Raw genomic sequence first — 57,671 nt, 5'->3', positions numbered from 1 at the left:
GGCTCCGGCGATGACCACGGTGGCGGTGCCGGGGGCCACCGGCCGCTTGCGCAGGGTGTGCAGGAGGCGGAAGAAGGCGAAGCGGTCGGTGAGGTCCTTGCGGCGGTGGACGAGGTCCTCGGTGGTGAGCAGGGTCAGCCGACCCGGCTGCCACCAGTCGGCGGCCGCCGCGGTGACGCCGGTGAGCTCGGCCTGCTCGGCGCGGGCGAGCAGATCGATCTGGGCGCGGACGTAGCGGAGTTCGTCCTGGGCACGCTCCCCGCGGGCGACGGAGCCGGCGGCGCGGGCCAGGGCCTCGGCCTCGGCCGGCGTCAGCGGTCCGGTCCCGTCCCCCGCGCCCGCCCCGGGCTCCTGGCGGCCGAGGAGGGCGCGCAGCCCCGCCGCGAGGCGGGCGAAGGTGAGCGGGCCCGGGAGCAGGGTGGCGACGGTCTGGACGAGGTCCACGTCCATGGTGTGCAGGTCGACGTCGGCGGTGGGCGGCCGCATGGTGGAGAAGGTCTCGGCGAGGGCCTCGGCCAGCTCCTCGGGGGTGAACTCCGCGCTCAGGTCGACGCCGAGCAGGCCGCCGGGCAGCGGCACGTGGCCGACCGGGATCCCGCGGCCGGAGGCGAGGAGGGCCAGTTCCAGGGCCACCGTCTGCTGGGTGAGGTCGAGCACGACGACGCACTGGCCGGCGCTCAGCAGCGGTCCGCCGACGCTGGTGAGCAGGCTGGCCCAGCCGTTGCCGGTACCGCCGAAGACGTCGACGCGGCTGGGGGTGGTCTCGAGGGCGAGCGGGAACCAGGTGTCCAGCCGCTCGCTCGCGCGCAGGTGGGCGGCGCGGTGCTCGTCGAGTTCCCGCTGCCAGGCCTGGACGCTGTCCCGGTGGCCCGCCTCGGCGCGGGTACGCCTGTTCCTGAGGCGGCGGCGGGCCATGAAGAGCCGGAAGCGGAGCGAGGCGACGACGACGAGGGCCAGGGCGAGGACGGTGACGGCCACGGTCGCCGCCACGTTCTGCCCGGTCGCCAGGAAGGCGACGACACCGACGATCACGACGATGAGGGCGGAGGCGGAGGCGGAGCGCCCGTCGTCGACCTTGTCCTCCAGCTTCTCCTTCAGCCGCTCCACCCCGGCGGTGGAGGGTTCGGCGTACACGGGCGGCGTCTGGGCGGCGGGGTGCGGTGGCGGCTCCGGCGGCGCCACGAACTCCCAGCCCCAGCGCTCCGGCCCGGTGAAGACGCGCTCCGCGAGGTCGGCCGGGCCCGGGTCGCCTTGCCCTGCGCCGGGCCCCGCATCGGTGCCGGGACCCGCTCCGGCCCCGGGACCCGCCCCAGACCCGGGACCCGCTCCTGCGCCGGCCGCGGCATCGCCGTCGGCGCCGTCGTCGTCCGCCCCGGTCGCGGCATGCGCCTCGGCAGCACTCATCAGACCCCCCGTTCGATGGTCGGAGCATGGTGCCCCGGACCGACCGGCCCTGTCAGCTCCCGTGGCGTCCGCCGCCCCGCTCTTTGGCGAGAACTGGCCCACGTTTGGCTCAAGTCGACGAACGGAGCCCCTCGATCCAGGCCGGGCCGATCCGGCAGCAGCCGCCGATGAGGCGGGCTCCGGCCCGCTGCCAAGCGGCGGTGGGCCAGGGTTCGGGGGTGTCGGGGGCCCGCCAGATCCGGTGCGCGGCGTCCCAGGTGGATCCGTCATTGGGGTAGGCCAGCAGCGGTTTGCCGGTGACCGAGGCGGCGGCCCGGAGCGCGGGTAGGACATCGGCGGGGGCGCAGCAGTTGACACCGACCGCGATGATCTCGGGCAGGGCCGCGGCGAGGGCGAAGGATTCGGCCAGGTCCTGCCCGGCCCGGGTACGTCCCTCCGCGACCGTGTACGAGAGCCAGGCCGGCACCCCGCTGCCGGCCAGGACGGCGAGCAGGGCCTCGGCCTCGTCGGCGTCGGGGATGGTCTCCAGAGCCAGTACGTCCGGCTCCGCGGCCAGCAGTGCCTCGATCCGCGGGCGGTGGAAGGCGGTCAGCTCCCGTACGCCGAGCCCGTAGCGGCCGCGGTACTCGGAGCCGTCGGCCAGCAGCGCCCCGTACGGGCCGACGGACGCGGCCACCCACACCTCGTGGTCCGCGGCCTCCGCGGCGCGGGCGGCCAGCGTGACGCTGCGCCGCAGCAGGGCGGTGGTCGCGGCCCGGTCGTAGCCCCGGCGGGCGAAGGCCTCGTAGCCGACCTGGTAGCCGGCGGTGATCAGGACCTCGGCACCGGCCCGCGCGTACGTGGTGTGGGCGGCCTCCACCTGGGCCGGGTGCTCGGCGAGCACCCGGCCCGTCCACAGGCCGCCGGACAGGTCGCAGCCCTGGTCGGCGAGCTGGTTGCTCAGGCCACCGTCCAGGAGGACCGTCCGGTGGGCGAGGGCGGCCGCGAGCGGACCGGACGCACGGGGCACGGCGGGCTCCTCCTCAGCCGAGCTGGGACATGACCTGCGAGGAGATCAACTCCAGGTGGTCGAGGTCGTCGAGGTCGAGCACCTGGAGGTAGAGGCGCGAGGCGCCGATGGCCGCATAGGTGCCGATCTTCTCGACGACCTCGGCCGGGGAGCCGGCCAGGCCGTTGGCCTTGAGCTCGTCCACCTCGCGGCCGATCGCGGCGGCACGGCGGGCGACCTCGGCGTCGTCCCTGCCGACGCAGACCACGAGCGCGTTGGAGTACACGAGGTCGTCGGCCTTGCGGCCGGCCTCCTCGGCGGCGGCCCGGACCCGGCCGAACTGCCGCTCGCTGTCGGCGACCGAGGCGAACGGCATGTTGAACTCGTCGGCGTAGCGGGCGGCCAGTTGCGGGGTCCGGCGGGCGCCGTGGCCGCCGATGAGGACAGGCACCTTGGCCTGGGCGGGCTTGGGGAGCGCGGGCGACTTCTCCAGCTGGTAGAAGCGCCCCTCGTAGTCGAAGGTGCGGCCGGGGGCGGTGGACCACAGGCCGGTGACGATCGCCAGCTGTTCCTCCAGACGGGCGATGCGCTCCGCCGGGAAGGGGATGCCGTACGCCTTGTGCTCCTCCTCGAACCAGCCCGCGCCCAGGCCCAGCTCGATACGGCCGCCGGACATCTGGTCGACCTGCGCCACCTGGATCGCGAGCACGCCGGGCAGCCGGAACGTGCCGGCGGTCATCAGGGTGCCGAGCCGGATGCGGCGGGTCTCGCGGGCCAGGCCCGCCAGGGTGATCCAGGCGTCGGTGGGGCCGGGCAGCCCGTCGGCCGAGCCCATCTTCACGTAGTGGTCGGAGCGGAAGAACGCGTCGAAGCCGAGGTCCTCGGTGGCCTGGGCGACCGTCAGCAGGGTGTCGTAGCTCGCGCCCTGCTGCGGTTCGGTGAAAATGCGAAGATCCATGCTCTTATCCTGCCCTCCCGACCACGGCAGGGTGAATCTGCGTCAACCGGGAGCGGCGCCCCCGGCCCGGCCAGTGACCAGCACGGATGGCACTCGTTGGCTCGATCGGAGCCGGACCGCCCGGCCCGCGCGCCGGCGGCTGACGACCGGTGCGTCCACCCACCCCCTTCCGCCACGCGGAAGGGCCCGGGCCGAGGAGGCCGCCATGTCCCAGGAGTCCGTGCCGGAGCACACCGGACCCGTGCCCGAGCACACCGGGCAGGACCCCGCGGCACCCGTGCGGAGCGGTGCGCCGAAGGGTCTCCTCCAGCAGATGGAAGAGCTGATGGCCGCACTCAACGCCGACCTCTCGCAGCTCGACGCCGACCTCCAGTCGTCCTCGCAGTCGTCCTCGCAGTCGTCGTCGCACGCGTCCCCGCAGCAGTCCCCGCGGCCGGCCGCGGAACGCGCCCCTGACAGCGGCTCCTGGTCCTCGTGACCCTCGCGGGTCCCGCCGCACGGACCCCTGGCCCGCGGCGGGACCCGAGCCGGCCCGGTCCGGCGCAGGCCTCGACTCCGGGCCACGGATCCCGGACCCCGGGTCCCGGACCGCGGATCCCCGGCCTCGGACCTCAGAGCCCTCAGAGCACTCCGGAGGCCGATCCCCGTTCGCGGACCGCGAGCCGGCGCAGGATCGCCCGGACCCGGTCGCCGGCCTCGTCCGCCGCGTCGATCGACTCTATGCACTGCCAGTACAGGCCCTCGTCGTCCGTGGCGCACGCCACCCCGACCAGCGCGATCCCCACTTCGCCCAGCAGCGCCTGGAGCCCCAGCAGGGCCTGACGGACATCGGACACCTCCGTCAGCTGCGCCGCGCGCGGCGGGTGGTCGGGTGCTCTGCTGTCGCTGCTGCCTATCGCCGCGCGGTCGAAGACCCCGCAGCCTCTGCCTCCCGCCTCGTCCAGCCCCCGTGCCTCCTGTCTCAGCTCCGGTGGTCCGCCCACCGAGAGCCAGTTCCCCAGTCCCTGGGCGAGCGCCTGGGCCTGCCAGGCCTCGCCCACGATGTCCATCGCCGCCCCGCTCTGCGCCAGCGCATGCCGACCGGCTGCGATGAGCCGCACCGCATCCATATGCCGTCCCCCGTCCGCACGACATCCCGACCTTCTCACCACTACCCAGAGTGAAGGCAACGGGCCAGTAAAGCCAGGGGTATTCGGAAATCTCTGGACACAAACATGGTTGTGGACGACGCCATCACTCCGAAGAGTGACGATTCGGTGTCGAAGTACCCGACACCGGGAAGCGGTGCTCGTTCCGGTCGATCTTCGCGGCGAGCGCATCCAGCACATCCACCCCGAGAACCTCACAGAATTGCAGCAGATACGCGAGCACGTCCGCGACCTCATCGGTCACGCGGTGCGCGGTTTCCGGCTTCTCCATGACCTTCGCCGACTGTTCCGGTGTCAGCCACTGGAAGATCTCGACCAGTTCGGACGCCTCCACGCTCAGCGCCACGGCCAGGTTCTTGGGCGTGTGGTACGGCTCCCAGCCGCGCGCGGCGGCGAAGTCGGCCAGCCGCCGCTGGAGCTGGGCGAGCCGCTCGTCGCCACCGTTCGAAGACTTCTCGTTCACGGGGTCAGGTCTACCACTGCCACGCCGGGCAGTTCACGGGCCAGGCGCGCGGTCGCCTCCCCGACCTCCGCGGCCAGCCGGACGTGGCCGCGCCCGCCGCACATCAGGGCCAGCCGCAGCAGTTCGGCGACCTGGCGCCGGTCCATGCGGTGGTCGAAGCCGTCGGCGAGGACCGTCAGCGCCTGCCGCGCGGCCGGCACTTCGGCGGCCGGGTCCACGGCCAGCACCCCGGGCCCCGTCAGCAGGACCAGCGCCAGGGCGAGGTAGCGCAGTTCGCCCGAGCCGAGCCGGGCCAGCGGGGTGGACGGCGGGCCGGCGCCGGGGCCGGCGGCGCGCACGAGTTCCGCCGTGAGCCGGCCGTCGGGCAGGGCCCGGGCGGCCAGGTCGCGGACCGGGCCCGCGCAGCCGGCGCGCGCGGCCCCGACGAGCAGCCCGTAGCGGGTGGCGCACTCGTGGCGGGTGCGGTGCAGTACGTCGGCCAGGTTCCCGCAGCCGCGCAGTAGCCGGCCGGCGCCGAGCTCGACGGGTTCGCGCATCAGGGCGGGGCTCGGGTCGCAGGGGAACACCGAGCGCAGGGCGACCACGACCTGCTCGGCGGCGGCCAGCACCTGGAGCTGCGCGGGGGTGCTGCCGGCGACCCGGAGCGGGAGCAGGGCCGTACCGAGCCGGTCGTCGGGCAGCGGGGCCCGGGTGACGCCGGTGGTGCCGCCCGTCAGCCAGGCGGCCTGGACGCAGCGGCGGCCGGGGTCGCGCAGGGCGGTGGTGAGCAGGATCTGGCCGTCGGCGGTGAGCCGTTCGCCGACGATGCGCAGGCCGGGTTCGGCCTGGACGGCGAGGTCCAGGCGGACCGGGCCGGCGGGGCCGTCGACCGTGCAGCCGATCCGGAACCCCCGCCGCCCCTGGGCGTCGGGCAGGGCCCGCTCCGGGACGCAGGCGCGCGGGTCGGGGAAGACCTCCCTCAGACCCGCCCCGGACCCCAGGCGCGCCAGGGCCTCGAACCCGGCGAGCGCCCGGGACTTGCCGCTGCCGCTCGGTCCGGCGAGCAGGGTGACCGCACCGAGCGGGAGCACGGCCCGCCGGTGCGGGCCGAAGGAGTCCAGCCTCAGCTCGGTGACTGCGGGACGTAAGAGGGGAACGGGCGGTGCCCCGGCGGGCGGGGCGGCGGGGCCGGCGGGACCGGGCCGGGCCCCGGCGGACCGGGCGGAGGGAACGAGGGGAGCGGTGGCGGCGGCCCCGGCGGGCGGCCCGGCGTCCGTGATGGCGTCCATGGGCGGACGCTACGGGGCGCCGGGCCGGGCACGGCGCCGGTGAACCGTTCCACCGACGCGACCTTCCTACGATCGGGGGACGGCCCCCGCCGCGATGCCCTCGACCTCGGTACCGACCGGGGCCAGCAGGAAGACGTTGCGGTCGACGCGGTGCATGCCGCTCCCGAGGCCGAAGACCACGCCGCTGCTGAAGTCGAGGATGCGCTTGGCGACCTCGGCGTCCGCGCTCGTAAGGTCGAGCAGCACGGGGATCTGCGCGATGAGGTATTCGGCGACCTCGCGCGCGTCCGCGAACACCTGGACGCGGATCACCACCATGCGCCGCTGTTCGGCCGCGGCATGCCCGTGGGGCGCGGGGACGGTGCGGTGGTCCACACGGGACGGCCACTCGTTGCGGCTGCGCAGCGGCACCACCTGCGCGAGCCCCTCCCACTGTTCGTCGGTGACGTCGTACCTGCTCACCGGGCCGCCTCGGCCAGACGCTTCTTGTGCATCCCCCCATCCTCCCTCGTTTCACCCGTTCAGCCCAACACCGACACGAACCACGTATCGTCACGCCATGAGACACGGCGACGAGCTCCGCGGCGTCCGCGACACGGGCCGCGGCACGGGCCCCGACCCGCGCGGTGGCGGGGCGGCCGGCTTCGGCCCCCGCCCGGCACGGCCGCGCCAGCGGGCCGACGCGGTGCGCAACCGGGCCCAGATCCTCGCCGCGGCCGAGCAGTTGTTCGCCGAGCGCGACCCGCGCACGGTCACGATGGACCAGATAGCCAAGGCGGCCGGGGTCGGCCGGGCCACCCTCTACCGCCGTTTCCCCGACCCGTCCTCGATCGCGGTCGCCCTCCTCGACGAGCACGAGCGCATGCTCCAGGGGCAGTTGGCGTACGGGCCGCCGCCGCTGGGTCCGGGCGCGCCGGCCCCCGAGCGGCTGGCGGCCTTCTACGCGGCCGCCGTCGACCTGCTGGAGCGCCATCTTCCGCTGGCCCTGGGCGCCGAGACGGGTCCGGCCCGGTTCCGCGGCGCGGCGTACGGCTACTGGCGCGCGCACGTGCGCGAGCTGCTCGCGGACGCGGGCGTCGAGGATCCGGAGGCCTGCGTCGACATCCTGCTGAGCCCGCTGTCGCCGGAGGTGTACCAGCACCAGCGGCACACGCTGGGGCTCGCGCCGGAGCGGATCAACCGGACCCTGGGCCGGCTGGCACGCCGGGTACTCCGCACGACCGAGATAGGTTAGGTTAGGCATACCTAACCCACTCGGGACCATGGAGAGATCCGCATGCGCATGTTCGGCGCCCACGCCCACCCGGCCGCTCCCGCCGCCCGGCCCACCGACGCCGAACGCGTCCGCTCGGTCCTGGCCGCCGCCCACTCGATGACCGTGGTCACCGACGGGCTGCGCGCCGAAGTGCGCCACCTGGACGGCAGCGATCCGCTGGGCCGGCTGCACCTGCACCCCGCCGATTCGGTCCCCGCCGCCGAGGACCGCCCGGCCGTCCGGCTGGAGTTCACCGACGTCGCGCCCACGCCCGTACGCGACCGGGTCCGCGCCCGCGTCACGATCCTGGGCCGGCTCCTCACCCCGTACACGCAGGAGGGCACCGAGAGCACCTGCCTGGAGTTCGGGCGGGCCGTCCTGGAGACCGCCGAGGGCACGGCGTACGTCGGCCTCGACGAGCTGGAGATCGCCGAGCCCGACCCGCTCGCCCCGTACGAGGCGGGCATGCTCACCCACCTCCTCGACGACCACGCCGAGCTGGTCACCCTGCTGCTGCGGCTGGTCCGCCCCCAGCCGGCCGGCGGTGTCCTGCGCGCCCTCCCGGTCGCCATGGACCGGTACGGCATCACGCTGCGCCTGGAGAGCCGGGACGGGCACCGCGACGCGCGCCTGCCCTTCCCCTCGCCGCTGGACGACGTCGAGCAGTCGGGCCCGCAGATCCAGGCCCTGCTGAGCAAGGCGCGGCGGCTCTCGCACCGCAACACGCTGCCCGCCTGAACCACCCGCGCGCCGCGGTCCACGCACCCCGGGGGAATGCGGGCGGCCCGCCCCGGGTTGAGCGTGATCATGAAGGCAATCACGTACAGCGCATACGGAACTCCCGCCACCCTCACGGCAGTCGACGCGCCCACGCCCAAGGTCGGCCCCGACGAGGTGCTCGTCCGCGTCAGGGCCGCGGGGGTCAATCCGGTGGACTGGAAGCTCGCCGCCGGCTACCTCGACCCCCTTCTCGAAGTGCGCTACCCGGTCATCCCCGGCTGGGACGTCGCCGGCGTCGTGGAGGCCGTCGGCGCGGACACCTTCGACTACGCCGTCGGCGACGAGGTGTACGGCTACGTCCGCAAGGAGTGGGTGGAGCTGGGCACCTACGCCGAACTGGTCGCCGCTCCGGTGCGCACCCTGGCCCGCAAGCCGCGGGCGCTGAGCTTCGAGGAGGCGGCGGGCATACCGCTGGCCGGCCTCACCGCGTACCAGTCGCTGCGGCGGGCCGGTGTGAGCTCCGGCGAGACCGTCGTCATCCACTCCGCGGCCGGCGGCACCGGCTCGCTCGGCGTGCAGATCGCGGTGGCCCTCGGCGCCCGTGTCATCGGTACGGCCGGGGCGCACAACCACGACTTCCTGCGCTCCCTGGGCGCGGAACCGGTGCTGTACGGGGACGGTATGGCCGACCGGATCCGCGCGCTGGCACCCGAGGGCGTGGCCGCCGGGCTCGACTTCTACGGCGACGGCGCCGTGGAGATCCTGCAGGCGCTGACCGGCCGGCCCGACCGGGTGGTCTCCATCGCCGACGTCGAGGCCGCGGCCAAGGGCTCCCACCAGCTGTGGGTCCGGCCCGACCCCGCCGACCTCACCTTCCTGGCCGGACTGGCCGACGCCGGCAAGCTCACGGTGAACGTCGCGCACGCGCTGCCGCTGGAGGAGGCGGCGAAGGCCTGGGAGCTGAGCGCCTCCGGACGCACCCGGGGCAAGATCGTCCTGACGGTCTGACGGCGGGGCCGCGGCGACCGTGGCTCCGAGCCGCTCTTTCGTGCCCCCTCCCGTCTCACATGAGAGGGGGAGATCACACGCAGTGGATATAGGCGTGCTTAAGGCGACCCCCCTAGCATTCGAGCCATGACGGTCCTGCCTGATGACGGGCTCTCTCTGGCCGCCGAATTCCCTGACGCGACACATGAGCAGTGGCAGCGCCTGGTCGAGGGCGTACTGCGAAAGTCGGGCAAGGAAGCTTCCGGCGAGGCAGCTGAAGAGGCGTTGTCCACCACGCTCGAGGACGGGCTCAGCACCCGCCCGCTGTACACCGCTGCCACCACCGGGGACGCCGGCACCGGATTGCCCGGATTCGCTCCCTTCGTGCGCGGCGGCACGGCCGTGGGCAACGCCGCCGGCGGCTGGGACGTACGGCAGCGGCTGGTCGCCGCCGACCCCGAGCGGCTGAACGAGGCGGTCCTCGGCGACCTCGAGAACGGCGTCACCTCGCTGTGGCTGCCCGTGGGCCGCGCCGGGATCCCCGTCGACGGCCTCGCCCGCGCCCTGGACGGCGTCTACCTGGACCTCGCGCCGGTCGTGCTGGACGCCGGTGCGGACTACGCCGGGGCCGCCCGCGCGCTGCTGGCGCTGTACGACGAGCGCGGGGTGGCCCCCGAGGCCGCGCGCGGCAACCTCGGCGCCGACCCGCTGGGCCACGAGGCCCGCACCGGCGAGGCCCTCGACCTCGCGCCCGCCGTCGCACTGGCCCGCGAGAGCGCGGCCGGCCGGCCCGGCCTGCGCGCGCTGACCGTCGACGCCCTGCCGTACCACGAGGCCGGCGGTTCGGCGGCCCAGGAGCTCGGCCTGTCGCTGGCGACGGGCGTGGCGTACCTGCGCGCCCTGACCGACGGCGGCCTGGGGACGGCCGCGGCGCTGCGGCAGCTGGAGTTCCGCTACGCCGCCACCGCCGACCAGTTCCTGACGATCGCCAAGCTGCGCGCCGCCCGCCGGCTGTGGGCCCGCGTCGCCGAGGCCTGCGGGGTCCCGGAGGCGGGCGCCCAGCGGCAGCACGCGGTGACCTCGCCGGTGATGATGACCCGGCGCGACCCGTGGGTGAACATGCTGCGCACCACCATCGCCTGCATGGCGGCGGGCGTCGGCGGCGCGGACTCGGTCACCGTGCTCCCCTTCGACCACGAGCTGGGCCTGCCCGACGCGTTCGCGCGCCGCATCGCCCGCAACACTTCCACGATCCTGCTGGAGGAGTCGCACCTGGCCCGGGTCATCGACCCGGCCGGCGGCTCGTACTACGTCGAACGCCTCACCGACGAACTCGCCCAGGCGGCCTGGGCGTTCTTCCAGTCCGTCGAGAAGGCCGGCGGCCAGGCGGCCTGCCTGCGCTCCGGCACGGTCGCGGACGCGCTCGCCGTCACCTGGGCGGAGCGCTCGAAGAAGCTGGCCAAGCGCCGCGAACCCGTCACGGGCGTCAGCGAGTTCCCGCTGCTGTCGGAGAAGCCGGTGGAGCGCGAGAGCGCGCCCGCCGCGCCGTCCGGCGGGCTGCCCCGGGTCCGTCGCGACGAGGCGTACGAGGCCCTGCGCGCCCGCTCGGACGCGCACCTCGCGGCGACCGGCGCCCGGCCCCGGATCTTCCTGGCCGCGCTGGGACCGGCGGCCGCGCACACCGCCCGCGCCACGTTCGCCTCGAACCTCTTCCAGGCGGGCGGCGTCGAGGCCGTGCACGACCCGGTGACGGTCACGGCGGCGTCGGCCGCGCAGGCGTACGCCGCGTCCGGCGCCGACGGCATGGCCGTGCTGTGCTCCAGCGACGCGCTCTACGAGGAGCAGGCCGGGGCGGTGGCGGCCGCGCTGCGCTCGGCCGGCGCGACCACGGTCTTCCTCGCCGGCCGGCCGGGCACGGCGGAGGCGGACGTGGACGCCTACGTCTTCGCCGGCTGTGACGCCGTCGCCGTGCTGACCTCCGTACTCGACCGGATGGGAGTGGCTCCTTGAGCATCCCCGACTTTTCCGAGCTGGGCCTGGGCTCAGGCGCCGCCGCCGGGGTCACCGAGGACCAGTGGCGGGCGGCGGTGAAGGAGTCCACCGGCTCCGCCACCGGTGACCTGCTGTGGGAGACCCCGGAGGGCATCGGCGTCAAGCCGCTGTACACCGGGCGCGACCTGGAGGGCCTGGACTTCCTCGCGACGTACCCGGGTGTGGCCCCGTACCTGCGCGGCCCGTACCCGACGATGTACGTCAACCAGCCGTGGACGATCCGGCAGTACGCCGGCTTCTCGACGGCCGAGGAGTCCAACGCCTTCTACCGGCGCAACCTCGCGGCCGGCCAGAAGGGCCTGTCGGTCGCCTTCGACCTGCCCACCCACCGCGGTTACGACAGCGACCACCCGCGGGTGACGGGCGACGTCGGCATGGCGGGCGTGGCGATCGACTCGATCTACGACATGCGGCAGCTGTTCGACGGGATCCCGCTGGACAAGATGTCGGTGTCGATGACGATGAACGGCGCGGTGCTGCCCGTGCTGGCGCTGTACATCGTGGCGGCGGAGGAGCAGGGCGTCTCCCCCGACAAGCTCGCCGGGACCATCCAGAACGACATCCTCAAGGAGTTCATGGTCCGCAACACCTACATCTATCCGCCGAAGCCCTCGATGCGGATCATCTCGGACATCTTCGCGTTCACCTCGCAGAAGATGCCCCGCTACAACTCGATCTCCATCTCCGGCTACCACATCCAGGAGGCCGGTGCCACGGCCGACCTGGAGCTCGCCTACACCCTCGCCGACGGCGTGGAGTACCTGCGCGCCGGGCAGGCCGTCGGGCTGGACGTGGACGCGTTCGCGCCGCGCCTGTCCTTCTTCTGGGCGATCGGCATGAACTTCTTCATGGAGGTCGCCAAGCTGCGTGCGGCCCGCCTGCTGTGGGCGCGGCTGGTCAAGCAGTTCGACCCGAAGAACGCCAAGTCGCTGTCGCTTCGCACGCACTCGCAGACCTCGGGCTGGTCGCTGACCGCGCAGGACGTCTTCAACAACGTGACGCGCACGTGCATCGAGGCGATGGCCGCGACCCAGGGCCACACGCAGTCGCTGCACACCAACGCCCTCGACGAGGCGCTGGCCCTGCCGACGGACTTCTCCGCGCGCATCGCCCGCAACACCCAGCTGCTGCTCCAGCAGGAGTCGGGCACCTGCCGGGTCATCGACCCGTGGGGCGGCAGCGCGTACGTCGAGAAGCTGACGTACGACCTGGCGCGGCGGGCGTGGCAGCACATCGAGGAGGTCGAGGCGGCCGGCGGCATGGCGCGGGCCATCGACGCGGGCATCCCGAAGCTGCGCGTGGAGGAGGCCGCGGCCCGTACGCAGGCCCGGATCGACTCCGGGCGGCAGCCGGTGATCGGCGTGAACAAGTACCGGGTGGAGAACGACGAGGCGATCGACGTCCTCAAGGTCGACAACTCCTCGGTGCGCAGCCAGCAGATCGCCAAGCTGCGGCGGCTGCGCGAGGAGCGCGACGAGGCGCTCACGCAGGACGCGCTGCGGGCGCTGACGAACGCGGCGGACCGCGGCGACGGCAACCTGCTCGCCCTGGCGGTGGACGCGGCGCGCGCCAAGGCGACGGTGGGCGAGATCTCGGACGCGCTGGAGAAGGTGTACGGACGGCACGCGAGCCAGATCCGTACGATCGCGGGCGTGTACCGCAACGAAGCAGGGGAGTCCCCGGCCGTGGAACGCACGCGCGCACTGGTGGACCGGTTCGAGGAGGCGGAGGGCCGCCGTCCGCGCATCCTGGTCGCCAAGATGGGCCAGGACGGGCACGACCGGGGCCAGAAGGTGATCGCGACCGCCTTCGCCGACCTGGGCTTCGACGTGGACGTCGGCCCGCTGTTCCAGACCCCGGCGGAGGTGGCCCGCCAGGCCGTCGAGGCGGACGTCCACGTGGTGGGCGTCTCGTCGCTGGCGGCCGGCCACCTGACCCTCGTACCGGCGCTGCGCGAGCAGCTGGCGGAGGAGGGCCGCGAGGACATCATGATCGTGGTGGGCGGTGTCATCCCGCCGGCCGATGTCCCCACGCTGCTGGAGATGGGCGCGACGGCGGTGTTCCCGCCCGGCACGGTCATCCCGGACGCGGCGCACGACCTGGTGTCGCGGCTGGCCGCGGACCTCGGTCACGAGCTGTAGGCGGGGGCGGCGCCGGATGCCCCCTCGTATCGACATCGAGGCGTACGTGAAGGGTGTGCTCGACGGGAAGCGCGCGCAGATCGCGCGTGCGATCACGCTCGTCGAGTCCACCCGGCCGGATCACCGCGCGCTGGCGCAGGCGCTCCTGACGGAGCTGCTGCCGCACGCGGGGCGGGCGCGCCGGATCGGCATCAGCGGGGTGCCGGGGGTGGGCAAGTCCACCTTCATCGACGCGTTCGGCACGCTGCTGACGGGGCGGGGCCACCGGGTGGCGGTGCTGGCCGTGGACCCGTCGTCGACCCGTACGGGCGGTTCCATCCTGGGCGACAAGACCCGGATGGAACGCCTGGCGGTGGACCCGGCGGCGTTCGTCCGCCCCTCCCCCTCGGCGGGGACGCTGGGCGGGGTCGCGAAGGCGACCCGCGAGTCCATGATCGTGATGGAGGCGGCGGGCTACGACGTGGTCCTCGTCGAAACGGTCGGCGTGGGCCAGTCGGAGACGACGGTCGCGGGCATGGTCGACTCCTTCCTCCTTCTCTCCCTGGCCCGTACGGGCGACCAGCTCCAGGGCATCAAGAAGGGCGTCCTGGAGCTGGCGGACGTCCTGGCGGTGAACAAGGCGGACGGCCCGCACGAGCGGGAGGCGAAGGCCGCGGCCCGCGAACTGTCGGGCGCGCTGCGGCTGATGCACCCGGCCGACGCGGCCTGGACCCCGCCGGTCCTGACGTGCAGCGCACGGGAGTCGCTGGGTCTGGACGAGGTGTGGAACCGGCTGGAGCAGCACCGCACGGTCCTGGACTCCACGGGCCGGCTGGCGGCCAAGCGCCGGGACCAGCAGATCGAGTGGACCTGGTCGATGGTCCGCGACGAACTCCTGGACCGCCTCCGCTCGCACCCGGCGGTCCGCGCCCTGGCCCCGGCACTGGAACAGCGCGTCCGCGAAGGCGAACTGACGGCCACGTCGGCGGCGGACCAACTCCTGTCGGCATTCACAACGGGCCCCTGAGCCGAAGGCCCGGCCCCGAACCCGCGGAACCCGGGGCCGGGCACCACTCCAGCCCCGCCGGCGTTTGAGGCGCGGGGGCACGGGGGCGGAGCCCCCGATCTCTGAGCCCCGCCGGCGATTGAGGCGCGGGACCCGGGACCGAGCACCACTCCAGCCCCGCCGGCGTTTGAGGCGCGGGGCCCCGGGGCCGGACACCATCCCAGCCCCGCCGGCGTTTGAGGCGCGGGGGCACGGGGGCGGAGCCCCCGATCTCTGAGCCCCGCCGGCGATTGAGGCGCGGGGCCCCGGGGCCGAGCCCCGGGTTCGGGAAGGGGCGGGGTGGGGAAGGAGCCGCCCGCAGGGCCAGCGGCGGCCGCACGCCCGGGGCCCACCTCGCCCCACCGGGAACGTCAGGCCGTGGCCAGCGCCGCCTCCGGCTCCCGCAGAGCCGCCCGCAGCACCCGCACCCGCTCGGCCGGGTTCGCCGACGCCAGCAGCGCCGCCAGCAGGGCGATGCGGGCCTGGCCCGCCCGCAGGGTGCCCGTGGGGACCGCGCCCGCCGCGACCAGGTCCACCGCGCCGCCGTGGGTGTAGATCTCGGTGACCGGGCCGGCCGCGACCCGGGTCGTCAGAGCCACCAGCACGCCGCGCGCAACGGCGTCCCGGACGGCCTCGACGATCTGCGGCGTGGCGTTGCCGGCACCGGTGGCGACGAGGACGACACCCTTGGCCCCCGCCTCGACGGCGGCGTTCAGCAGCACCGCGTCGCCGTCGGCGTGGTGCATCACCATGTCCACGCGCGGCGCGAGCTCCGGCATCGCGGGCAGCGCCAGCGGCTCGTGGCGGCGCGGCCGGCGCAGCACCGTGACCTTGCCGAAGCCGACCTTGCCGAGCCACTCGCCGGAAGGGTCGGCGAAGGCGTCGGCGGCCAGCGTCTGGGTCTTGACGGTGCCACGGGCCGCATGGACCCGGCCCGCGAAGGCGATCAGCACGCCCAGGCCACGGGTGGTGGCGGCGGTGAGCAGGGCGTCGTACAGATTGCCCGGCCCGTCCCCGTCCTCCGTACCCATCGGCTGCTGCGCGCCCGTGAACACCACCGTGCGCGGGTCGTGGTGGTGGAGGTCGACGAGGAAGGCCGACTCCTCCAGCGTGTCGGTGCCGTGCGTGACGACGACGCCCTCGACGCCCGGGTCGGCGAGCACCTCGTGGACCGTGCGCAGCAGCGTCAGCTGGTGGGCGGTGGTCAGCCGCGGGCTGTTGACGCTGAACAGGTCGACGACCTCGACGTCCACCCCCTCGGGGAGCGGCGCGGTGGCCATGACCTCGCGGCCGTCCGCGTCGGCGGCGAAACCGGAACCCTGCCAGCGGCTCGCTATCGTCCCGCCGGTGCTGATGACGACGATCCGTCCCACGGCCCCTGCCTTCCCCTCGGTGTGGTTCTCGAATGTGTTTGCGGTAATCAGCAATCATAGGAAGGTCGGCGCGCAATGTGCTTGCGTTCTGAGGCACACCTCCCCTCCCACCATGGTGGATGATTGCGCCATGGACGCCATTGACCGCGATATCTTGCGCGAGCTCCAGAAGGACGGCCGGCTCAGCAACCAGGAACTGGCCGCACGCGTGGGGCTGACCCCCTCCCCCTGCATGCGCCGGGTACGGCAGTTGGAACAGGACGGGGTGATCCAGGGCTACCGCGCGGTGATCGACCCCGAGGCGGTGGGCCGCGGCTTCGAGGTGCTGGTCTCGGTGGAGGTCCGGCGCGACCGCGAGGCGGTGGAGGCCTTCGAGGCGGCACTCCAGGACATTCCGGACGTCATCGAGGCGTACCGGCTGTTCGGCAGCCCCGGCTGCCTGCTGCGGATCGCGGTCGCGGACCTGCGGGCGTACGAGCGGTTGTGGATCGAACAGCTGACGGCGCTGTCCGGGGTCACCGAGGTCAACTCGCAGATCATCATGAAGCGCATCAAGGAACCGACGGGCCTGCCGGTCGACCGCTGAACACCTGCCCCGCCCGGCACTGTCAGTGGCCACCGCTACGGTGCGTACAGGTGATCACACGGGAGAAAGGCGGCGGGGGCCGTGCGACAGGACCAGGACCACACCGAGAACCACACCCAGGACCACACCCAGGACCACACCACCGAGGACGTCTTCACGCTGCCGGACGGCTGGAAGCGGAACCTCCACCCGCGCCGCGGTGGTGCCCACGGGCCGGTGCCCGCGGTCGACCCGCGCGCGGTGCCCAAGGCCGAGCGGCTGCTGGCCCGCGACGCCGGCTGGACCACCGAAATGCTCGGCGCCCCGGACAGCGACCCCGAGCTCGTGGCGGCGGTCCGCCGCCACCGGGACGGACGGCCCGACCCGGTGGGCGCCGCCGTCCTCGCCCAGCCGACCCACGGCGGCGTCAGCGACGCCGGGTTCGTCGTGGACGCCTGGGCCACCACCTCCGGGCTGCCCTTCGCCGCCCGCGCCGCCGTCGAGTTCGACGAGATCCGGCTGCGGTACACCCAGAGCGGCACCGTCCGCACCGCCGGGGGCGTCGACAGGCTGCCGGAGTCCGGTGGCGGCTGGGGCGGCGCGCCCGGGCCGCTCGCCGACCGGGCGCGGGCCCTGCTGGCGGTGGCGGACGGGGCGACGTACGCGGCGGCGGTCGAGGCGCTGGCCGCCCACCGGCACACCCCGCGCCGCCGCGTGACCGTCTCCTACCTCGTGCCCACCGAACGGGCGTGGGTCACCGAGTGCTGCGCGGACCGCGCCACCGCGGCCCACCCCGGCTTCGCCGTCCGGGCCCGGCTGCTGTGCGCGCTCGGCTCCGCCGAGCAGCTCGCCCTCCTGCTGGACGGGGCGCCGCGCCTCGCCCTCGGCCACCGCGGCTGGAACCCGGCGCTGATCGCCACCGTCGCCGAGGGCATCGGGCCCGCGCTGGCGCCCCTGCTGGCGGCCGAGCTGACCGACCCGCCGTACCCGCTGGACGCCGGGGCCCTGCGGATGCTCGCCGAGAGCCTGGCCGAGCTGCCCGCCGACGCGGCGTTCGCGGCCCTGCTGGAGGGCGCGCGGGACGCCGTACGGGGCAAGCAGGTACGGCCGGCCCTGCTGGCGGCGGCGCGCCGGTTCCCCGTACGGGCCCTGCGCCTGCTGGCGCAGGCGGTGCTCGCGGAGGAGGCCGGGGACGGCCCGGCGGCCGCGAAGGCCGGCGGCGCGACCCGGCGGCTGCTGGTCGGCCATGTCGCCGCCCACCGCGCGCAGACGCTGGCCGCGCTGGCGGACCTGCCCGAGGCGGCGGCCGCGCTCGTCGGACCGCTCGCCCGCGAGGACGACCGGCTGCCGGAGGCCGATGCCGCCGGCCTGCCCACTGTGCTGACCAGCCCACCGTGGACCCGCGAGCGGGTGGTCGTCGAGGCGCCGGTGGTGACCGGCCTGGCCGCCCCCGGGGAGGGGCACGTCCGGTGGCTGCCGGGCGAGCGGGAGAGCTGGGCGGCGGCCGAGGTGTGGACCAACCCCTGGGCCGAGACCGACATGGACCGGCTCGCCGGGCAGCTGCGCGCGGGCTGGCTGCGCGAGGACGACGCCCTGCGGCTGTTCGCGCGGGGCCCGGTGGAGGTCGTCCGTCCGCTGCTGGAGCGGTGGGAGGGCCCGCTGCGGACGTACCACGAGATGGATGCCTTCCGGCCGGTCGTCGCCGCGCACGGGCCGGTCGCGCTGCCCACGGCCCTGGTCGTGGCGGAGCGGATGCCGGGCAGCATGGGTCCGCTGCTGCTGCCGTTCGTGGACGTGCGCGTCGCCCGTCTGATGGCGGACTGGCTCGTCCGGCTCAAGGCCGCCGGGCGCACCGCGCGTGCCTGGCTGCTGCGGCACGGCGCGGCGGGGGCCGCGCCCCTGCTGGTGCCCGACGCCCTCGCCCGCCCCGGCCGCGCCCGCACGGCCGCCGAGGCGGCGCTGCTGCTGATCGCCCGGGAACACGGCGCGGACGTGGTCCGCGCGGCCGCCGCCGGGTACGGGCCGGAGGCCGCCGCGGGCATCGAGGTGCTGCTGGACGCCGATCCGCTCGAGGCCGCGCTGCCGGCGAAGCTCCCGGTGCCCGGCGCGTGGGCGGACGAGCGGGTGCTGCCGCAGATCGCCCTGCGCTCCGGGAACGCGCTGCCGGCGGCGGCGACGCGGCACGTCCTGATGATGCTGGCGCTGTCCCGGTCCGACAGCCCGTACCCGGGGCTCGCCGCGGTCCGTGCGCTGGCCGAGCCGGCGTCGCTGGCCGCGTTCGCCTGGGCGGTGTTCGAGGAGTGGCGGCTGGCGGGCATGGAGCCGGGTGACGCCTGGGCGGTGCACGCGCTGGGGCTGCTGGGCGACGACGGGACCGCCCGCCGGCTGGCCCCGGTGATCCGGGCCTGGCCGGGCGAGGGCGCCCACCACCGGGCCGTGGACGGGCTGGACGCACTGGCGGCCATCGGCACCGACACGGCGCTGCTGAGCCTGCACCAGATCGCCCAGCGGGTCCGTTTCAAGGCCCTCAAGGCACGGGCGACGGAGAAGGTGGACGAGGTCGCCGCCGGTCTCGGGCTGACCGGCGAGCAGCTGGCGGACCGGCTGGTGCCCGATCTCGGGCTCGACGCGGCCGGCTCCCTGGTGATCGACTACGGCGGGCGGCGCTTCACGGTCGGCTTCGACGCGCAGCTGGCGCCGTACGTCCTGGACGGGGCGGGCAAGCGTCTGAAGAACCTGCCGGCGCCCGGCGCGCAGGACGACGCCGGGCTCGCGCAGGACGGGCGCAAGCGGTTCGCCGCGCTGAAGAAGGAGGTCCGCGCAACCGCCTCCGACCAGGTGCGGCGGCTGGAGTCGGCGATGGTGCGCGGGCGGGCGTGGACGGGCGCCGAGTTCCGCCGGCTGTTCGTCGAACACCCCCTGGTGGGGCACCTGACCCGGCGCCTGGTGTGGCACGTGGGGCCGGGGCCGGAGCCCGCGGCCGGTGGTGCGCCCGCGGCCGGTGGCACGCCCACCGCCTTCCGGGTCGCGCCGGATGGCTCGTACGCGGACGTCGAGGGCATGCCGGTGACCGTGGCCGACGACGCGGTGATCACCCTGCCGCACCCCCTGCTCCTGGGCGCGCGGGCGGTGGCCCGGTGGTCGAAGCGGTTCGCGGACGAGGCGCTCACGCAGCCGTTCCCGCAGCTGGAGCGGCCGGTGTTCACCCCGACGGCCGAGGAGTCCGGCGGCTACCGGCTGGCCCGCTTCGAGGGCGTCACCGTTCCCGTGGGCGCGGTGCTGGGGCTGACCCGGCGTGGCTGGGAGCGGGGCGCGCCGGCGGACGCGGGCACCGAGCGGTGGATCTCGCGACGGCTGGGCGAGCGGTGCCACGTGGTGATCGCGCTGCGGACGGGCATACAGGTGGGAAACGTGGACCGGACCCCCGACCAGACCCTGGAGACGGTGTGGCTGGACACGCTGCCCGGCGACCACTTCCCCCGGCGCGAGCATCCCTGGCGCGTCGCCGATCTCGACCCGGTCCTGGCCTGCGAGGTACTGGCCGACCTGACGGCTCTGACAGCCGCGACCGACGGGACGGCGGTGTCCGGCTGACCGGACCGGAGCCCGCCCGACCCGCCCGACCCGCGCGGGTCGCGGGGCGCGACACGCGGGTCCCGGCCCGTCCGGTGCGCGCGAACTATAAGGGCGGTGTATCCAGGAGTCATGGATCAACGGCTGACGTACCTGAGTCACGGGCGCTCCGGTCCGTCGCGCCTGGTGCTGCTGTCGGTCCCCTTCGCGTTGATCGCGATCGTCACGGTGGTCGACATCCTGGCCCCGCCCGAGGTGCACCTCGGGCCGTTCCTGGTGGCCGCCCCGGCGCTCACCGCCTCCTTCGCCGGCCCCTGGATGACGGGGTTCGTCGGGGCGGTGGCGGTGCTGGCCCAGGCGGTGGTGGCGATCGTCCGCACCACGCTCACCGACCTGAACCACACGTTCCAGATCATCGCCCTGATCCTGATCTCGGTGTTCGTCACGCTCTTCGCCCACCTCCGCGAGGTCCACGAGAAACAGCTGACCCAGCTGCGCTCGGTGGCCGAGGCCGCGCAGCAGGTGGTCCTGCGACCGCTGCGGGACCGGATCGGCCCGCTGCGCGTGGCCTCCGTGTACCTCGCGGCCGAGGAGGAGGCGCAGATCGGCGGCGATCTGTACGCCGCCGCGCGCACCGCGCACGGGACCCGGCTGATCGTCGGGGACGTGCGCGGCAAGGGGCTGGAGGCGGTCGGCGACGCCGCCCTGGTCCTCGGCGCGTTCCGGGCGGCCGCCCACAAGGAGGTCGACCTGCCGGAGCTGGTCGCCCACCTGGAGGCGGCGGTCGCGGCGGACCTGGACGGCGTACCCGGGGCGGACGATCCGGACCCGCCCGGCGAGAGCTTCATCACCGCGGCCGTGCTCGACATCCCCGACCAGGAGATGACCCTGCACCTGATCAGCTGCGGGCATCCGCCGCCGCTGCTGCTGCGCGGCGGCCGGGTCGTCCCGCTGCAGGTGGACCAGCCGGCGCCGCCGCTGGGCCTGGCCGACTTCATGGAGACCGCCGCCACCCCGCAGGCCTTCTCCTTCGAGCCCGGTGACGTGATCCTGCTGTACACGGACGGCGTCATCGAGGCGCGGGACGAGGCCGGCGAGTTCTACCCGCTGCCGGAGCGCGCCGCCGACTGGCTCGGCGACGGCCCGGACGCCCTGCTGCACCACCTGTGCGCCGACCTGCTGGAATACACCCCGGGCGGCCAGCTGGGCGACGACGCGGCGATGGTCGCCATCGAACGGGTCGGCGAGGCCCGGACGTGACGAAGGCGCGGCCGACGGCTGGACACCCGGCCAGGCCAATGAAGACATACCCACGCCGCACACCACGCACGAGGCCCTCCCCTGCCACGCCCTGGCCACTGCCCCCGCCCCCGGCCTCGGCCCACCGGGCGGCGCCCCCCTGCCCCTGACGCTGCCCCCGCCCCTGGCCCTCGCATTGCTCCTGTCCACGGCCCACGTCTGCGGCCGGCTCGCCGTACACCTGCGGCAGCCCGCCGTGGTCGGGGAGATCGTCGCGGGCGTGGTGCTCGGGCCCAGCCTGTTCGGGCAGCTCCCGGGCGACGTTCCCGGCCTGCTGTTCCCCGAGCAGGTCCCGCCGTCCTTACGGGTCCTCGCCCAGCTCGGGCTGGTGCTCTTCATGTTCGGCGTGGGCCTGCGCCTGGACCCCGCCCACCTGCGGGGCCTCGGCCGGCACCTCACAGCGGTGTCCCTCGGCGCGCTCGCGCTGCCGTTCGCCCTGGGTGTGGGCCTGGCCGTGACGCTCCTCCCGCCGGGGGACGGCCCGCTCGGGCCCGCGCTCTTCCAGGGCGTGGCGAGGTCGATCACCGCCTTCCCGGTGCTGGCCCGCATCCTCGCCGACCGCGGGCTGCGCGCCACCCGCATCGGCGCGCTCGTGCTGGCCTGCGCCGCCTCCAGGACGTGCTCGCCCGGTGCGTGCCGGCCGTGGTCGTCGCCCTGGTCCACGCGGACGGCGCCGCCTCCCCGGCGTGGCCGGCCCGCGCACGCGCACGCGCACGCCGGGGCGCCCTCCCGATCGTCCGGCGGTACCGGCCGCGGCGGTGGCGTACGGACGGCGGCCCGAATGGCGTGCAAACCCCTTGTCCCCCAGGGGCGCGAGGCGGCACTAATGACCCACGTGCCATCCCGACAGCGGAAAAGGGAAGCGGGTTGTCCGAAGCCGTGCCCCTCGTTCCGCCGCTCACGCCGGAAGCGCTCGCCATCCTCTCGACGTTCACCGGCTACCCGGACATACCCAACGGCCGCCCCTGCGGCCTGTTCGCCCAGCACCCCGACGGCCGCGTGGAGCCTCTGGCCCCGGGCCGGATCCCCCCTCCGGGAACCCGCATCCACACCGTCGACGTCCCCCGGTGGGACCCGGGTTCCCGCCGAAGAGCGGAACTGCACTACGCAGCCATCGAGACCAACCCCACCGGCATGCGCCGGCTGATGCACCTGATAGAGACCCTCGGCGCCCGCCCCGACCTCCCCGGGCCCACCCCCCACCCGGCGGATCCGGATCCCTGCCGGCGCCGGGCGGCCGACATCAACGCCCTGCACCACCAGCTCGTCCGCCTCCTCCTGGAGCACGGATTCTCCGTCGAGATCGAGAGCCCGTTCGAGGCGGCCGTCCGGGAGACGTCCGAGGAGCACGGCTTCGACCTGCGGAGAGCAGTCGGCAAAGTCGGCACCTGCACGGGTTTCGTGGGCATGGCCCTGAGCAAGCGCAGCCCGCACAGACCCATCGAGCACTTCCTCTACGCCGTCCAGGTCACCGACTTCGACGACACCCTGCCCAGGATCAGCACGATCGTCGAGGAGAAGGACCCGACCCGGGACGGGTGGCAGTACGAGGAACGCGGCGTCTTCCTCACCTTGAACGCCATGGAGGCCCGGCTGCGCGCGGCCGCGCGAGAGGTGGCGGCCGAGGCCGCCTGCGCCCCGCAGTCCCCCGCCACATCGGCGCGCGCCGGTGAACTGCGCGTGGCCCGCAGCCGCTTGGCGATGCTCCGCCGCATCGAACGGCGAATCGACCCCGCTCTCCCCTCGCCCTGACCGCTCAAGGAGGCAGCAGTGATCGACGAGAAGACCCGCGCGGCACGGCAGAAGCTGGTCCTGGACCACTTCCACGACGAGGTCCGCCAGGACTGGGACGAGGTGCTCGCGACGTTCCCGCATCCCCACTACGAACTCGTCTCCACGATGACGGTCCACGACGGGGACGCCGCCGTCCGCGCCTACTACCGCGAGACCCGTACCGCCTTCCCCGACCAGGACCACGAGATCATCGCGTTGCGGCACAGCGACGACGCCGTCATCGTCGAGTTCTGGCTGCTGGGCACCCACCTCGGCCCGCTCGGTACGATCCCGCCCACCGGCAGCCGCTTCCGGGTCCGCATGACCGCGTACTTCATCTTCGACGCGGAGGAGAACCTCGTCTGCGAGCGGGTCTACTTCGACAGCCTGACGATGCTGAAGCAGCTCATCGGCGGCCTGGACATGAAGAACCCCAGGAACTGGCTCCTGACCGCCCGCTGCCTGCGCGGTCTGCTGAGGATGACCGGCGACGGACCGCACCCCACCCTGACCGACACTCCGAAGGCGGTTGTTCCGGAACCGGCCGGCCGTCCCCGGCCGAGCGGAACCGCCGCATGAACACCGAGGACGTGACGGACGGACAAGACAGCTTCGTGTTCGACCCCGGCGCTCCGGAGTTCGACCGGGACCCCCATCCCACCTGGGACCGGCTATGGGAACACACTCCCGTGTACTGGTGGCCAGCCGCCCACGGCTGGGTCGTCACCGTGCTCACGGACCGGCGCTTCAGCACCGAACTGAGCCACTACCCCCGGCTTCCGCCGGCCCTGCCGGAGGATCTGCTGGCGAGCCACCGACTGCTCGCCCGGCACGGACTGCTCTGCGTCCCGGAGGCCGACCACAGGCGGATGCGGCGGGCCCTGGGCCTGCGGCAGTTCGCCGGCCGGCACTTCGGCTCCATCGCCGCCCGCGTCGACTGGGACGGCCTGCCCCGGGCGCACGGTCCGGCGTCCCGCATCGAGGAGGTGACGTGCGGTACCCCGCACCACGGTGAATCGATTCTGCTCGTCGGGGACGCCGCGCACACCATGACGCCGTTCCTCGGTCAGGGCATCAACGCGGGCTTCGAAGACGTCCTCGTACTGGACCGCGTCCTGCGTACCGCCCGGGACCCCCTGGCGGCCGTGGCGTCCCGGTACGGCGCGCAGCGCGCGCCGCAGGGCGGGGCCGCCACCCGGCTCAGCATGTCCTGCCCCCGACCGGCTGCGCCTGTTCAGCCTCTACGACCACGCACGGGCGACGGCCCGACCCTGATCCCGAGGATCCGGAGAGCAGGGAATCCAGGGACCGGGCCGTCGCTCCCGTTCGTTCGGTTCAGCGCAGGGACACGAACTTGGCCGTGCTCGGTACCCCCTTCTCGTCGAGCAGGAAGAGCATGTAGTAGCCGGGTGGGGCGTCATTGGCGGAGGGCGGGGCCTGGAGCCCGATCGAGTTGCCCTGACGCTGGACGATCCGCAGCTCCAGATGGCGCTGGCTGGTGTTGAGCGCGTGGGTCGCGGTGGTCGGCGCCAGCAGGATGGCCTTCTTGACTTGACCGGGGGTCGAAGTCGTCACCCTGAAGCGGGAGTCGTAGCCGATCGGGACGCTCGGTACGTTGTCGAGCTTGGGCCGGGCACCCTGGTGGAGGTAGGCGGGCTCGAAGATCTCGATACTGCCGTTCATGTCGTCGTCGATCTTCGGGTCGTTGGCGAGCTGCTGGAGTTCGTCGCCGGTGACCATGATCCGGCCGTCGGGGAGGACGACCGCGTTGGAGTGGTAGCCGCGCGGCAGCCGCTGCACGGGGCCGAGCCGCCATTCCCCGAGCGCGTTGCGGGTCTCGATCTGGCGGTACTTGAGGTCGGACTTGGGGTTGTAGTCGCCGTTTCCGTAGTCCCGGATGCCGAAGGCGCCGTTGACCGTCAGCAGGCTCGCGTCCGGGAGGAGGAGGGTGTTGTCCTGGGTCCGGCCGAAGGCGCGCGGCTGCTTCTTCTCCCACACCCCGTTCGCGAGCTGGTAGGTGTTGGGGTCGTCGCGGTCACCCCCGAGGACCAGTACGGAGTTCGGGCCGCGGAATCCGGCGGGCAGCGGTACCGCCGAGCCGTAGCCGCGGTGGACGCCGTCCGGGCGAGCAGGCAGGTCTGCACGCGTTTCCGCGACCGGGTCGAAGGCCCACTGCTTGGTGGCGTGGCGGCCCAGGCCGTACACCTTGCCGTCGCGCAGGGTGAACAGGTGCGGGTAGTCGCTGTCCTCGCCGAACGGGGCGTCGACGGCCAGGGTGTCGGTGGGGAAGCCCCGCGGGATCAGGGTCTTCTCGTAGGGGACCGGGTGGGTCTTGGCCGGGAACCGCTCGATGACCGAGGTGGAGGTGCCCCAGCCCTGTTCGGTGTGGCCGGACATGATGAGGAGCCGCCCGTCGGGGGCAGTGGCGACGGACGGGTACCAGCGGCCCACCGCCATGTCCTTGTTGACCACCCACGTCTCGGTCCACGGGTCGAAGACGAGGGACAGCTTCGCTCCGGCGCCTCCGCCGTAGCCGAGGTTCCCGCCGAAGACGCCGAGCATGCCGTTGGGGAGGAAGGCGTGCCCGGCGCAGAAGAAGGGGGCCGGGCGCCGCTCGTTCGTACCGTCCGGCACGACCAGCTCGGGCGGGGTGACCTTGGTGAACGCTGCCGGGCCGGTCCCCTTCCCGGGATCCCAGAGGAAGGCGCGGCCGGCGTTCTCCGGCCCGAGCGTGTTGGTCGGCGCCGGCTCCTCCGTGGGGTCGGTCTCCACGCGCTCGAAGGAGAACAGCAGCACCTTGCCGGTGGGCAGCATGGCGATGTGGGCGGCGAAATCGGGCGACTGGAAGTACTCCGCGAACTGCCCGAACGCCTTGGGGTGGAACTTCGAGTTCGCCAGCTCCTGGGACCTGGTCAGATTGCTCAGGCTCTCGATCCGCGCGAGCTGGGAGTACCCGCCCAGAGCCTGGGCCGCCGCGCGGATCTTGGCATGCTCCTGAGCATGCCCGGCCCCCAGCGTCGCGGCCTCGGCGGCCTCATCGGGATGACTGGCCCCGTCGTGGGCGGTGGCCGGAACCGCGGCGACGAAGAGGGCGGTGGCCGCGATGGCGGAGAGCGACGCCGCGATTCTCCTGGGGCGGTGCCTGCGTGACATGTGACTCCTCACCTGTGAGCAGGTGCGGACAGGCGGAGAGCCTGCCATGGGCGGCGGTCACCCACAGTCACACATGTAGGACGATATGCACTCAGCGTGCTCATCGAGCCCGGACCCCTCAGGCAGGGCCGTCAGTGTCACGCCCCAGCACCACCCTGCCCGAACACCCCTCCCCGGCCCCGCCACGATCCCCCGCACGGCCGTCACTCTTCGTAGGCGAACACGCCGATTGCGATGACCGCCGCAGTGGCTGTCGCGACGCACTCCACGTGGTGGGTCATCGTCTACCCGAACGTGTCGTGGCCGTGTCACCCCGCGAGGTCCGTCAGCAGCACATCCAGTACTGCTTCCTCCTCGACGCGCAGGGCGTGCTCGCCGAGCGCGAGTGCCAGGTCCGGGTCCCAGGGCGAAAGCGCCGGTTTCCCGTCCAACGGGCGCAGATCCGGTCCCGCGGCTGCTATCGCCGCACGGTAGTCGTCAGCCGTGTAGCGCCAGGGCCGCCAGGGCACGTGCCCCGACAACGTCGTGGCGATGCGCAACCCACCCCAGTCGAAATCGCCGTGGTAGCGGAGAGCGGCACCGAGCTCGTACAGACGGGCGAGAAGGGTGAGCGCGGCGGCCGAGGGCTGGCCCTGAACGCACACCAGCGGCCGGGCATCCGGTCCGTGGCTGTCTGCCGCGGCGGACAGGACTGCAGGATTCTCACAGATGTGGACCACGGACGGTGCCGTCCGCAAGGGATGGCGGGCGAGCTGTCGAAGGGTGAGTACGCACGGCTCACCCGCATCGGCCATCCAGTCCAGGGCCGCAGTCCCGCGGAGGTTGAGTGTGAGCACCGTCGAGGAGACGTCGTCCCGGAGCAGGCCGGCGGAAGCCCATGCAGCCCGCCGCCCTCCCGCTCCCGCTCCCGCTCCCGCTCCCGCTCCCGCTCCCGCTCCCTCAGGGTGGCCGGTCAGAGCGCGGGTGCCGGAGAGCGCGAGCGTGGCCACCGGTGTCCCGTCGTCGAGCGCGTGGGCACTCCCCAGAGTGTCCGCGGCAAAGACCGCGAGCGACCGGGCCGGTTCCACGGGCAGCTCCCGCAGGACGCGGACGGTCTGCTCCAACAGCGGACGGGCGGCGGCGGGAGTACGGGCGAGACGGCGCACGAGGCCGTCGTCACGCACACGAACGGCCCAAGCAGCGTACGCAGGACGGTCTGCGGCCAGCGAAGCGAGAGGCTCGTACGCCTCCCTCCAGGCCTGTTCCTCGCTCCGGCGGGCCTCGTCGAGCGGGACGACCCGCCCGGTGAGCGCTGTCACGGCAGCCTCCAGGCCTTCGGGGCTGATCCCCGATCTGACCAGCACGGCGTCCACGGCGTCGAGCCGGACCGTCAACGCCCTGCCGGAGCCGGGCGGCCGGCCCAGCAGGCGCTCGGCCGCTGCCCGCTCGGCCGGGCTCGGCGTTGCCAGCGAGACCACCCCGGTGAGTGGCTGACCACGTTCCAGCCGGCGGCGCGCCCGCTCCACCAGCCAGGCCACATCATCGCCGCCGAGCAGCCGGCGCAGGCGGGCTTCGTCCACCGGCGGACCGCTCACGCCCACAGGGGCTCCGGGTCCGCCGGACGCACCGGATCCTCACGGCGTGTGCGGGCCGTACCGTCCCACTCCCATCGGGTGACCAGGACGGCGGCCACCTCGTCGACGCGGGCGAGCTGGGCGATGGCGATGCCCGGCACCTGCGGATAGCAGGCCCACTCCCGCTCGCTGGTCATGACCACGTCCAGGTCGAAGGCGTGCAGGAGCCCCAGGCACTTGGCGCGCGAGTCGTCGTCCACACCCGCGAACGCCTCGTCCAGGGTCACCAGGCGTGGCGCGTACGGACTGCCCGCGCTCGCATAGTGTGAGGAGGCGGCGGCGAACAGGGGAACGGACACGGCCAGGACGCGTTCGCCTCCGGACGCGGGTCCCGTGGCGGGTACCCAGCGGCCGTGCTGCTGGCGTTCGACGGCGAACTCGTGCCAGGAGCGGTAATCGAGGGCGGCCGTGAGGTGCTCCAGCCAGCTGCCCGCCACGTCCTCGGTCTGCTGGCGGGCGATCTGCGCCTGCAGGAACTCACCGACCGCAGCGCGGTCCTCGGCCGTCCAGGCGTCAGCGGTCTGGAGCAGGCGGCCACGAGCCTGGGCGAGGCCGACGGGGGCCTTGTGGGAAGGCCGCCACACCAGACGCAGCCTCATACCGGTGGAAGTGGGCCGGTCCTCCAGCTCGGCGTTCATGGCGAGCACCTGCCGCTCGGCGGCTGCGATCAGTTCCTGGAGGGTGCCGGCCACCTCGGTGATGAGGTGGGTTTCGAGGATCTCGCGCTCGTGTGCGGAGAGGATGCGGGTGAGTTCGCCGACCTCGACGGCCAGCGCCTCCGCGAGTTCGGGTACGGCTCGCTCACGGCCCTGGTAGACGATGTCGACGATCATCCCGTCCTCGACCACGCGGGCCGAGGCGGTGTTGCCGTGCCGCGACAGTGCGTCCTGGAGGGTCTTGAACTCCTCGCTCAGTCGCCGTTGTACACGTTCCCATGCGCCGTCCGAGTCGTCCGTCGTCGACAGCTCCGATTCGAGGGCACGGGCCAGGGCGATGGCCGGGGTGGGCGCCCACGGGCCGTCGTCCGCGGCCGGTACGGCGAGATCGGGCAGTGCGACGGCGATCAGTCCGGTGGCGGTGAAGCGCTGGAGCGCGGCGATGGCCTCGGAGCGCGCTGCGGCGGCGTCGGTGACGGCCTTCTCCAACTGGGCGATCGCACCCTCCGCCCGGCTGGCCCGTCGGTCCGCCTCCGTGCGCTGGTCCTGGGCGCGCCGCCGGTCGGCCGCGCAGCCGCGCAGGGCTTCCGCGGTCTCCTCGAGCAGCCGCTGCAGCTCTGCCACGGCGGCGCCGACGGTCGAGCGCAGCGTGGCCAGCCTCTCGTCCGCGGCCGCGACCTCGCGGGCGGCCTCCTCCGCCCGCGCCGCGAGTTCGGCGGTCCGCTCCCCTGCCCGGACCGCCTCTTCGCGTTCGTCGTCCGCCTGCCGGGACGCCTCGCTCCGCTCACGGAGTGCGGGCCAGAGTCCGGCCAGGACGACGTCGAGTTCGGCGAGGGCCTGTCGTACGGCGGCCAGCGCCGGCCGCTCCGGGGGCAGGCCCAGATCGGCTGCGGTCTCGCGCAGCTCGGCGGTGGCCGACTCGGCCCGCTCGGCGGCGGCCGCCACCTCGGTGGCCCGCTCGTCGCGCCGGTTCCGGGCGCGGCGCACGGTGTCGGCGGCGGCCGCGGTGTCGGCGTGCGCCCGGATCAGGGGGGCGTCGTCAGGGACGGCGGCCAGCTCGGTGTCGAGCGTACGCCGACGCGTCGCCAGAGCCCGGGCCTGCGCGTGGGCTTCTGCGGACTCCTGCCCCAGGAGCGTGAGTTCCGCCCGCAGGGCTGTGATCCGGGCCCGCCTCGCGGCTTCCCGGGCGCCCTCTCCGATGTACTCGGCGGCGGGTTTGGCCCAGCGGCCGGTGAGGACACCGACGCGGTGGCGTCCGTCCGGCGCGACCCACGTCCCGGCCGCGTCTGCGGAGGTGGCGCCGAGGCCGATCGCCTCCAGCAGCCGGGTCACCGCCGCCACGCCGACCTGTGCGGCACGCGCGTCGCCGTGGTCGACGGCCGGGCGCAGTACGTCGGCCAGAGACTCCGCCGCCACCGGTCCGGTGTTCGGGGCGAGGAGCACGTCATGACCGTCCGCGGCGAGGACCGCTCCGTCGGGGCGCACCCACGCGTCCAGCAGTCCGGCCCCCTCCAGGGCCGCCTCCAGCCCGGCACGGTCGTGGTCCGTGACCTCTTCCCGGAAGTCGACCAGCCTCCAGAGTGGTGCACCGGGCGCCTGGTCCCGCAGGCCCGGGGTCCGGGTGTACGGGGCCTGCGGCCCGCGCCGGCCGCCGGACTCCAGCCCGGCGAGTTCCTGTTCGGCATCGCGGGTCCGGGCGGCCAGGCCTGCCCTGTGGTGCGCTGCTTGCGCCGCCCGGTCGGCGAGTACCGCTGCGGTGGCGCTGTGTGCTTCCGCGGCGCGGAGGCGTGCCGGGTAGGGGCCGTCCTGGTGGCGGGTCCACTCCTGGAGCTCGTCCAGGAGTCCGGGCGCGTCGGCGTACGCCAGTTCCCCGCACCGGCCCGCGTGCTCGCGTACGGCGTCGACCAGAGCCCGTCCGGCGGCCCGCTCCGTGCCCTCGGCGGCGTCCAGCGCCTCGGCGGCGTGCGCCAGCTCGGTCTCCGTCTCGTCGAGCCGCAGTACGGCCGTCCGGCGCCCGGCCGCCGCCCCTTCGGCCTGGTCGGCGAGCGCCTCCACATGCGTCAGCGTGCGACGTCTGCGGTCGGTCGCTTCGGTTACTGCGGCCCGCAGGTCGGCGGCCGCCCGCCCTTCGTCTCCCGGGAGGCTCATCCGGGCTGCCGCCGCCGCTTCCCGGGCCCGGAGCAGCGTGTCCCCGGACAGCTCCTGGGCGGACCTGAGCCGGTTCTCCGCGGCACCGAGGCGGCCGAGCGCCTTGGTGTGCTGCAGGGACGCCTTCTCCCGGTCGTCGTGCGCGCGGTTGAAGTCGTGCTCCGCTCGCTCCAACGCCTGTGCCGTCCGCTCCAGTTCGCGGGCGCTGCGCATCTCCGGGCCCTCGCGCAGGGCGGCGTCGGCCGCCTCCAGCCGCGCCCGGGTCTCGGTCAGTGCGGCGACGCGCTCCTCCGCGGCCGTCCGCTCCTCCTCCGCCGCGGTCTTCTCGGCCTGCGCCTCGGCGAGATCGCGCAGCAGCTGCTCGTACTTCGAGTGCTCACTGCGCGGGAGGCGGGCGCGACGGCGGGAGGCGGCGCGGGCGTAGCGCTGGTAGTGGTCCAGGAACGTGGAGGCGGCCTTCTCGGCGGCCCCGGCTGCCCGCAGCTCCTCCTTCTCCTCGTCCAGGGAGCGGAAGGCCTCGGCCACGTCCGCGATGACGGCCTGGTCCATCGGCGGAAGGGCCTCGGTGAGGGCGCGGGAGAGGGCGGCCTCGTTGGGACGCTTGGACAGCTGGGGCTGGCGCAGCTGGATGAGCAGGTCCACGAGGGCTGCGTAGCGCTGCTCCCCGAGGCCGAACAACGCCTCGTCGACGGCCCGGCGGTATGCCTTGGCCTGGTCGTAGACCATTCCGTGTCCGTCGACGGCTTCGATGAGCCGGTCCCGTGACAGGACGGTGCCGGTGGGGTCGAGCAGGCTCAGTGACCCGTCCGCGCGCAGGTCGGCAGGACCATGGTCGATCCGCTGCCCGGTCACCGCCCACCAGTGCCGGGCGATGCCGCGTCCGCTCACCGCCTTGAGCCCGCACAGGAGCGTACGGAACTGCTCCTCGCCGCTCACCGCGTCGCAGCGGCCGAACTCCACCCAGGTGTAGCCGAGGCGTTCGGAGTGCGGGTGCTCACCGCCGAGCAGGAGGTTCCACTCCATCCGCTTGCCGGCGTCGCCGTCCGGTTCGACCCGGCGGGCGCTGAGATCCCCGTCGAGGAGGAAGGGCAGGGTCAGGGCCAGCACCTTGGACTTGCCGGTGCCGTTGTTCCCCCGGAGCAGCAGCCGGCCGTCGCGGAAGTGGAACTCCTCCACGTCGTAGTGGAAGAGGTCGACGAGACCGATCCGCAGGGGCTGCCAGCGGGGGCGCGCCGGGGCGGGGAGTACGGGACGGGGGGTCAAGGCAGGTACGCCTTTCGCTGCGCCGGCACCTGCGCGGTGCCGGTTGTACGGGGTTCGAGTACGACGGTCTCGCCGACCGCGTAGCGCGCGAGCGCCGGGCGTGGCATGACGCCGTCGGCGGTGCGGGCGACCAGGCCCAGAGCAGCCAGCCGGGCGACGGCCTGCTCGGCCAGGTCACCCTCGGCCCCGGGCTCCCGGGCCGATTTGGACCAGAATCCGCCGTGCTCGGAGGCCAGTTCGACAACACGGCGCTCGAGGTCGGCCATGGGGACCACCACGCCTGCGACCGCCGTGAGGTACTCGGCGAGCAGCAGGGTGACGTGCCCGCGGGTGCCCGATTCCGGCATGCGGACGTCGGTGAGGTCGTCCTCGGGGTCGACCATGGCGATGCCTTCGGCGCGCACTTCGGCGACCAGCCCGGTCAGTTCGTTGATGCGGGCGGTGAGGAAGCCGCGCTGGCGTGTGAGGTAGCCGAGTTCGGCGTCGGTCAGCTCGTCGTAGTAGAGGACGGGGTCGTCGAGCAGTCGCCGGGTCAGCGAGCGGCGCATGGCACGGAAGCGCAGTTCGTCGCTGTCGAGGGCGGTTTCCGCGGCGAGCTCCGCGAGCCGGGCCTCCGGCGTTTCGGCCCGGACGGTGGAGGGTCCCCGGCGGGTGGCGAGCAGACCTGCGAGTACCCGCCGTTCGACGTCGTACAGGACGTCGCCTGCTCCGCTGACGTACGCGTCCTCGTCGCCGGCGACGCGCCGCAGGACTCCGAGATGGAGCAGGAGCCGTACGACGGCGGCCAGGTCGATCCGCTCGTCACGGCGGTCCAGGGTGAACTGGATGCCGGCCGCGGCCAGCCGGGGGTCCTTGGCGTCCAGCACGATCTGGTCGGCGAGGCGGCCCAGCGCGATCTGCGCCTCGCCGCGCTCGAGGGCGGCCAGGGCGAGGCAGAGCAGGACGTAGCGACGGCGGCTGAAGGGGACGGCGCTGCGGGTGACCTCGCGCGCCGGGTGTGTGGCGTTGTCCAGCACACCGGGGATCTTGCCCAGCCGGGCGCTCTCGGCGTCGACCTGGAGGGACCATCCGGTGTTGCGGTCGAACCACTCGCGCAGCTCGGAGGCGTGTCGCCGGACGAGCCGGAACTCGTCGGCGTACGCGCCGTGGGCGAGCAGCAGCGGTTGCTTCAGCAGGGCACGGGCGGCTTTGCGCCGCTCGGCGGCGTGCTGCCCGTCGAGTACTTCGGTGAGCGGTGTCGCCATCACGCCCCGCCCCTTCCTGTTCCTGGTGTCTCGGTGAGGTCGACGATCTCGATGGTGTGGTCGGGGCCGCGGAAGATCCCGTCCGGGGTGCGGACCTCGGCCGTGGATCCGTCGGTCGGTGCGGTCAGCCGGATCTCCATGGAGCCGTCGCCGCTGGTGGCGGCGGTGTGCGTCATACCGGGCCGCCAGGTGGCCAGCGCGTCGCCGAGGAGCTGGAGGAAGAGCCGGAAGCTGAGGGGATCGAGTTCGCCGAGTCCGGACAGCCTGGTGATGCCGTGGGTGACGAGCCGGGCCCTGGCGGCGGCCGTCTCGGCGGCCTGCTTGGCGGCCGTCTCGGCGAGCAGTCGGCGCGCTTCCTGCCGGTCCTCGACCCTGCGGGGTTTTCCGCGCCGCTCGTAGCTTCCCGTGCGGCGCAGCTGCGGGCTGATCCGCAGCGGCGCGGCATCGGCCCACGCCGTTGCGGCGGGCTCCGGACGGGCGTGGCGGGCGGCCAGTGTCTCTGCGTCCACGGTGAGGTGCCGGGCCGGGTACAGGCCGAAGGCGGTGCGCCACAGCCGGTGCCGGGCGTCGTCGTCGGGCGCTTCGGCGAACCACCGCGCGAGGGTACGGAAGTCGGCGGAGCGGTCCGAACGCCCGGCCCGCCGCTCGTTCAGCGACCGTACGACGGCCAGCAGCTGCGGGATCGCGCCCAGTGCCCGGCCGCGCAGCAGCCGGGCCTGCGACTCCCGTCCGTCCCGGGTGAGGAACCAGGCCGCCAGCCCAGCCCACCGGCCGGCCCACCGCTCGTACGCGGCCGTCTCCGCGTACACCGCCTCCTGCGGGGTGGCGTCCGCCGCCTCACGGGCGGCCGCGGCCCGCAACAGCCGCTCGATGCTCCCGGCCGCCTCCAGCTCCAGGATCAGCCGGGCGATGCGGCCGCCGAGGGTGATCAGGTCCTGGATGAACCGCTCCAGATACTGGATGAGCTGGTCCTTGTAGGCGAGGAAGGCCTCCTCCCCCACGTCGTGGAGGTCGATGGTCCGCTGGAGGGAGCCCATGAAGGCCCGCGCGTTGTCGGCGAGCGCGCCGAACCGACTCGCGAGCCCGTCCAGCGCCAGATGCGTCTTGGCCGGATCAGGTTCCTCCTCGGCCGCCAGCACGAGCAGGGCCCGCAGCTGCGTGACGATGTCGTGCAGCGCGACAGCCTGGAGCGCGCCCCGCCGCCCGAGCGCCTCGTCGTACGCGGACAGGGCCTCCTCCGCCGCCTCTCCCTCCCGCGTGAGCTGGTAGATGAACCGCTTGCGGTAGAAGTCCTCGACGGCGGTGACCCGCCCGGTGTCCGGATCGGCCCGCAGGTTCCCCCATCCCACCAGGCTGTCGAGCGCCTTGACCACGGCGTCGGGCTCCGCCGGCCGGGCCTCGGGGGCCAGCCCCGCGTACACGTCCTCGGGCCGCAGATGCACGGCGAACCGCTCCTTGGCGACGAGGAAGGACCGCATCACCGCCCGGTAGAGCAGCACGTTCGGGGCGGTGAGATGCGCGAAGGGGCCGTACCTGCCGGGCGCTCCCTCCGGGTGCGGAGAAGTCATGTCCATTGCCCGACATCCTCCTGGAGCCCTGTCCATGATCGGCAGGAACTTTGGTACTTGGCCGATTCACATCGGTCCCGATCGTGTCCGGCCCGCGGGCGACATCACCAGAGGCGCTGGAGGACGCCCGTGCGCTGGAGCTCCGCCACGTGTTCCGCGGCGCGCGCCGGCTCGGAGCCCGGGGCCCCTGACCAGGGCAAAGTCCACATCCGACAGAAGCGGGCGCACTGGCTCACGCGGCGGACCGGTCCGGCGCGGGGCCACAGTCCCCGCACCGGGCGTCGGGTACGTGGCTGCGGAAGGCACGTTCGCAGCCGTCGCACGTGATGAGGGGTGCGGGCCGGGGGCGTTGCGGCTCGGGCGCGGATACCGGGAGGGGTGGCGGCAGGAGGGTGGTGAGCCGGTGCTCCAGGAAGCGGGGCGGGTGGTGGATGGGAACCGGTGCGGGCGGCAGGTTGGCGGTGAGGGTGCGCGTGATCTGCTCGGGGGTCGCGTGCCGAGCGAGCCACTCCTCGACGGCGGGCGACAGCCGCTGGACGTCGCGCACGGAGAGGATGAGGCGGGCGTCGACGGTCCGCAGCCGGGCCAGGAGGTCCGCCGCCGGGCCTGCGGCCGGTGGCGGAGCGGGCTCGGGTTCGGGTTCGGGTACCGGCGCGGCCGGTTCCTGCGGGGCTGGCGCAGCGGACGGTACTGCTGCGCAACCTGGTTTGTCGTAGGCGAGGGTGCGGGTCGCGAAACGGCCGCCACCGAGCGGAATCCTCCGGCGTTCCAGGTACCCGGCTTCCTCAAGCTCGTTGAGGGCCCGGCGAATGGTGATCTCGCCCTCACGGAAGCGCAGTGTCAGAGCCTTGGCCGTGACACTGACCCCGTCCGGAACGGACTGGATGTAGACGGCGAGCCCGATCGCGACGGCGGAGAGTTGCGCATGCTGGGCCAGGTGGTTGCCGACGACCGTGAACCGGTCGGTGTGGCGGTGGCGGAAGTGGATCACCCCGGCGCCGGGGGCGTCGGTGGGGATCGGATTCGCGGGGCGCGCGGGCGCGACCGCGTTAGACTGCGGATCAGCCATCGGGAAGCTCATATCTTCCGGATCGGTCAGGCCCTCGCCAGGACTGCAATCCTGTCGGGGGCCGTCTGCGTGTATGGGGTTGTTGCGGCCGACCGTACCCCACCGGTCAGGGTGCGTGTCGCCCCCTTCACCCGATCGTGTGGCGAGGGGAGTTGGGCCACCGGGTTTGGTTGGGTGGGGTTCTCTCCCGTTCCTTTAACGGGCGGCGCGCCGCACCGGGGCCCAGGAATCCGCGCCCCGGCGGCGGACCGCTCTACGCCTCTCGGACGTGCTGCACGAAGGCGCTCCAGGCGGCGTTCCCGACGAGGATCACGGGACCGGCGGGCGTCTTGCTGTCCCGGACGGGCACGGCGCCGGGCCAGTAGTCGGCGACCTCCACGCAGTCACCGCCGTTGTCACTGCTGTAGGTGCTCTTGCGCCACCTGACGTTGCTCAGTTCGGTTCGCGTGGTGCGCATGCTTGGTACTCCTCCATGAAGCCTTGAATGACGGCCAGTGACTTGTCCGGCGACAGAGCACTCGCCTGCAAGAGATCGTAGGCAAGGGCATATCGAGCTACCTCGTCCGAGCTCTTCAGAAGTTCGCCGGAATGTGAACCCTCCACGTACACCACATCCGGCCCGCGCTTGAAGCTCAGGATCGACAGCGACCCCATGTGCATCGGGTGACCACCTGCCGAGAAGGGCAGCACCTGCACGATCACATGCGGCGACTGGGCTGAGGCGATCAGGTGGCCCAACTGCTCAGCCATCACCAGCGGCCCTCCGATCGGCCGCCGCAAGACAGATTCATCGAGAATGCACCAGAGCAGGAGCGGCTTGCTGCTACGAAGGATCGACTGCCGTTCCAGTCTGCCGCGCACCCACTCTTCGATCTGTGCATCCGGCTCTCGGGGGCTACCAATGCGCATCTGCGCCCGGGCATACGCCTCCGTCTGCAACAAGCCGGGCACCACCTGCGACAGGTACTTGAGCATCTTGACGGCCTTGGGCTCAAGGTCCATGAACCGGCGCACGTATTGCGGGTGCGGCATTGGCTTGACGTGACTCCACAGGTCGATCAAGTCGCCATCGGCATCGAGCAGTACGTCCAACTTGCTGTTGACGTCCTCGGGAGGGATCTCGTGACCCAGCTCGAACTGGGCGATCCGACTGTGCGCGATCGGGATCATGTCGCCCAACTGCCGCTGCGTGAGCCCGGCGCGGATGCGGAGCTTGCGCAGCTTCGCGCCGTAGAGCGCGGCGAGGGAGGCGCTCGGGTCGAGTTCCTTGGGTGCGGGCACTGGCGACTCCCGTTTTCGTTCCGATGCTCGCTGCGCCCGGGGTGTCGTCAGCGGCCGGCGTACGGCAGCAGGGCCATCTCGCGCGCGTTCTTGATGGCGGTGGCGAGGGCTCGCTGCTGCTGGGCCGTGACCCGGGTGACGCGTCGGCTGCGGATCTTTCCGCGGTCGGAGATGAACTTCCGGAGCAGGTCGGTGTCCTTGTAGTCGATGTAGGTGATCTCGGCCGTGTCGAGCGGGTTGGGCCGGGACTTGACGGGCTTGCGGATGTCGTGGCGTCGGGCCATGTCGGTATCTCCTTGCAGGAAGCTTTGGTCACGGTCGTGCCGGGCCGTGACCGGGTCGTATGTGGTGGGTGTCAGGCCGCGTCGAGCAGAGAGTCGAAGGCGGCGGGCAGGTGTTTCCACGCCTCACGCCCCGACGCGTACTCCGCGTCCGTCAGGAGGCAGGAATCGAGGAGTCGTTCCAGCCCGTCCCGGTCGAGGCCGGGCGAGGTGAAGACCAGGTGCTGGCAGCAGTCGCCGTGCTCGGGGTGCCAGTCGAGTGCGGCTGCCGCGCGGCGCATGGGCGGCACCATGTCCCAGGCCGCGTCCGGCAGCGACGCCAGCCACGGCCCGGCGCTCTCCACGCACAGCGCCCCGCCGGCCGCGTCCCAGGCGAGTAGCGTGTCCGGGCGGTCGGCGAGCCAGAACCGGCCGCGGCTGCGGGCGGCGGCACAGCACAGGTCCTCCAGCGCCTGGTAGAGGCGTTCCGGATGGAACGGCCTGCGACGGTGCCACACGAGCGTGGCGACGCCGGCCTCGTCGGCGTCGTGGGGCAGAAGCGCGCACGCGGGGTGCTGGGCGGCCGCGGCGGCCTCGACGTCGAAGCCGGCGAACGCGGCCCGGGCGAGTTCGACGGAACCGGCCGGTACCCGCCGGGCGGTGGGATGCAGCTGGGCGAGGAGCGCGCGGTCCTCGTCGTCGGCCTCGTCGCTGTCGACGAGGGCGAGGACCGGCGCGTACTCCAGCTGGCGGGCCCAGGTGTCCCCGACGGTCCGCTGGTCGGTGGGGGTCGCCGCGAGGCCTGCCTCAGCCAGGTCGTCGCCGTTGCCGAGACAGGGCAGGACGAGTGCGGGGTCCACGGCGGTGATCACGTTCGTCAGGACGAGCCGGTCCCCGCCGTGCCCGGCGATGACCTCGGCCATGGCCTTCGGTTCGACCGAGTCCCACAGCTCGACCACGGCAAGCCGGGTCAGGCCGCTGTCCGCCATCCGCTCCAGCTCCGGCACCAGGTCCTCGCGCAGTGCGCAGCACGCGCAGTCGTTGACCAGCGGTGCATCACCGGTGGAGAGGGTGCCGGAGGCATCGCGGATCACGCGGAGCACGGTGCCATCGGACGCCCCGGTCAGATCGTGGTGCAGTGCCACGCTTCCTTGTACGGACTGGAGAAGGCGTTCGACGACCTCCTGGCGTGCCTCGGTGTGCATCCCGGCGACGATCACGACGGGAAGCTGGTGCTCGCGGTCCATCACCGGGTTCCATAGCGGCGCTGGAACTTCTCGACGCGGCCGGCGGTGTCGAGGACGCGGGCGGTGCCCGTGTAGAAGGGGTGGCTCGCGGAGGAGATCTCCACGTCGACCACGGGGTAGGTGTTGCCGTCCTCCCAGTCGACGGTCTTGTCGCTGGTCATCGTGGACCGGGTCAGGAAAGCGGTGCCGGAGGCGGTGTCGCGGAAGACGACGGGCCCGTAGGCGGGGTGGATGCCGGGCTTCACGGCAGGAACCTTTCGACTGTGGGACAGGGGCGGTGTTGCCGGGGGTCAGCGCTCTTCGCGGAAGTCGACGTGGCGGCCGACGACCGGGTCGTACTTGCGCAGCACCAGCCGGTCGGGGTCGTTGCGACGGTTCTTGCGGGTGACGTAGGCGAACCCGGTGCCCGCGGTGGAGCGGAGCTTGATGACCGGGCGGATCTCGTTGCGTGCCATGGCGCTACTATATGGCAATGGTTTCCATTACCAACAAGGCGATCCCCTTGAAGAAGGAGCAGGACCCATGTCCGCCCACTGCCAACTGACCGGCACCAAGCCCGGTTTCGGCAACAACATTTCCCACTCGCACCGGCGCACCTCGCGCCGTTTCGACCCGAACATCCAGCGCAAGCGCTACTGGCTGCCCAGCGAGGGGCGCCACGTCCGCCTGACGCTGAGCGCCAAGGCGATCAAGACGGTGGACGTGATCGGCGTCGAGGCCGCCGTGGCGCGCATCCGCGCCCGGGGAGGCAAGGTCTGATGGCGAAGAAGAGCAAGATCGCGCAGAACGAGAAGCGCAAGGTGATCGTCGAGCGGTACGCCGCCCGGCGCGCCGAGCTCAAGGAGGTCATCGGCCGCCCGTCCGCCACCGCGGCCGAACGCGAAGCCGCCCAGGCGGAGCTGCGCCGGCAACCGCGCGACGCCAGCGCCACCCGCGTCCGCAACCGCGACAGCGTGGACGGCCGCCCCCGCGGCTACCTGCGCAAGTTCGGGCTCTCCCGCGTGCGAGCCCGACAGCAGGCACACGCCGGCTTCCTGCCGGGAGTGACCAAGTCCTCCTGGTAGTCGACACCCACACCCGTACGCGTGCGGCACCTCGACACGAGGACAAGGAGCCCGGAGAGTGCCGCACGCGTACACGTCGAGCACCGCCCCGTCGCCAGCGGAACCGACCCAAAAGCACGCTTGGTAATGGGATTCGTTTTCATATAGCCTTTCCGTGCACCCCGAGACCGAGGAGTCCCACCATGGCCGTCCCCAAGCGGAAGATGTCCCGCAGCAACACCCGCCACCGCCGCGCCCAGTGGAAGGCGACGACGCCCCAGCTCGTGCCGATCACCGTCGACGGCTCCGCCTACCAGGTGCCGCAGCGCCTCGTGAAGGCGTACGAGCGCGGCCTCATCCACCCCGAAGGCTGATCTCGTGACCCCGTTCGACCACCTGCCGGTGACCGTTCTGTCCGGATTCCTCGGCGCGGGAAAGACCACCCTGCTCAACCACGTGCTCAGCAACCGCGAGGGCCTGCGGGTCGCTGTGATCGTCAACGACATGAGCGAGGTCAACATCGACGCCGCGCTCGTGCGCGGTGGCGAAGCGGCGCTCTCGCGCACCGAGGAGCGGCTGGTCGAGATGACCAACGGGTGCATCTGCTGCACCCTGCGCGACGACCTGCTGGAGGAAGTCGACCGGCTCGCCCGCGAAGGCCGCTTCGACTACCTGCTCATCGAGTCCAGCGGCATCTCCGAGCCCATGCCGGTCGCCGCCACCTTCTCCTTCCCCCGGGACGACGGTGCCACTCTCGGAGACCTGGCCCGACTCGACACGATGGTCACCGTCGTCGACGCCGCGAACTTCCTGCGGGAACTCGCCGGCGGGGACGAACTCGCAGCTCGCGGCCTCGATCAGTACGAGGACGACGAGCGGACGGTCAGCGATCTCCTCATGGACCAGGTCGAGTTCGCGGACGTCATCGTCCTCAACAAGCTCGACCTGGTCGGGCCGGGCGACGCCGCACGGCTGCGCGCCACCCTCTCCCGCCTCAATCCCGAGGCCCGGGTCGTACCCGCCGTACGCGGCCACGTAGCGCTCGAACACGTCCTGGGCACCGGACTGTTCGACGTGGAGCGCGCCCAGCAGGCCCCCGGCTGGGTCAAGGAGCTCAACGGGGACCACGTCCCCGAAACCGAGGAGTACGGCATCTCCTCACTCGTGTTCCGCGCCGACGCGGCCTTCCATCCCGGCAGGCTGTGGACGTTCGTCACCAAGGGCCTCGACAGCGGCACCTTCGGGCGGATCCTGCGCTCCAAGGGGTTCTTCTGGCTCGCCAGCCGCCCCCGGGTGACCGGCCTGTGGTCCCAGGCCGGTGCGGTGGCCCGGTTCGAGCCTTCGGGGGCCCGTGGCACGGACACCGCCCAGGGCCAGGAGCTGGTCTTCATCGGCATCGGGCTGCGCACCGAGGCGCTCCGGGCGGCGCTCGAAGCCTGCCTGCTCAGCCCCGACGAGCCGGTCCCGGCCGAGGACGCGTTCCCGGCGTGGGAGACGTACGGCATCGACGACGCCTGCGAACACGAGCCCGCCGCCGCACCTGTGACGGCGACAGCCTGAGAAGGCCACCCTCCCGAACGCATCCGGGAGAGGCCACGACGCACCTCATGCGCGCTGACAAAACCGCGGGTCAGAAGCCCTTTTCCACCGGCTCCAGGATCGCCACGCACTCCACGTGGTGGGTCATCGCAAACATGTAGAGCCAAAACAGGTCAAGGAAAACCGCAGGTCAGCAGCACGCAGATCACAAAACGGACTCAAGATCAATGTGCATTACGTGCGCTATGGGCGCTACGGGCGACCTCTGACGCACACCAGAGAGCGCGGACGGATCTCCTCAGACAGAGACTCGGACAGAGGCGCCCAGCACCCCCGAGCACTTTCAGGCCGACGCCTTCATGATCTGCGACATCGGCAACGCCGCCGTCGGCACGGGAGCCGCGACCGCCTCCTTGCAGGGCTTGGCGAACATCGTCGTCACCGTCGAGAGGCTCATAGGGCGAGATCCACTCCGGCATGTTTGGAGGCCCCGCCCTGGACGCCCTCACCGCCCTCATCTCTATGCCTTGTCCACCTCGTGGGCCCCCAAGACCGACGCCACGCGCATCGACGGCCTCGACCGCGAAGGCGGGGACGGGGTCGGCTTTGACGAGCAGCAGTCCGCACCCACGCTGGCGTTCTTGACGGCGCCGGCTCACCGGTACCGGCACATGGCTGACCAGCTGTCGGCCCGGCCCGCCGTCAATCGTCCCCGGCATCGACTGCCCGCCCGTCGTCGGCTCCTCCGCCTCCGTCCCTCCCGCCCGCGCCTGCGGCTCGCTGCGCGTCCAGCCCGGCACCGACGCCAACGACGCCGTCGCAGCTCTCACCCCCCCTGCGCGCCGCCGTCCCCTGCGGCGCGCGTCACCGTCAAGACCGAGAGCAGCGGCTCCGCCATCCGCGCGGCATCGCTGGCCCCGCCTACACCACCCTCGACCAGGCCACCACCGAGGTCTACGGCAAGCCCATGACCTACCTCGGACAGGGCGGTTCCATCCCCCTGCGCAACGGCCTCGCTGAATAGATCCCCCACGTCGAAGAACCCCAGTGCCTCACCCACGCTCCCAACGAAAGCGTCGATCCAGCCGACATCGATCACATGACACACGTAGAGGCCCTCTTCCTCCCCCGCTCCGGGGCCACCAGTCCTGGACACGGACCCAGCTCTTCCGCCCCGGTGCCGTGTCCGCTTGACGCGGCAGGCTCATCGAACGCCAGGGCCTGTAGTGAGACCGGCTGTGGAAGGTTTTCTTGGCGACCGTGTCCGGCGGCAGCGGGATACGGTCGCCGTCGGTGTGGAGTCGCTGCGGCTCACGCCGGCCATGCCCACTCTGGCGGCGGCCGGTCCAATAGGGCCGTACGATGCAGGCGCGGGTGCCTTCTTGGCTCCCGGGTATCGAATCACCGAACGCTCTCGTACGAGGAAGCCAGCATCAGAAGGGTGACAGGCGATGGCAGCGAACGCCGAGCACCTGAAAGCCCTGGTGCGCGCGCATGCCGAAGCCGATGACGATCTCTTCTACAGCGTGGCCCTGCAGGTGGCGGCGAAGTCCGCCCGCCAAGGGCAGGGAAAGTTCGCTGTGGACCTGCGGGAGCTGGTCGAGGCCGCACGACAGAAACAGGGGCAGGCCGACAAACGGCGTGCCGCGACGCCGGTGGTGCAGCCCCGCGGCGAGCTCTCCAGCCTGCTGACGGCCGGGTACCCCGACACACAGCTGGACGACATGACTCTGGATGCCGGGCTGCTCGCGTCTCTGGACCGGGTCCTGCACGAGCAACGCCAGCGTGCCAGGCTGGAGCGTTTCGGCTTCACTCCAGTACACCGGATCCTGCTGTCGGGGCCCCCCGGCACGGGCAAGAGTATGACGGCTTCAGCACTGGCCGGCGAGCTGAAGCTGCCATTGTTCACCATCCGCCTGGACGGTCTGATCAGCCGGTTCATGGGCGAGACGGCGGCAAAGCTGCGGCTGGTCTTCGACGCGGTGGCCCAGACACGGGCGGTCTATCTGTTCGACGAGTTCGATGCGCTCGGGGCTGAGCGGGCGGCGGGCAATGACGTCGGCGAGGCCCGAAGGATCCTGAACTCGTTCCTGCTTTTCCTCGACGAGGCGCCCTCCGAGAGCCTCGTGGTGGCTGGCACCAATCACCACCAACTTCTGGACCGGGCGCTGTTCCGCCGTTTCGACATGGTCGTCACCTACGGCCCTCCCACTCCCGAGCAGGCGGTTCAGGTGATGCGCCGACGCCTAGCCGGAATGGATACGAGCACACTACGGTGGGGTGCTGTGACAGACAGTGCATCCGGTTTGAGCCATGCCGAGCTGGTCAAAGCCGCGGAAGCCGCGGCCAAGCGGGCCATCCTCGCCGACCAGGACGTGGTGGACGAGCAGCTGCTGCTGGAAGCACTGAGCGAACGGCACGCCTCACACCATGCCTGAGCCCTCTTTCGCCGCACGTTCCACGCCACACCTGGTGGTGCCCTGGCAGGCCGCCACCCTGACACCGCGTTCCGAGCCCTCCGGTGGAGGCGGTTCGAAGCTTGTCCGTCGTGAGGACCGCAACAGGCACGCAGCCGCGCTAATCGACGGTCTGGAAACGGCCGAGCGGGAATCGACCCGGCTCGCCCAGGAGGCACCCGACGGGTTCCGTCCCGACGGTTTCGCGGTGCGGATCGAGGCAGCGCGTGACCATCCGCTGCAGCTGGAGCGTCTGGACGGCTCCGGTCTGACCCTGATGAGCAGCCATCCGCAGACCGACGACCGTCAGCAAGACGCGCTGGTGTGGATCCCGTTCGACAAGGTCACCTCGTTCACGCAGCGGATCGCCGCCTTCACCCAGGACACCGACGACGGCAATCCTCAGCAGGCCGCGCTCGTGGCCAACATGGAGCAGATCCAGCGAGCGCTACTGGAACACCTCTGGCAGGAGCGGCACGAGCTGCCGCCGCTGGACGACGAGCGGTGGTGGGAACTGTGGTTCGACCCGCGGATCTCACCGACGGACCCGGTCGCCACTCTGCGTGCCCTGGCCGAGGCGCGGCAGTGGCGGATGAGCGACCGGGCGATCCATGTGGGCGAACGCCTCGTAGCACACGTCTCGGCGACCGGCAACGACCTCGCGGTCCTGCTGGGCACGAACGCCTGCCCTGTCGAGATCCGCACACCGACGTTCGCCGAGGGCCTCTACGCCGTCGACCGCTCCTTCCGGGTGAACCTCGTCAAGGACCTCGCCCAGCGCGTCAAACCGGCCGCCCCGCACGCACCCACGGTGTGCGTCCTGGATACGGGGATAGCGCAGGAGCATCCGCTGCTAAAGCCGGCACTGCACGAGCGCGCCTACAGTGTGCTGCCCGGCAGGGTCCCGGCCGATCGGAACGGACACGGCACACAGATGGCCGGACTCGCTCTGTTCGGCGATCTCACCTCCGCCCTGGAAGCACAGGGCCCCGTGGTTCTCGGCCACGGGCTTGAGTCCGTGAAGATCCTCGACGACGGTCTTGCGCCGGTCGAGTCCCCGCGGACCTTGGCCGAGACGACCGCGAACGCGGTGGCGACCGCTGAGATCGGCAACGGTGGTCCCACACCGTCCGCCCGGGTCTTCTCCATGGCCGTCACCCGGTGGTCCCGGGACGGCGAGAACGGTGTCGACGGCACAGCGACCCTGTGGTCGGCCACCCTGGACGCTTTGGCAGCCGGAACAAGTGTGGCTGTACGCGAGGACCGTATCGACCTCATCGGCGCACCGGACCCGCAGGCGTCGCGGCTGATCATCGTCAGCGCCGGCAACGTCCGCGGGCACCTCCCCCACCAGATGCGTGACGACAACGGCCAGCTCGACCCCTTGCTGCTATGCGACCTATCCCGGATCGAGGAACCCGCCCAGGCACACAATGTGCTGACCGTCGGCGCTTGCACCCATCTGGACACCGTCCCCGCCACCCCCCTGTTCCAAGGTTACCGGCCCTTGGCCGCTCCGGGAGGCCTGTCCCCGTTCAGCCGGACTTCGGTGGCCCTAACCAACGCGGCCATCACCAAGCCCGACATCGTCCTGGAGGGCGGCAACCTGCTCGTTGCCCCGGACGACAGCTTCCTGGACCCGCACGAGCTGTTGAGCGTGCCGACCACCCACCACGACGCCGCGCACCAGCTGGCTTGGGCCAACGCCACGAGCGCCGCGACCGCCCAGGCAGCAGCCCTTGCCGCCACCGCGATGACCACCTACCCCGGACTGCGGGCGGAGACGGTCCGAGCCCTGCTCGTCCACGAGGCCCAGTGGACTCCGGCCATGGTCGAGCCTGGCCTGTTCAAGAAGACCGGCGCCCCCAAACTCAACAAGGGCGAGCTCATGCGACAGGTGATCCGCCGGTACGGCTGGGGAGTCCCCACCGCCGAACGCATCCGAAGCAGCGCTTCCAACGCCGTCACAATGATCATCCAGAACACCCTGGTCCCGCTGAAGCAGGGCAAGAACGGACAGGTCCGGCTGGCCGAACTGAAACTGCACGAACTGCCCTGGCCGCTGGAGCAGCTGCGCGACCTGGCCGAGACCACAGTCGACCTGCGCGTGACGCTCGCCTACATGATCGAACCCAACCCCGGTCGGCGCGGCATGGTCGGTCGCTACAGCTACGCCTCGCACGGTCTGCGCTTCGCCATCAAGGGCCCCACCGAATCCGCCGACGCCTTCCAAAGCCGCCTGGCCGAACAGGCCGAACAAGAAACCGACGGAACCGGCAACCCCAAAGCGTTCGAGTCCGACAGCCGCTGGCTGGTCGGCCCCCGATCCCGCAACCTCGGCTCCCTGCACGCGGACATCTGGCGCGGTTCCGCCGCCGAACTCGCCGACTGCGGCATGCTCGCGGTCTACCCCGTCGGCGGCTGGTGGAAGGCGAACAAGCGCAAGGACCGAATCGGCCTGCCCGTCAGCTACGCCCTCCTGGTTTCGCTGCAGACCCCGGAGGTCTCCACCGACCTGTACACGCCCGTCGCCACGCAGCTCGGCGTACCGGTGGAGATCGCACCGGCTGGTCAGAACGAGGTCGCCAGCGGTATCGCTGTCCAGATGGAGCTTGGCTGGTGACCTTGCCCTGGCATTTCCACCCAGAACACTTGCGCACTACTTACAATGCTTCCGGTCGTGACGTCGTTCAATAGTTCTCCCGCACGTACTCGTAAGTGCGGTCGAACAGCTCGCCCTTGATCGGCAAGCTGTACTCCTTCAAGGCGGAACGTAGCTCGCGACGCACGCGTTTGTCCCCCGCGTCGCTCGCGCTCCAACCGGCATAGGCGACCTCGACGACGATCGAGTCGATCCGCGAGACTATGTCGGGGACGATCTTATGCAGCCCAGGCGGTGTGTTCTCCGCGACGATCTGAGTGAGCGCCCCACGCTTGGGATCGGCCAGTCGGTCGAGCGCTCCCTGGTCACCCTGTTCCGCTGCCCGATCCGCGGCGACCACGTCCTGAGCGATCTTCAGGGCTTCCTCGAGGAAGGCCAGCGAGTCTTCGACGTTCTCGATCGCCTTGGCGCGGAGCTTCTCGATCCGCTCCGCCAGCGACCGATACGCAGGGCTCTCGGTATCGGCCAGCCGACGTCTGAGGCGTGCCTCGATGGAGTCGAGGACCTCCTGGTAAACGTCTTCGGCTTTCGACTCCGGAGCCTGCCGCTCGGACAGCTTGAGCTGCTCGGCGATCTTTTTCACCAACGCTAGGCCGGCAGCGTCCAGCGTGACTGTCTTCGACGGCATCGACTTCACTCCCACATCGGTCATGTGGCCGTGAATCAGGTCAGTGGTCTTCGCACCGAGACGTGCCCAGAGGAAAGCCTTGGAGACGTCCTTGGGTCGGATCGACTCGTATACCTTCGCGAGCCAGAAGTACTGCCCCTTGAACGGCCGCAGCATCGGGTGTGGGTCGAGGAACTCCCACACCGTCTGCAACGCGACGTAGGTCTCGATGAACTCGGTGCGCTGCGCACCGCCCTCGGGGATTCGCTCGTGAGCTTCGGCGAGGGACTCGAATGATGAGTCACTGGTGTCAACGCCGTCGAACAGATGGAGCAGACGCGTGAGGTCAGTGACGAATTTCCCCGCCAGCTTGGAGGCGTCGGTGACGTTGAGCTGGTCCTCTTCGTCGTCCTGCACCTTCGGACCGGCGACTGCCTTACCGATGGCCCTCGCGAGACCGATGTAGTCGACGACCCGCCCGAAGTCCTTGCGCTGGCCGGTGACCGGGTTCTTCCACGGACGGTTGGGCCGCGTGATCGTCTGGAAGAGGTTCGTGTCCTTGGCAGGCTTGTCGAGATACAGCACGCCTTCGATGGGTGCATTGAAGCCGGTCATCCACTTCGCGGTGACGACGATGAACGACAACGGGTCATCGACCTTTTTGAAGCGGCGCTTAAGCGCCTCCTCCTGCTCGGGAGTAAGCAGGTGCTTCTTGTATTCCTTGGGGGTCTCCTTGCTGTCGGCGACGTGCATCACCACACCGACCTCACGGAGTTGTCCGTCCGGCATGACTGCAGCACGGCGCTCCAGCTCGGCCTCGATGGCCCTGGTGTACGCGATCACAAGGCGCTGGTTGTAGGCCACGACCTGAGCCTTCTGCCCCAAAGGTGCGACATAGGTTAGGAAGTGGTCGACGATGTCGGCGCAGACAGCCGCCACGCGCTCAGGGTTGGACAGGATCGTCTCGATGTGAGAAGCCTTTCCCGACAGGAAGACTTTCTCCTCCTCGTCCAGGCCCTCCTCAGTGGCCAGCTCGTCGAAGGCCTCGTCCAAGGCTTCCTTGTCGAGGTTGAACCCGACAGACCGGCCCTCCACGATCACCGGCTTGGTGAACCCGTCGGCGATCGATTGCTCCGGCGTGTACCGCGACATCACAAAGTCCGGGTCGTCAGCGTCGCCGAACAGCTTGAACGTCGAACGGTCCTTGTCCTCGATCGCAGTACCCGTCGCGCCGAAGAACTTCGCGTTCGGCACCGCCGCGCGCCACGCGTCGCCGAACTTCCCCTCCTGCGAGCGGTGCGCCTCGTCGACGAGGACCACGATGTTCGACCGGTTGTTCAGATGGCCAGCCTCAGCAAACTTGTGCACGGTCGTGATGACCACGCCCGACTCACCGCTGCGTAGCAGACCGTGCAGCTCGCGCCGGTTACGGGGCACCGTCATCCGCGGCATGCCGGCAGTCTCGAACATCTCCGCCGTCTGCCGGACCAGATCCTTACGGTCGGCGATCACGATGACCGTCGGCGCGCTCCCGAACTTCTCCGTTACCGCCTCATCGCGCAGCAATCGGGCGGCGGCGAACGCCATGAGTTCGGTCTTGCCCGATCCCTGGTGATGCCAGATCAGTCCGCCAGGACGGTCGGCAAGCACCTTGGCGTGGATCGCCAGAGCCGCCTCGAACTGCGGGTAGCGAGGCAAGAACTTGATGTCGACCTCGGAGGCGTCCCGAGCGTGACGGAACATCACCAGGTCCTTCAGGACCGGCAGGATAGTCTCCGGCCGCAGCAACAGGCGCGCAGCCCGCTCAACACGAGCCGGGCCCGTGACGGTCTTCGGGTCGTCCTCAGTGGATCCCCACGGGGCCCAGATCTCGGAATCGGGGTCCGGCACCGCACGGATCGGAGCCATGCGGAACTCCAAGCCCTCGGTGGCGACGTTGAAGACGTTCGCCGCGAAGAAGTTCGGGTATTCCTCCTCGTACACGTCGTGAAGGTCCTTCGCGGCGTTGACCCACGAGACCTGATGCTTCACAGGCGTCTTGGTCTCGGCTACGACCAGCGGGAACCCGTTGGCGTAGTAAACGACATCGAACCGGCGTGGTTTGGTCGCACCGTTGATGGTGACCTCGTCGGCCACGGTGAAGCGGTTGTTCTTGAGGTCTTTGAAGTCGATCAGCCGACGAGGCACATGCCTACCGTCGATCGTCGTGAACGCGTGGTCGCCACGAAGCATCACGGTCAGCCGCTCGTTGGCCGCAACGAGACCGTTGTGCGCATCGAGGACAGCCTGATTGAGCTCATGGAGCACCAGCTCCGCAGACTCGGGATCGTCGGCGAGCTCAGGGTTCAGGGCGAGTAACGCCTCACGCGCCCAGGTCTCGATGACGACATCGTGATGGTCGCGCGGCAGCTCGTCACCTGGGATGTGCTCCCACCCGGCCTCCTCGGCCCACTCGAGTAGGGAGCGCTGGATGGTAGACGACTCTGTCCATGCCATGTCAGGACACCCCTTCCAGGAGAGCATCGTAGGACTCGGAAATTTCGATCTCCTGGTTGAGGAGAGACGTTAGAAGGGCCGACCGAAAGGCATTGAGCCTTTGCAGTTCCCCGGCAAGCATGTCCACCGCAGATTCCATGCCCTCCAGGATGTCGACGATCTCCAGCTGTTCAGTAGGGTCAGGCAGAGGGAAGTCGAAGTTCTCGACATCTCTCTTACTGATGTTGGGGTCCTTGCGGGAACTTGCCGCCACGAGTCTCCACTTGGGTCGGCCAGCCTTCAAAGCCTGATGCAAGTAAGCGGGAATCACATCCGCTCGCAAAGCCGTCAGGGCGCTGATTGCTTGGTTCGTCGTGGATGGGATAGCAAGGCGGGCGGTTCTGCCGATCTGACCGAATCCTCCGTACATGGCAACCAAGACGGTGTCGGCAGGAAGAAGCCGCACTGACGACTCCGCAAACCCGACCTCCGTGATGCACTCGTCCGTTTCGCCGATCACGCGCTCGTTCAGGTCGCCCGTCTTCACCCACGGGATCGAGCCGCCGTCAAAGTACCGAGCCTGCTCGGAGCGACGAGGAGTTGCACCGGAGCGCACGACCGATACTGCTCCGATGGTCTCGCGCCGCCAGCCGGCAGGTAGTCGCTCCGTCCACGTGAGCGAGGTGTGTGAGTCGGTCACCTCGCTCTGCCACTCTCCGCGAGCACCCACGGAAAGCAATGAAAGCCTTGCTCGCCGAACGGCCTCGGTAGCGCACTTATGCTCGCATCGAACGGACTCAATCTGCACGTCGACCGCAGTCACGACGTCAATGATGCGGCGCTGTTCCGGCAAGGACGGGAGAGCGACTCCGATCGTCACGAAGTCAGCAGGCTTGACCCGCTCACGCCTGCCGCCCATGCCGGTCGACAACGCCTGCAGCTGCTCCCACATTCGTGTTGTGGTCGTAAGGAGTTGGAAGTACGCGGGAAGCATTCGCTCGCCACACGTGAATGTTGGAAACTCTTGCGACGCGTAGACCTCGCCCAGATCGCTCGGAGCAACGGTGATCGCTCCTTCGAACGCCTTCAAACGGCTGTAGACGATCTGGTTCGGCCGGATGCGATTCAGCGTCTTGTATGAGGTCTCATCGCCAGCAATCGGTTCCCGGAACAACAGGCCTCGACCGCGGTTCAAGACACCGACGATGTCGTAGGAGGCTGTCGCCGTGACCGGGACTGCTTCGACGTCCAATGCGACGACCTCGTCGAGTCGGACGTGCTCCCACTCACTCACTGGACACCCCGAACACGCTCAGGTCGACGCCTGCGGCTGCGAGCCGCTCGAACATGGCAGTCTCGGTGTCGATGCGATGCTGCCGGGCGTCGGCATACTCCACGAGCGCGGTGCCAAGGTCGGCGGTCTCTCCTGCAGCGACCCGGATGTATCGGCCGATGTTCAGGTCGAAGTCGTTCTGCTCGATCTCCTCGAGCGGCACCAGCCGGACGTTCGCACCGCCCTCACCCGCCGAGTCGCTACCTTCCTGGTACGCCTTGATGACAGCTCTGACGTCATCCTCGGACATCAGGTTCTGCTTCTTGCCCTTGATAAACCGCGCCGAGCCGTCAATGAAGAGCACGTGATCCTTGCGCTCAGCCGGCTTCTGGTCGCGGAAGATCAGCAGACATGCCGGGATTTCGGTCGAGTAAAACAGCTTGGGCGGCAGGCCGACGACGGCTTCCAGAACGTCCTTCCCGATGAGGCCCCGGCGGATCTTCGCCTCCGCGCCTCCGCGGAACAGCACGCCTCGGGGCATCACCACGCCGACACGACCGGATCCGGGCTTCATTGACGAGACCATGTGCTGGACGAAGGCGTAGTCGCCGTTCTGCGCCGGCGGCACGCCGCAGATGGCTCGCGGATCCGAGGACCAGCGGTCCGCACCCCAATTCACGAGTGAGAACGGAGGGTTGGCGATCACAACGTCGAATTGACGGACCGCACCGCTGGGGGCCTTGAACGCCGGAGCGCGGAGGGTGTCACCGCGCTTGATGTCAAAGTCCTCGATCTCGTGCAGGAACAGGTTCATCCGGGCGATCGAGGCCGTGGTCAGGTTGATCTCCTGACCGTACGCCCTGAGCGTGCGGTGGTCCTTGCCGGACTCGCGCAGCTGGTTGATCGTCGCGACAAGCATCCCCCCGGAGCCGCAGGACGGGTCGTAGACGGACTCGCCCGGCTGGGGTTGGAGGATCCCGACGAGCAAATTCACGACCTCACGGGGCGTGAAGAATTCGCCGGCCTTCTTGCCCGACTCGTCGGCGAAATTCTTCAGCAAGTACTCATAGCCCGCGCCGAGCAGATCGTGCGAGACTGTCGTCGGGTCGAGCGTGATCTTGTTGAACGCTCGGATGAGCCCCAGCAGGGCCGACTCCGGGATGCGCTCCTGGTTGCCCCACGAGGCGTCGCCGAAGACGCCGGCGAGCGAGCGGGGGTTGGCCATTTCGATTCGCTGGAAGGTCTTCGCGATCTCCGCACCGAGGTTGGCGACCTTCCCGGTGACCTCGCTCCAGAGCGTACCCTCGGGCAGCTCGAACCGGTGAAATTCGGCCTCAATCTCGTCGTCGAGGTCGTCGCCGTACTTATCGAACGCCGCGTCATGCTCGTGGACCCAGGTGTCGCTGATCCACTTCCAGAACAGCATTGGGAAGACGTAGGTCTTGAAGTCAGCGGGGTCGACGGGGCCGCGGAGCGCGTTCGCGGCGTCCCACAGCCGGGACTCGAGCTCGTGCTGGGTGATCGTCACAGAGGTGAGGTCCTTCGTTGAAGACGGTGCCCCGATTATGAAGGAGGGCGCTGACACTTCGGGAGTCCGATACGGCAGGCAACAGCGACCTCCAGACGATGACCGTCACCCAAGCGCCGAACTGAGCGTTATTGCGGCCGCTAAGCACGCCGTCCCGGCCGTCCGACATCCCCGAACCAGGAGCAGACGACTTGACGCCCTTCCTCGGGCACGACCACTGACAAGACATCCGTCCGACACCCTCCCCAGCATCACGGAACGTCACGGCCGAGAAGGGGAGGGAAGGGGCCGGCCAACCGCTCGGCAGCCGGCCTCACCACCCCACCGCGGAGACCACCCCCACGTGGGCGAGCACCCTTCCTGGCAGGCTCACACCACGCGTGACGACTCGTCAGACAACGGGCCGTTCGTGCGTCAAACGTGCGTCACGCGCGTCAGATATGCGTCAAGATATCGCCCGTAACGCACGTAACGCACATAATGCACACTCGACAAAGTCGCAGGTCAGCGGCCCTTTTCGGCCGGTTCAAGGATCGCGACGCACTCGACATGGTGGGTCATCGGGAAGAGGTCGAAGACGCGCAGCGTGCGGACGCGGTAGCCGTGGTCGCGGAAGTAGGCCAGGTCGCGGGCCAGGGCCGCCGGGTCGCAGGCCACGTACGCGAGGCGGCGCGGCGACAGGGAGGCCAGGTGGCGGACCGTCTGCTTGCCGGCGCCCGCGCGGGGCGGGTCCAGGACGATCAGGTCGCACTCGGTGATCTTCGTGCGGGGCAGGACCTGGTCGACCTTGCCCTGCTCGATGCGGACCCGCGGGAAGTCGGCCAGGTTGTGGCGGGCGTCCTCCACCGCGCGCTTGCCCGCCTCGATGCCGAGGACGGCGCCGGTCTCGCCGACGCGTTCGGCGATGGCGCCCGCGAAGATGCCGACGCCGCAGTACAGGTCGAGGGCCATCTCGCCCTTGCGCGGCATCAGGCCCTGCATCACGGCCTTGATCAGGGTGTCGGCGGCCTGCGGGTGGACCTGCCAGAAGCCGCCCATGCCCACGCGGTACGTGCGGCCGTCGGCCCGTTCGCGCACGAAGGGGCGGCCGTGGACGCGGTGCGTCGAGCCGTCCTTCTCCTCCACGCGCAGGACCGAGACCGGCTTGTCGAGTTCGACCAGCGGGAGGCGGCCGCCGGGAAGGGGGGTCAGGACGACCTGGCGGTCGTTCGAGCCCGAGGCGGCGATGGCCTCGACCGACGCCATCTGGGGCCAGTCCCGCTTCTCGATGCCGAGCTCCGAGACGCCCGGCGCCGCGATCATGCAGTGGTCGATGATCTCGACGTCGTGCGAGCGGTGCCGGCGCAGGCCCGCGTTGCCTTCCTCGTCGATCGCGTACTGGACGCGCGTACGCCACTGCGGGACCTGCCCGGGCGGCAGCTTGTCGCCCTCGGCCGGCATGACGGTGCCGTCCCAGCCGGCCTGCTCCGGAGTGAGGCCGGCGAGCCGCTGGAGCTGCTCGGCGACGACCTCGCCCTTGAGCCGGCGCTGCGCGCCGGGCTTGGCGTGCTGCCAGTCGCAGCCGCCGCACTTGCCGGGGCCGGCGTACGGGCACGGGGCCTCGACCCGGTCCTTGGAGGCCTCCAGGACCGTGATCGCGTCGGCGCGCAGGAAGCGGGAGTCCTCCTCGCCCTCGGTGACCTTGGCGATGACCTTCTCGCCGGGGAGGGTGTGGCGGACGAACAGGACACGGCCGTCCGACGTACGGGCGATGCAGTGGCCGCCGTGCGCGACGGGGCCGACCTCGACCTCGTACTCCTCCCCGACCAGTGACTGCTTCTCGTTCTGCATGGTGGGGAGGTTCTCCAGGTGGGTGTAGAAGTGGATCACACAAATGCCGATGGGCCGGCCGTGGCGGCCGACCCATCAGTCTACGTCCTACTTCGGGCGCGAGTCGTCCAAGGCCTTCGGACGGGGGGTGTCCACCGGGCCGCGGCGCACCGCTCCCGGCGCGTTCCACTCCTGGCGTTTCTTCGCCCGCCGCTTGGCGAGCTCGGAGGACTCCAGCTGGTAGGGCACCGACGTCACCATCACGCCCGGGGTGAACAGCAGCCGGCCCTTCAGGCGCAGGGCGCTCTGGTTGTGCAGCAGGTGCTCGTACCAGCGGCCGACGACGTACTCGGGGATGTACACGCTGACGGCGTCGCGCGGGTTCTCGCTGCGCAGGCCCTTGACGTACTCCACGACCGGCCGCGTGATCTCGCGGTACGGCGAGTCGAGGATCTTGAGCGGCACGTTGATCCCGCGCCGCTCCCACTCGGCCCGCAGCGCCTTGGTCTCGGCCGCGTCGACGCTGATGCTGAGCGCCTCCAGGGCGTCCGAGCGGGTCAGCTTGGCGAAGGCCAGCGCGCGCAGGGTCGGCTTGTGGACCTTGGAGACCAGGACGATGGAGTGGACCCGGGAGGGGCGCACGCTGTCGTCGGAGGGGCCTTCGGCCGCCGCGATCTCGTCGGCGACGCGGTCGTAATGCTTCCGGATCGCGCTCATGGTGCCGTAGAAGATCAGCATGCCGAGCAGGGCGACCCACGCGCCGTGCGTGAACTTGGTGGCGAGGACGACGACCAGCACCAGGCCGGTGAAGAAGGCACCGAAGGTGTTGATGGCACGGGAGCGGATCATCCGGCGGCGCGCGGCGGGCTCCCGCTCGGTGCGCAGGTGCCGGTTCCAGTGCCGGACCATGCCGATCTGGCTGAGCGTGAACGAGACGAACACACCGACGATGTAGAGCTGGATCAGCTTGGTGGAGTCGGCGTCGTAGAGCCAGACCAGCAGCATGGCGGCGCCGGCCAGCAGCACGATGCCGTTCGAGAACGCGAGGCGGTCGCCGCGGGTGTGCAGCTGGCGCGGGAGGTAGCGGTCCTGCGCGAGGATCGAGCCGAGCAGCGGGAAGCCGTTGTACGCCGTGTTGGCCGCGAGGAACAGGACCAGCGCGGTGGCGGCGGCGAGCAGGATGAAGAAGAAGCTGCCTTCGCCGAAGACGGCCTCGGCGACCTGGGTGATCACCGGGTTCTGGACGTAGCCGTCACCGACGGGGACGCCGTCGCGCAGCAGATCGTGGGCCGGGTTCTCGGCCATCCGGACGTCGGTGGCCATGGCCAGGCCGATGATGCCGCAGAACATGGTGACGGCGAAGATGCCCATCAGGGCCAGGGTGGTGGCCGCGTTCTTGCTCTTGGGCTTGCGGAAGGCGGGTACGCCGTTGCTGATCGCCTCGACGCCGGTCAGGGCCGCACAGCCGGAGGAGAAGGCCCGCAGCAGCAGGAAGACCAGGGCGAATCCCGCGATCCCCTCGTGTTCGGGCTTGATCTCCAGATCCGCGGTGGGCGCCTTGAGCGTCTCGCCCATGACCGAGCCCTGCCAGACACCCCAGGCGATCATGATGAAGACGGCGGCGATGAACACGTACGTCGGGATGGCGAAGAGCTTCCCGGACTCCTTCACACCCCGCAGGTTCATCAGGGTGAGGAGGAGGATCATGACGATCGCCGAGAGGACCTTGTGCTCGATGACGAAGTCCACGGCGGATCCGAGGTTCTCGACACCGGAGGAGATCGACACGGCCACGGTCAGGACGTAGTCCACGAGCAGGGCGCTGGCGACGGTGAGGCCGGCCTTGGGCCCGAGGTTGGTGTTGGCGACCTCGTAGTCGCCGCCGCCGCTCGGGTACGCGTGGACGTTCTGCCGGTAGGAGGCGACCACGGTGAACATGAGGACGACGACCGCCGCCGCGATCCACGGGCTGAACTGGTAGGCCGATACGCCCGCGATCGAGAGGACCAGCAGGACCTCTCCGGGGGCGTATGCGACAGAGGACAGCGGGTCGGAGGCGAAGACGGGTAGGGCGATCCGCTTGGGGAGGAGCGTTTCTCCGAGGCGGTCGCTGCGCAGCGCCCGGCCGATCAGGATCCGTTTGGGCACGTCGGTCAGTTTGGACACGCAGTGGATCGTACCCAAGTATCAAGAAGTCATATTGATGACCGCCTGTGTGTAGCTTGGGGCACGGTCTGAGACCCTGTTAAGCCTGAGCATGAACGAGGCTGGACTGACAGCCGCCGACAGCCGGAAGGACGGCCGTGCATATCGTCATTATGGGCTGCGGAAGGGTGGGCTCCGCCCTCGCGCAGACCTTGGAGCAGCAGGGGCATACGGTCGCCGTCGTCGACCAGGACCCCACCGCGTTCCGTCGGCTGGGGGCGGGGTTCGGCGGACGCCGGGTCACCGGCGTCGGCTTCGACCAGGACACGCTGCGCGAGGCCGGTATCGAGGAGGCGGGTGCCTTCGCCGCCGTCAGCAGTGGTGACAATTCCAACATCATCGCCGCCCGGGTGGCCCGTGAGATGTTCGGCGTCGAGAACGTCGCCGCCCGCATCTACGACCCCAAGCGCGCCGAGGTCTACCAGCGCCTGGGCATCCCCACCGTCGCCACGGTGCGCTGGACCGCCGACCAGATGCTGCGCCGGCTGCTGCCCTCGGGCGCGGAGCCGCTGTGGCGCGACCCGAGCGGTGCGGTGCAGCTCGCCGAGGTGCACGCCTCGGCGGCCTGGATCGGCCACAAGGTGAGCCGGCTCCAGGACGAGACCGGGGTCCGCGTGGCGTTCCTCACCCGTCTGGGCGAGGCGATGCTGCCGACGTCGCAGACGGTGCTTCAGGAGGGTGACCTCGTCCACGTGATGATGCGCACGGACGAGATCGACAAGGTCGAGGCGGCCTTCGCCGAGGGCCCCGAGGAGGCACACGCATGAGGGTCGCGATCGCCGGGGCCGGCGCGGTGGGCCGTTCCATCGCGGGCGAGCTCCTGGAGAACGGCCACGAGGTCCTCCTCGTGGACAAGGCGCCGACGGCCATCTCCGTCGAGCGGGTGCCGCAGGCCGAGTGGCTGCTGGCCGACGCCTGCGAGATCACCTCGCTGGACGAGGCCGCGCTGCAGCGCTGCAACGTGGTCATCGCGGCGACCGGCGACGACAAGGTCAACCTGGTCGTCTCGCTGCTGGCCAAGACCGAGTACGGCGTCCCGCGCGTCGTCGCCCGCGTCAACAACCCCAAGAACGAGTGGCTCTTCAACGAGTCCTGGGGCGTCGACGTCGCGGTGTCCACCCCGCGCCTGATGTCGGCCCTGGTCGAGGAGGCCGTCAGCGTCGGTGACCTGGTCCGGCTGCTGCGCTTCAGCCACGGCGACGCCAACCTGGTCGAGCTGACGCTCCCGGCCGAGTCCTCGGTCGCGGGCACCCAGATCATGGAGATCAACTGGCCGGAGGACACCTCCCTGGTCACGATCATCCGCGGCAACCGGGTCCTGACGCCGCACCCGGAGGAGACCCTGGAGGCGGGCGACGAGCTGCTGTTCGTGGCCGCCCAGGCCCGCGAGGAGCAGCTGGAGGAACTCCTCCAGGCCCGTCGCTGACCGGACGCGCGGCACATACGACGCAGGGGCGGGGGGGCCCCGGGGGGCCCCCCCCCCCCCGGCGGCCCCCCCCCCCCCCCCCGGGCCCGGGCCAAAACACGCCCCCCCCCCGGGGCCTCCGCCCCCCCCTTGGGGGCCGATACAGCCCCAACAAA

Annotated in this window: 46 protein-coding genes and 2 pseudogenes (1 of these 48 running past the window's edge); 22 read left to right on the top strand and 26 right to left on the bottom strand. The window is 71.4% G+C overall.

Annotated features, from left to right (window positions below; translation table 11 throughout):
- The 3 genes from ACZ6KO_RS00870 to ACZ6KO_RS00860 all read right to left on the bottom strand — a co-directional run.
- Positions 1 to 1,404, bottom strand: partial view of a hypothetical protein gene (locus tag ACZ6KO_RS00870; protein ID WP_469298331.1) — the 5' portion only. 621 nt of this gene lie to the left of the window's left edge; 1,404 of the gene's 2,025 nt are visible here — the first part of the coding sequence; its start codon is at positions 1,402 to 1,404; its stop codon lies off the left edge, out of view.
- Positions 1,405 to 1,513: 109 nt separating this feature from the next.
- Positions 1,514 to 2,413, bottom strand: a complete 900-nt coding sequence (mmuM, locus tag ACZ6KO_RS00865; protein ID WP_469298329.1) for a homocysteine S-methyltransferase — start codon at positions 2,411 to 2,413, stop codon at positions 1,514 to 1,516.
- Positions 2,414 to 2,426: 13 nt separating this feature from the next.
- A complete protein-coding gene (locus ACZ6KO_RS00860) occupies positions 2,427 to 3,350 on the bottom strand; it encodes an LLM class F420-dependent oxidoreductase (protein WP_469298326.1) in 924 nt (307 codons plus the stop codon).
- 205 nt (positions 3,351 to 3,555) lie between these two features.
- Here ACZ6KO_RS00860 and ACZ6KO_RS00855 point away from each other — a divergent pair, with 205 nt between their 5' ends.
- A complete protein-coding gene (locus ACZ6KO_RS00855; protein ID WP_469298324.1) occupies positions 3,556 to 3,828 on the top strand; it encodes a hypothetical protein in 273 nt (90 codons plus the stop codon).
- Between the two features lie 142 nt (positions 3,829 to 3,970).
- On the opposite strand, the gene ACZ6KO_RS00850 is transcribed toward ACZ6KO_RS00855, so the two are convergent.
- From ACZ6KO_RS00850 to ACZ6KO_RS00835, 4 genes are all read right to left on the bottom strand, one after another.
- Entirely contained in the window at positions 3,971 to 4,459 is a 489-nt protein-coding gene (locus ACZ6KO_RS00850; RefSeq protein WP_469298322.1) for a DUF6099 family protein, read from the bottom strand.
- 124 nt (positions 4,460 to 4,583) lie between these two features.
- A complete protein-coding gene (locus ACZ6KO_RS00845) occupies positions 4,584 to 4,961 on the bottom strand; it encodes a nucleotide pyrophosphohydrolase (RefSeq protein ID WP_469298319.1) in 378 nt (125 codons plus the stop codon).
- Complete coding sequence (locus ACZ6KO_RS00840) at positions 4,958 to 6,229, bottom strand: AAA family ATPase (RefSeq protein ID WP_469298316.1); 1,272 nt, start codon at positions 6,227 to 6,229, stop codon at positions 4,958 to 4,960. The genes ACZ6KO_RS00845 and ACZ6KO_RS00840 overlap by 4 nt, the downstream gene beginning before the upstream one ends.
- A gap of 66 nt (positions 6,230 to 6,295) precedes the next feature.
- Positions 6,296 to 6,691, bottom strand: coding sequence for a cell division protein SepF (locus ACZ6KO_RS00835; protein WP_469298313.1), 396 nt, complete (start codon positions 6,689 to 6,691; stop codon positions 6,296 to 6,298).
- A 97-nt stretch (positions 6,692 to 6,788) separates the two neighbouring features.
- On the opposite strand from ACZ6KO_RS00835, the gene ACZ6KO_RS00830 reads away from it, so the two are divergent.
- The 6 genes from ACZ6KO_RS00830 (at position 6,789) to meaB (ending at position 14,390) form a co-directional block, all read left to right on the top strand.
- Entirely contained in the window at positions 6,789 to 7,463 is a 675-nt protein-coding gene (locus ACZ6KO_RS00830; RefSeq protein WP_469298311.1) for a TetR/AcrR family transcriptional regulator, read from the top strand.
- Between the two features lie 42 nt (positions 7,464 to 7,505).
- Complete coding sequence (locus ACZ6KO_RS00825; protein ID WP_469298308.1) at positions 7,506 to 8,222, top strand: DUF2470 domain-containing protein; 717 nt, start codon at positions 7,506 to 7,508, stop codon at positions 8,220 to 8,222.
- Between the two features lie 69 nt (positions 8,223 to 8,291).
- Positions 8,292 to 9,212, top strand: a complete 921-nt coding sequence (locus ACZ6KO_RS00820; protein ID WP_469298306.1) for an NADP-dependent oxidoreductase — start codon at positions 8,292 to 8,294, stop codon at positions 9,210 to 9,212.
- A 126-nt stretch (positions 9,213 to 9,338) separates the two neighbouring features.
- On the top strand, positions 9,339 to 11,201 hold the full coding sequence (locus ACZ6KO_RS00815; protein ID WP_469298304.1) for a methylmalonyl-CoA mutase family protein: 1,863 nt from the start codon (positions 9,339 to 9,341) through the stop codon (positions 11,199 to 11,201).
- Positions 11,198 to 13,384, top strand: coding sequence for a methylmalonyl-CoA mutase (gene scpA, locus ACZ6KO_RS00810; RefSeq protein WP_469298302.1), 2,187 nt, complete (start codon positions 11,198 to 11,200; stop codon positions 13,382 to 13,384). The genes ACZ6KO_RS00815 and scpA overlap by 4 nt, the downstream gene beginning before the upstream one ends.
- A gap of 16 nt (positions 13,385 to 13,400) precedes the next feature.
- Entirely contained in the window at positions 13,401 to 14,390 is a 990-nt protein-coding gene (meaB, locus tag ACZ6KO_RS00805) for a methylmalonyl Co-A mutase-associated GTPase MeaB (RefSeq protein WP_469298300.1), read from the top strand.
- Positions 14,391 to 14,779: 389 nt separating this feature from the next.
- On the opposite strand, the gene ACZ6KO_RS00800 is transcribed toward meaB, so the two are convergent.
- Positions 14,780 to 15,781 (bottom strand): asparaginase, encoded by a 1,002-nt coding sequence (locus ACZ6KO_RS00800; RefSeq protein ID WP_469298296.1) that lies wholly within the window; start codon positions 15,779 to 15,781, stop codon positions 14,780 to 14,782.
- 130 nt (positions 15,782 to 15,911) lie between these two features.
- Here ACZ6KO_RS00800 and ACZ6KO_RS00795 point away from each other — a divergent pair, with 130 nt between their 5' ends.
- From ACZ6KO_RS00795 to ACZ6KO_RS00765, 7 genes and pseudogenes are all read left to right on the top strand, one after another.
- Complete coding sequence (locus tag ACZ6KO_RS00795) at positions 15,912 to 16,367, top strand: Lrp/AsnC family transcriptional regulator (protein ID WP_401455351.1); 456 nt, start codon at positions 15,912 to 15,914, stop codon at positions 16,365 to 16,367.
- Between the two features lie 81 nt (positions 16,368 to 16,448).
- On the top strand, positions 16,449 to 19,940 hold the full coding sequence (locus tag ACZ6KO_RS00790) for a DUF4132 domain-containing protein (protein ID WP_469298294.1): 3,492 nt from the start codon (positions 16,449 to 16,451) through the stop codon (positions 19,938 to 19,940).
- 111 nt (positions 19,941 to 20,051) lie between these two features.
- Positions 20,052 to 21,179 carry a PP2C family protein-serine/threonine phosphatase gene (locus tag ACZ6KO_RS00785; protein ID WP_469298291.1) on the top strand — a complete coding sequence of 376 codons (1,128 nt, stop codon included), beginning with the start codon at positions 20,052 to 20,054 and terminating at the stop codon, positions 21,177 to 21,179.
- A gap of 175 nt (positions 21,180 to 21,354) precedes the next feature.
- Positions 21,355 to 21,813 (top strand): annotated as a pseudogene (locus ACZ6KO_RS00780) (cation:proton antiporter domain-containing protein); the annotation flags it as partial.
- A gap of 272 nt (positions 21,814 to 22,085) precedes the next feature.
- A complete protein-coding gene (locus ACZ6KO_RS00775) occupies positions 22,086 to 22,970 on the top strand; it encodes a hypothetical protein (RefSeq protein ID WP_469301604.1) in 885 nt (294 codons plus the stop codon).
- Positions 22,971 to 22,988: 18 nt separating this feature from the next.
- Positions 22,989 to 23,570, top strand: a complete 582-nt coding sequence (locus ACZ6KO_RS00770; RefSeq protein WP_469298289.1) for an ester cyclase — start codon at positions 22,989 to 22,991, stop codon at positions 23,568 to 23,570.
- A pseudogene (locus ACZ6KO_RS00765) lies at positions 23,567 to 24,100 on the top strand (FAD-dependent oxidoreductase); the annotation flags it as partial. The gene ACZ6KO_RS00770 and the pseudogene ACZ6KO_RS00765, both read left to right, overlap by 4 nt.
- A 226-nt stretch (positions 24,101 to 24,326) precedes the next feature.
- On the opposite strand, the gene ACZ6KO_RS00760 reads toward ACZ6KO_RS00765, so the two are convergent.
- The 12 genes from ACZ6KO_RS00760 to rpmG form a co-directional block, all read right to left on the bottom strand.
- Positions 24,327 to 26,144 (bottom strand): galactose oxidase-like domain-containing protein, encoded by a 1,818-nt coding sequence (locus ACZ6KO_RS00760; protein WP_469298287.1) that lies wholly within the window; start codon positions 26,142 to 26,144, stop codon positions 24,327 to 24,329.
- A gap of 308 nt (positions 26,145 to 26,452) precedes the next feature.
- Positions 26,453 to 27,703, bottom strand: a complete 1,251-nt coding sequence (locus ACZ6KO_RS00755; protein ID WP_469298285.1) for a TIGR02679 family protein — start codon at positions 27,701 to 27,703, stop codon at positions 26,453 to 26,455.
- Positions 27,704 to 27,714: 11 nt separating this feature from the next.
- The gene (locus ACZ6KO_RS00750; protein ID WP_469298283.1) at positions 27,715 to 31,824 is read right to left on the bottom strand and encodes a TIGR02680 family protein; all 4,110 of its coding nucleotides are present in this window, start codon (positions 31,822 to 31,824) and stop codon (positions 27,715 to 27,717) included.
- Positions 31,821 to 33,068: a TIGR02678 family protein gene (locus ACZ6KO_RS00745; protein ID WP_469298281.1), complete on the bottom strand. Its 1,248-nt coding sequence runs from the start codon at positions 33,066 to 33,068 to the stop codon at positions 31,821 to 31,823. The genes ACZ6KO_RS00750 and ACZ6KO_RS00745 overlap by 4 nt, the downstream gene beginning before the upstream one ends.
- The gene (locus ACZ6KO_RS00740) at positions 33,068 to 34,636 is read right to left on the bottom strand and encodes a TIGR02677 family protein (RefSeq protein ID WP_469301428.1); all 1,569 of its coding nucleotides are present in this window, start codon (positions 34,634 to 34,636) and stop codon (positions 33,068 to 33,070) included. The genes ACZ6KO_RS00745 and ACZ6KO_RS00740 overlap by 1 nt, the downstream gene beginning before the upstream one ends.
- Before the next feature lie 232 nt (positions 34,637 to 34,868).
- Positions 34,869 to 35,705, bottom strand: a complete 837-nt coding sequence (locus ACZ6KO_RS00735; RefSeq protein ID WP_469298279.1) for a hypothetical protein — start codon at positions 35,703 to 35,705, stop codon at positions 34,869 to 34,871.
- Positions 35,706 to 35,958: 253 nt separating this feature from the next.
- Positions 35,959 to 36,162, bottom strand: a complete 204-nt coding sequence (locus ACZ6KO_RS00730; protein ID WP_469298278.1) for a DUF397 domain-containing protein — start codon at positions 36,160 to 36,162, stop codon at positions 35,959 to 35,961.
- Complete coding sequence (locus tag ACZ6KO_RS00725; RefSeq protein WP_469298276.1) at positions 36,138 to 36,986, bottom strand: helix-turn-helix domain-containing protein; 849 nt, start codon at positions 36,984 to 36,986, stop codon at positions 36,138 to 36,140. The genes ACZ6KO_RS00730 and ACZ6KO_RS00725 overlap by 25 nt, the downstream gene beginning before the upstream one ends.
- A 47-nt stretch (positions 36,987 to 37,033) precedes the next feature.
- A complete protein-coding gene (gene rpsR / locus ACZ6KO_RS00720; protein WP_469298274.1) occupies positions 37,034 to 37,270 on the bottom strand; it encodes a 30S ribosomal protein S18 in 237 nt (78 codons plus the stop codon).
- Between the two features lie 71 nt (positions 37,271 to 37,341).
- A complete protein-coding gene (locus ACZ6KO_RS00715; RefSeq protein WP_469298271.1) occupies positions 37,342 to 38,493 on the bottom strand; it encodes a CobW family GTP-binding protein in 1,152 nt (383 codons plus the stop codon).
- Positions 38,493 to 38,738 (bottom strand): type B 50S ribosomal protein L31, encoded by a 246-nt coding sequence (locus ACZ6KO_RS00710; protein WP_150206900.1) that lies wholly within the window; start codon positions 38,736 to 38,738, stop codon positions 38,493 to 38,495. The genes ACZ6KO_RS00715 and ACZ6KO_RS00710 overlap by 1 nt, the downstream gene beginning before the upstream one ends.
- Before the next feature lie 45 nt (positions 38,739 to 38,783).
- Entirely contained in the window at positions 38,784 to 38,948 is a 165-nt protein-coding gene (gene rpmG / locus ACZ6KO_RS00705; RefSeq protein ID WP_469298267.1) for a 50S ribosomal protein L33, read from the bottom strand.
- Between the two features lie 67 nt (positions 38,949 to 39,015).
- On the opposite strand from rpmG, the gene rpmB reads away from it, so the two are divergent.
- From rpmB to ACZ6KO_RS00685, 4 genes are all read left to right on the top strand, one after another.
- Positions 39,016 to 39,252: a 50S ribosomal protein L28 gene (gene rpmB, locus ACZ6KO_RS00700; protein ID WP_469298265.1), complete on the top strand. Its 237-nt coding sequence runs from the start codon at positions 39,016 to 39,018 to the stop codon at positions 39,250 to 39,252.
- Entirely contained in the window at positions 39,252 to 39,557 is a 306-nt protein-coding gene (rpsN, locus tag ACZ6KO_RS00695; RefSeq protein WP_469298263.1) for a 30S ribosomal protein S14, read from the top strand. The genes rpmB and rpsN overlap by 1 nt, the downstream gene beginning before the upstream one ends.
- Positions 39,558 to 39,739: 182 nt before the next feature.
- Positions 39,740 to 39,910 carry a 50S ribosomal protein L32 gene (rpmF, locus tag ACZ6KO_RS00690; RefSeq protein ID WP_469298260.1) on the top strand — a complete coding sequence of 57 codons (171 nt, stop codon included), beginning with the start codon at positions 39,740 to 39,742 and terminating at the stop codon, positions 39,908 to 39,910.
- Positions 39,911 to 39,914: 4 nt separating this feature from the next.
- Positions 39,915 to 41,096, top strand: a complete 1,182-nt coding sequence (locus ACZ6KO_RS00685) for a GTP-binding protein (RefSeq protein WP_469298258.1) — start codon at positions 39,915 to 39,917, stop codon at positions 41,094 to 41,096.
- 805 nt (positions 41,097 to 41,901) lie between these two features.
- On the opposite strand, the gene ACZ6KO_RS00680 is transcribed toward ACZ6KO_RS00685, so the two are convergent.
- Positions 41,902 to 42,174 carry a hypothetical protein gene (locus ACZ6KO_RS00680; RefSeq protein WP_469298256.1) on the bottom strand — a complete coding sequence of 91 codons (273 nt, stop codon included), beginning with the start codon at positions 42,172 to 42,174 and terminating at the stop codon, positions 41,902 to 41,904.
- Between the two features lie 352 nt (positions 42,175 to 42,526).
- On the opposite strand from ACZ6KO_RS00680, the gene ACZ6KO_RS00675 reads away from it, so the two are divergent.
- Complete coding sequence (locus tag ACZ6KO_RS00675) at positions 42,527 to 43,513, top strand: AAA family ATPase (RefSeq protein WP_469298254.1); 987 nt, start codon at positions 42,527 to 42,529, stop codon at positions 43,511 to 43,513.
- Positions 43,506 to 46,154 (top strand): S8 family peptidase, encoded by a 2,649-nt coding sequence (locus tag ACZ6KO_RS00670; protein WP_469298251.1) that lies wholly within the window; start codon positions 43,506 to 43,508, stop codon positions 46,152 to 46,154. Before ACZ6KO_RS00675 ends, ACZ6KO_RS00670 begins: the two co-directional genes overlap by 8 nt.
- A 67-nt stretch (positions 46,155 to 46,221) precedes the next feature.
- On the opposite strand, the gene ACZ6KO_RS00665 is transcribed toward ACZ6KO_RS00670, so the two are convergent.
- The 5 genes from ACZ6KO_RS00665 to ACZ6KO_RS00645 form a co-directional block, all read right to left on the bottom strand.
- Positions 46,222 to 49,296, bottom strand: coding sequence for a type I restriction endonuclease subunit R (locus ACZ6KO_RS00665; RefSeq protein WP_469298249.1), 3,075 nt, complete (start codon positions 49,294 to 49,296; stop codon positions 46,222 to 46,224).
- Position 49,297: 1 nt separating this feature from the next.
- Entirely contained in the window at positions 49,298 to 50,527 is a 1,230-nt protein-coding gene (locus ACZ6KO_RS00660) for a restriction endonuclease subunit S (RefSeq protein WP_469298247.1), read from the bottom strand.
- A 34-nt stretch (positions 50,528 to 50,561) separates the two neighbouring features.
- Complete coding sequence (locus ACZ6KO_RS00655) at positions 50,562 to 52,076, bottom strand: type I restriction-modification system subunit M (RefSeq protein WP_469298244.1); 1,515 nt, start codon at positions 52,074 to 52,076, stop codon at positions 50,562 to 50,564.
- 504 nt (positions 52,077 to 52,580) lie between these two features.
- Positions 52,581 to 53,906, bottom strand: a complete 1,326-nt coding sequence (locus ACZ6KO_RS00650; RefSeq protein ID WP_469301424.1) for a class I SAM-dependent RNA methyltransferase — start codon at positions 53,904 to 53,906, stop codon at positions 52,581 to 52,583.
- 87 nt (positions 53,907 to 53,993) lie between these two features.
- The gene (locus tag ACZ6KO_RS00645) at positions 53,994 to 56,051 is read right to left on the bottom strand and encodes an APC family permease (RefSeq protein ID WP_469298242.1); all 2,058 of its coding nucleotides are present in this window, start codon (positions 56,049 to 56,051) and stop codon (positions 53,994 to 53,996) included.
- Between the two features lie 137 nt (positions 56,052 to 56,188).
- On the opposite strand from ACZ6KO_RS00645, the gene ACZ6KO_RS00640 reads away from it, so the two are divergent.
- Both ACZ6KO_RS00640 and ACZ6KO_RS00635 read left to right on the top strand, forming a co-directional pair.
- Positions 56,189 to 56,857, top strand: a complete 669-nt coding sequence (locus tag ACZ6KO_RS00640) for a potassium channel family protein (RefSeq protein WP_401450962.1) — start codon at positions 56,189 to 56,191, stop codon at positions 56,855 to 56,857.
- Entirely contained in the window at positions 56,854 to 57,516 is a 663-nt protein-coding gene (locus ACZ6KO_RS00635) for a potassium channel family protein (protein ID WP_401450965.1), read from the top strand. The genes ACZ6KO_RS00640 and ACZ6KO_RS00635 overlap by 4 nt, the downstream gene beginning before the upstream one ends.
- The last annotated feature ends 155 nt before the right edge of the window (positions 57,517 to 57,671 follow it).

Source organism: Streptomyces sp. NPDC042102, assembly GCF_055582305.1.
Note: the sequence above shows the minus strand (reverse complement) of the source record. Positions and strands in the feature narration are given on the sequence as shown.

Coding starts and splice junctions, on each gene's coding strand:
- ACZ6KO_RS00735 (WP_469298279.1), bottom strand. CDS start 35,705: ATGGCTGATCCGCAGTCTAACGCGGTCGCGCCCGCGCGCCCCGCGAAT.
- ACZ6KO_RS00670 (WP_469298251.1), top strand. CDS start 43,506: ATGCCTGAGCCCTCTTTCGCCGCACGTTCCACGCCACACCTGGTGGTG.
- ACZ6KO_RS00635 (WP_401450965.1), top strand. CDS start 56,854: ATGAGGGTCGCGATCGCCGGGGCCGGCGCGGTGGGCCGTTCCATCGCG.
- ACZ6KO_RS00825 (WP_469298308.1), top strand. CDS start 7,506: ATGCGCATGTTCGGCGCCCACGCCCACCCGGCCGCTCCCGCCGCCCGG.
- rpsR (WP_469298274.1), bottom strand. CDS start 37,270: ATGGCCCGACGCCACGACATCCGCAAGCCCGTCAAGTCCCGGCCCAAC.
- ACZ6KO_RS00715 (WP_469298271.1), bottom strand. CDS start 38,493: ATGGACCGCGAGCACCAGCTTCCCGTCGTGATCGTCGCCGGGATGCAC.
- rpmG (WP_469298267.1), bottom strand. CDS start 38,948: ATGGCACGCAACGAGATCCGCCCGGTCATCAAGCTCCGCTCCACCGCG.
- ACZ6KO_RS00860 (WP_469298326.1), bottom strand. CDS start 3,350: ATGGATCTTCGCATTTTCACCGAACCGCAGCAGGGCGCGAGCTACGAC.
- ACZ6KO_RS00675 (WP_469298254.1), top strand. CDS start 42,527: ATGGCAGCGAACGCCGAGCACCTGAAAGCCCTGGTGCGCGCGCATGCC.
- ACZ6KO_RS00820 (WP_469298306.1), top strand. CDS start 8,292: ATGAAGGCAATCACGTACAGCGCATACGGAACTCCCGCCACCCTCACG.
- ACZ6KO_RS00745 (WP_469298281.1), bottom strand. CDS start 33,068: ATGGCGACACCGCTCACCGAAGTACTCGACGGGCAGCACGCCGCCGAG.
- ACZ6KO_RS00795 (WP_401455351.1), top strand. CDS start 15,912: ATGGACGCCATTGACCGCGATATCTTGCGCGAGCTCCAGAAGGACGGC.
- ACZ6KO_RS00855 (WP_469298324.1), top strand. CDS start 3,556: ATGTCCCAGGAGTCCGTGCCGGAGCACACCGGACCCGTGCCCGAGCAC.
- rpsN (WP_469298263.1), top strand. CDS start 39,252: ATGGCGAAGAAGAGCAAGATCGCGCAGAACGAGAAGCGCAAGGTGATC.
- ACZ6KO_RS00760 (WP_469298287.1), bottom strand. CDS start 26,144: ATGTCACGCAGGCACCGCCCCAGGAGAATCGCGGCGTCGCTCTCCGCC.
- ACZ6KO_RS00650 (WP_469301424.1), bottom strand. CDS start 53,906: ATGCAGAACGAGAAGCAGTCACTGGTCGGGGAGGAGTACGAGGTCGAG.
- meaB (WP_469298300.1), top strand. CDS start 13,401: ATGCCCCCTCGTATCGACATCGAGGCGTACGTGAAGGGTGTGCTCGAC.
- ACZ6KO_RS00815 (WP_469298304.1), top strand. CDS start 9,339: ATGACGGTCCTGCCTGATGACGGGCTCTCTCTGGCCGCCGAATTCCCT.
- ACZ6KO_RS00850 (WP_469298322.1), bottom strand. CDS start 4,459: ATGGATGCGGTGCGGCTCATCGCAGCCGGTCGGCATGCGCTGGCGCAG.
- ACZ6KO_RS00730 (WP_469298278.1), bottom strand. CDS start 36,162: ATGCGCACCACGCGAACCGAACTGAGCAACGTCAGGTGGCGCAAGAGC.
- ACZ6KO_RS00740 (WP_469301428.1), bottom strand. CDS start 34,636: ATGACTTCTCCGCACCCGGAGGGAGCGCCCGGCAGGTACGGCCCCTTC.
- ACZ6KO_RS00840 (WP_469298316.1), bottom strand. CDS start 6,229: ATGGACGCCATCACGGACGCCGGGCCGCCCGCCGGGGCCGCCGCCACC.
- ACZ6KO_RS00665 (WP_469298249.1), bottom strand. CDS start 49,296: ATGGCATGGACAGAGTCGTCTACCATCCAGCGCTCCCTACTCGAGTGG.
- rpmF (WP_469298260.1), top strand. CDS start 39,740: ATGGCCGTCCCCAAGCGGAAGATGTCCCGCAGCAACACCCGCCACCGC.
- ACZ6KO_RS00830 (WP_469298311.1), top strand. CDS start 6,789: ATGAGACACGGCGACGAGCTCCGCGGCGTCCGCGACACGGGCCGCGGC.
- rpmB (WP_469298265.1), top strand. CDS start 39,016: ATGTCCGCCCACTGCCAACTGACCGGCACCAAGCCCGGTTTCGGCAAC.
- ACZ6KO_RS00785 (WP_469298291.1), top strand. CDS start 20,052: ATGGATCAACGGCTGACGTACCTGAGTCACGGGCGCTCCGGTCCGTCG.